The following is a 57,671-nucleotide window of genomic DNA, read 5'->3' on the forward strand; positions in this document are numbered from 1 at the left end:
CTCATCTTTATTCTCCCCAACAACTGCGATTAAAAAGAAGAACAGTCAACTTCCCGAAGGTATCCTCTGCCCCACAGAGTTACACGTGAAATTATCCTGCCCAGCTGAACCGCCCCTATAAATTATGCTGTTTAATGCTGCAAACCCAGCCCGAAATTCGGTCCATGTAACTTATTAACGAACAGCGGAACAACCCCCTCAAAAAATACTAATAGATATAGTTGACAGGTAAGACAGGTTTCTTAGAATGACACTAGATTCGTGACTTGGGACTTGTCACGCGATCCTTTCCAGTGGCGTGGCCGTTAAGTCAGAGCCCCCACAGTTGGCAAAGAAATGTTTGCTAAGCGAATACCCTAAGACCCTGGGCCCCCTTGTTTTTTCGGGGCCTTTTTTTTATCTTGCCGAAGCTTCTTACACTCCTACCGCTCATCCTCCGTCCAGCAGACAAACCTGGAACAACGCCGGAACAAATGGACTTATGGCAGTACAATCACCTAACAGATCACTGGTCCCTCCAGCTCTGGAGCAAATGCTTTGAAGATCTACCTTGTTGGCGGCGCAGTGCGCGACAGACTTTTGAATCGCCCAGTCACCGAGCGCGACTGGGTAGTGGTTGGGGCAGATGCAGATAGAATGCAGGACCTCGGATACAGTCCAGTCGGCAAAGATTTTCCAGTATTCCTACACCCTGAGACCGGTGAAGAATACGCGCTCGCTCGCACCGAAAGAAAAAGCGGACACGGCTATGGCGGTTTTACCGTTAACGCCGATGCCAATATCACCCTGGAAGAGGATCTACTGCGGCGAGATCTCACTATTAATGCCATTGCAGAAGACAGCGACGGCAAGCTAATTGACCTCTACGGCGGGCAGAAAGATCTGGAAGCACGGCTTTTGCGCCATGTTTCCCCTGCTTTTGCCGAAGACCCGCTAAGAGTTCTGCGAGTGGCCCGCTTTGCCGCCCGCTACCACCACCTTGGCTTTAGCGTTGCCCCTGAAACCATGATACTCATGCGCCAGATGGTAGAAGCGGGTGAAGTGGAATATCTGGTGGCCGAGAGAGTCTGGAAAGAGGTAAGCCGGGCGCTTACCGAGCCAGACCCCGATATTTTTATTCGAGTACTGCGAGACTGCGGCGCCCTATCAGTACTTTTACCAGAGTTAGAAAGTTTGTTTGGTGTTCCCCAGCCGCCCAAACACCACCCCGAAGTGGACACTGGAGAACACGTACTACTAGCCCTGCGGGCCGCACCGGCAGAGCTCCCCTTACGTTTTGCAGTACTGCTACACGACCTGGGCAAAGGACTGACTCCCGAAGAGATTCTCCCCAGCCACCACGGCCACGAGGCCGCAGGCGTACCTCTTGTAAAGGCCGTCTGTGAGCGCTGGCGTACCCCAAAAGACCTGACTGCACTAGCTGTCGGGGTCTGCGAATATCACCTGCATTGCCACAGAGCCTTCGAATTGCGCCCACAAACCATTATGAAAATGATCCGCAGTCTGGATGCCTTGCGACGTCCCGAGCGATTTGAAAACTTTCTTCGCGCCTGTGAGGCTGATGCCCGAGGTCGTGAGGGACTGGAGAATCGAGATTATCCACAGGTGGAATTTTTACGCGCCGCTCGAGATGGGGCAGCGGCAGTAACTGCCGAGGAGCTGATTAAACAGGGCTACCAGGGTGCGAAACTCGGGCAAGCACTGGACCGGGAGCGCATCAAGGCAATCGCCAGAGTAAAGGATGACTACTTTGCGTAATGTGTTGATTACCGGTGCCGCCGCACGCCTGGGCCGTGCTATTACTGAGGAGCTACATAAAGATCACAGAGTTGTTATTCACTATCGCAACTCGGCTGATGCTGCCAAGGCCCTGGCAAACGAGCTGAACCAACGTCGCCCCAACTCTGCCATAGCGTTGCACAGTGAATTGAATAGCGCCGAAGCCTGCTCCAATCTGGCCCAGCGTGCACAAGAGGCCTGGGGCGGTATTGATGTTCTGGTCAACAATGCCTCAGCATTTCACCCCACACCTGTGGGAAAGGCGACCGAGGAGGACTGGGATCGGCTGGTAGGCAGCAACCTCAAAGCCCCCTTCTTTCTCACTCAGGCCCTGAAAGAAACACTCAGCCAGCAGCAGGGTTGCGTTGTTAATATGGCGGATATTCACGCCGAGCGCCCGATGCCCAAGCACACCATTTACTGCGCCGCCAAAGCAGGACTGGTAATGCTGACAAAAAGCCTCGCTCTGGAGCTATCGCCCCAGGTGCGGGTCAATGCAGTCGCCCCCGGTGCCATTCTTTGGCCGGAGCAAGAGGCAACTAACGAAGCCAAGAAAGCAAAAATCACCCAGCGCATTCCTTTGGCTCGAACTGGTGACCCCAGCGATATCGCCAAGACCGTGCGCTTCCTTGCCTGTGATGCCCCCTATATCAACGGTCAGGTTATTGCCGTTGACGGCGGCCGCAACCTCAATATCTAGAGCGGTCCAACCAATATCTAAAACAGTCCAACAATGGGGCTTCACTTCAATTTCACCGGCACTCTGTCAGAATGTTTTGTAACTTCCTCTACCAAAAGAGATTTGCCGGTGCGCTCACTGAAGATATTGTTGATTGAAGATAACCCCACTATCGCCCGCCAGCTTGCCGAATTCCTACATGCTGAGGGCTGGCAGATAGATTATGCCCACCGGGGTCGCCAGGGCTTACAGCTGGCCCTGGAACAAATCTTCGACCTGATCATTCTCGACCTGGGCCTGCCGGATATGGACGGCTTGGAGGTCTGCGAAAAGATCAAGGCACAAGCGCCAGTTAACATGCCAATTCTGATGTTAACTGCCCGAGATGCTCTCGCAGATAAGGAACGCGGATTTGGTATCGGTACCGATGACTACTTATGTAAGCCCTTCGAACCAAGGGAACTGATATTGAGATGCCGCGCCCTGGCACGTAGACACCAGCTACATACCAGTGAAGAAATTAAGGTCGGTGATTTACAGATAAACCAGCGCCAGCAAACGGCCTACCGGGATAAACAACCTCTGCCCCTGACAACTATCGGTTTTCGCATTCTCACTATGCTCGCCCAGGCGTCGCCAGCACCAGTAAGCCGCTCGGCAATAATCCACCATATTTGGGGTGATGAACCCCCAGAAACAGACGCCTTAAAATCCCACATTTATAGTCTTCGCCAAACACTGGATAAGCCTTTCCAGGCCCCTATGTTGAAAACCATCACCAATCTCGGTTATCAGTTGGAAACTCCCAATGCGCGAAACCAGTAATTTACAGAGGAAGGTCTTCGCTATTTTTGGCAGTTTTACCCTGCTACTATGCTTGGTGTTTTTTGCCATCTGTATGATGGTTGCCTATGTAGTTGAAGACCATTTACTCGATAACTTATTGGCCGGAGAAGTCCGCCACCTCGAACAGCAGGCAAGACTGAATAATGAGACCCCAGAGCCACGCCTACCCTATTTAACGCTATATACTGAAAGCAAAATAATACCGGCCGAACTGCGCACTGCCTTACCAAGCTATGCAGAAAAGGCTGAGTGGTTTAGTGATACTGAACATCACTTCCATTTACGCAGAGTACATTTTCCGGACAACCATTCCGCCGTTCTCGTAGCTGAAGTCAGTGAATTGCTCACTGTTACCCGACAATCTTCAAAGCTTCTCTGGCTCTTTGCCAGCGCCTGTATCTTGACCCTACTCTTAGCCCTCTATTGTGCTTTTCGTATTTCCCGTAAAACCATCGCGCCTGTAGTAACCCTCGCTAAAGCAGTTCAGCAGCAGAGAAACTGCGATTCTCAAATTTCCCTGCCCTATAACAATGAACAAGATGAAATCGGTTATCTCGCAAGTACGTTGCAAGATACACTTAACCAGCTCAAGCTAACATTGCGCAGGGAAACTGAGTTTACCCGGGATACAAGCCATGAGTTGCGCACCGGGCTAACCATTCTGAAAAGCACACTGGCTCTCAGTCAAAATCGGGAAATGACTTTAGCTGAGAAAAATGAGCTATTAGAAACTGTTATCGGTATGGAAAAAACCGTTAAGACACTATTAGCCCTCGCCCGCTCTGAGTCTCTACAGTCGGAAGATATCCCATTGTGCGCTTTACTAGAGGAACGTCTTTTAGCTCAACACCAGTTAATTGTACAAAAGCATTTTAATGTTGATTTAAAGTTAGGGCACAAAGTCAGAGTCCTGGCCAATCGACACCTGGTAAGTCTGCTCTTCGACAACTTGATCAGCAATGCATTACAGCACGCTACCAGCCCTGAATTGGTTATTACCTATAAGGGGGACACACTCTTTTTTGAGAACGCCACAGACAACCAATTAGATCTAGAAACCTCCCTCTTACCCGGCCAAAAAAGGGAAGGCAGTGACGGTATTGGTCAAGGCCTTTTCCTGGCCAAGAGAATCTGTGAAGCCTTAAATTGGACCATCTCTATCCAATGTCGGAACAATATTTATCAGTGCGCTCTATCTTTTACATAGTAGCGTTCTAAGATTCAAATTTTTACCGTATGTGTTCGAGATGCATAGTGAATCGGCATCCATACCTTATACAATCTCGAGCGCAGCTTTTTCTTTCTTCCCAAATAGCAATTGCAATCTCACCTGAATTTCACCTTCCATCCATTATTCTCCTACGAACTCACTAAAAGATTTTCCGTCTGCTACTACAATTTTGGAGATTAATATGTTGAAGAAAATTGTTATTTCCCTGGCACTGACTTTGTCCGTCTTTTTTGGTTTTATTATTTGGATTAAGGGCCTAATTCCACCCCAAGAGCAGGACTTTTCCACTACGACAGTAAGTGACCTGCCGTATTTACAACAACTACCCAGGGAAAGCCGAGGAAAAATCTTAGCTGTTGTTACCAGTACTGAAACGATGGGAGATAGCGGCAAGGCAACTGGTTATGAATTAACGGAACTGGCACGCCCCTATTACATCTTTTCAGCCAACGGATTTATTGTCGATATTGCCAGTCCCAAAGGCGGCAAACCGCCTGCGGTGATCGATAAAGATGATCTGGGGCCTTTCGACTATGCCTTCCTCAATGACCCGGAGGCACAACAAAAGGTCAACAACAGTATTCCTATCGATCAGGTAGCAGCAGAGGATTACCAGGCCGTATTTTTTGTCGGCGGTAAAGGCACCATGTTCGATTTCCCCGACAATCCCCATATTCAGTCCCTGGTGCGGGAAATCTATAACAGCGGCAAAATTATCGGAGCGGTATGCCACGGGCCAGCAGCCCTTACCAATGTCACCCTGGATAATGGCAAGCCCTTAATCGCCGATCGGCAGATCAGTGCTTTTACTAACGAAGAGGAGCTTTTTCTTATCCCTGACGCCGAGCAACGATTTCCATTCCTGCTTGAGGATCGCTTACGTGAGCAAGGCGCGTTTTTTCAGGCTGGGCCCACTTACCTGGAACAAGTCAGCGTGGATGGCCAGCTTATTACCGGGCAAAACCCCTGGTCCACCTGGCTGGCGGCTGAGAGTATGGTAAGCGCGATGGGGTATACCCCTGTTCCACGCCAAATCACTCCGGTGGAGCAGACCGTCAAATTACTACTCACTTATGAGCAGCGCGGCTTTACCGAGGCCACAGAGAAATTACACAAGCTTCAGGAGAAAGGGGAAATAGACCAGCGCCTACTGGCCATGCACGGCGTTGTCTCTGTTATGCGTTGGGAGCCGGGCAGGGCTCTGGACATAATCAGACTGCTGTCCAAGAGCCAGGATTGATAGAGCCCCTCAAAAAGCCAGCTAGCCAGCCTGCTCTAGGGGCTGGCCATTTTCATCCACAAATAATACATCGCGAATACTGAGTTTTTGTCCCTGGGCATTCTGAACAGCCACTTCGGAGATAAGCTCACCACTGTTTTTATCGACCAGGTGCATCCCATCTTTATTGCCGTTCCAGCGCAGATTCCACTGGCGCAGGGCGATTACCACCGTAAACAGGTCCCGGCCTTTTTCCGTTAAGCGGTACTCGTAGCGAGTACCGTGTTCACCCGCATCAAAGCGTACCAGCACCTCGTTATCCACCAGACGTGATAACCGATCCACAAGGATATTTTTGGCAATTCCCAGGTTTCTTTGGAAATCCACAAAACGGCGAGTACCCAGCATCGCCTGCTTAATTATCAGCAGGGACCACCAGTCCCCCACTTCATTCAGGGCACAGGCCAGAGAACAGTCGAGATCATCAAAGCGTTTACGTGACATATAGGGAGCCTCTAAATAACTCCGTGATACCTCTGGCATGCAGAGCGGTTCACAATCAAGGCGCGGCTTCGCAGGAATGTCTAGACCTTTCAAGAAGTCGCAACGCGGAGTGTGAATCGCTCTGCACGCCCCGAAGGGCGGGCCTTGAAGGCCCGCAGAGGCATTACGGAGTTATTCAGAGGCTCCCTAGCCATTATACCGACAAAAGAGTTGCAATACGAAACCAGATATTGAACTCAACCTTAAAATAAGGTCTTATAACGCAACCGTTTTAATTGTGACCTAGTGGGACCAGTGAGTCCCAGTGTTGAATCGAGACATTCAGGAGAGAAATATGAGTGGTTCCCTGGACAACCTACTGCGTCCCTTCGAGCATAAATCCCTAAAGCTGCGCAACCGGGTTGCGATGGCTCCCATGACCCGCACTATGTCACCGGGCTATGCAGCCAATGATCAAGTGGCCGGCTATTACCGCCGCCGCGCCGAGGGCGAAGTGGGACTGATTATTACCGAAGGCACCTTCGTTAATCATAAAGCCGCAAACGGCTACGAGAATGTTCCGGCAATCTACGGTGAGGCCGCTCTCGCCGGCTGGAAAAAAGTGGTAGACGAAGTACACGCTGCCGGTGGCCAGATTATCCCGCAGTTATGGCACGTAGGCTCCGTGCGCAAAGAGGGCATAGGCCCGGATAAATCAGTGCCCGGCTACTCCCCTTCAGGCCTGTTCAAACCCGGCAAGCCCAATGGCCAGGCGATGAGCAAAGAGGACATCCAGGAAGTTGTACAAGCTTTTGCAGACGCAGCCAAAGCAGCCAAGGAAATTGGGTTTGACGGCGTAGAGATTCACGGCGCCCACGGCTATCTGATCGACCAGTTTTTCTGGGAAGGTACCAACCAACGCGATGACGAGTACGGTGGCTCCATCGAAAATCGCACCCGCTTTGCAGTGGAGATTATCAAAGCGGTACGTGAAGCCGTAGGCGAAGATTTCGCCATAGTGCTGCGCTACTCCCAGTGGAAGCAGCAGGATTACGAAGCCAAGTTGGCGCAAAGCCCGGAAGAACTGAAACGCTTTCTAACACCGCTGGTTGAAGCCGGCGTTGATGTTTTCCACGCCTCTACCAGACGCTTCTGGGTGCCAGAATTTGAGGGCTCTGATCTCAACCTGGCAGGCTGGACCAAGGAATTGACGGGAAAACCGGTAATTTCTGTCGGCAGTGTCGGCCTTGACGATGATTTTATCGGCGGCAATAACCAGGGCATGGGCGGCACTGCCAATCCTACCGATTTAGGCGAACTGACCCGCCGTATGGACAACCAGGAATTCGACCTGATTGCCGTTGGCCGCGCGCTATTACAAGACCCACATTGGTTCGCCAAGGTGCGTGAAGATCGCGCGGAGGAAATCACTCCGTTCACCAAAGAAGCGCTAATGAGCCTGAGTTAATTACTCCTAACAAAAAAGCAGCCTCAAAGGGCTGCTTTTTCATCTGCATTTTTTAAAAATTTATTGGAATCACGGCCAGATAAATTCCACCGGCCACAATTTTTGCGAATCCTGGTCGTACTCGTTCCACAGTTGGCGGTAAGTTTTCTGCTCCACCGGATGCAATACTTCTGGAGCTATCTCTGCCAGAGGCTGTAATACAAAGGCATTTTTTACAATCTCACCTCGAGGCAATTTTACCCCGTCGACAGTTCCGGTCAGGTGATCGTAGGTGAGAATATCAATATCCAGGGTGCGCGCGCTGAACTTGGGCCCGGAACGCAAGCGGCCGTTGGCATCTTCAATACCGCGCAGACACAGGGCCAGCTGCCCTACCGACAGGTCAGTTTGCAGCCCCACCACCAGGTTGTAAAAGTTATCGCCCTGGAAACCCACCGCTTCACTTTCGAAGACCCGGGACACCTGTAATTCGCCAAACCGCCCGGTCAGGGCATCCAGCGCTGCGCGGATATATTGCGCACGATTGATATTACTGCCGAGGCTGAGATACACCTGAGCCACGTTTACACTCCCGCAGACATCGCTGCTGCACCTTTTGCCGGCCTCTCGCCGCGCTCAATAATGACACCCACATCCCTGGACCCTCTGACCGCACCCGGCTTGGACAACCGCAGTCGCAGCCAGCTTACAGAAAACTCTTCCCTGACAATTGCCGCAGCCTGCTCTGCCATGGTCTCTACCAACAGAAACTCACTGCTTTCAATAAAAGCGATCAAGCGCTTGGCCACCGCTTTATAGTTAAGTGTGTACTCGATATTGTCTGTGCGCGCCGCCTCACTAATATCGAAGGCCATCTCCAAATCGAGACTGACCGTCTGTCGCACTTCCCGCTCCCAATCGTAAATACCAATAATGGTATTCACCTTTAAATCCCGTATATAAACAATATCCATTTATCGGCTCTTTTCTTTTTACTGCCAGGCTATTCCTGGGATTTTTAAAGTTCGGTCTTGGGCAATTCTGTCATAGGCCAGCGCGGACGCACATCTACCGCAAGGCTCGTCTGCTCCCCTGCTTTTAAACGTAAACTACCGGCGTAGGCGATCATGGCGCCGTTATCAGTGCAGAATTCATGGCGGGGATAGTAGACGCTGGCGTGATCCTTTCGCAGGCTCGTTTCCAAACGCTCACGCAATAATTTATTTGCGGAAACTCCACCGGCAATCACCAGGGTTTTATAGCCGGAAGCCTTAATAGCGCGACGACATTTAATCACCAGGGTATCCACTACCGCCTCCTGGAAAGCCGCAGCAATATCTGCGCAAGTCTGCTCGTCCGGCAAACCATCCTCGAGGGCGTGTTTACGCACCGTCGTCAGGGTGAAGGTTTTAAGACCTGAAAAACTGAAATCCAACCCCGGTCGATCCGTCATAGGCCGCGGGAAGGTAAAGCGTTTGGGATCTCCTTTCTCCGCCAGGGCAGCCAAACGCGGGCCACCGGGATAATCCAGGTCGAGCATTTTAGCGGCCTTATCAAAGGCCTCGCCGGCAGCGTCATCCAGGGATTCACCCATCAGTTCGTAATCGCCGAGCCCCCGCACCTCCACCAGCTGGGTGTGTCCGCCGGAAACCAGCAGGGCCACAAAAGGGAAGGCGGGCGGATTATCCTCCAGCATTGGGGCCAGCAGGTGGCCTTCCATATGGTGCACCGCCACCGCCGGAATATCCCAGCCATAGGCCAGTGCACGGGCCGCGCAGGCCCCGACCATCAGCGCTCCCACCAGACCGGGGCCTGCGGTATAGGCGATACCATTGAGGTCTGAAGGGCTGGTATCGGCCTTCTTCATTACCTGTCGAACCAGCGGCAAGAGCTTGCGCACATGATCACGGCTCGCCAGCTCGGGGACTACGCCGCCATAATCGGCATGCAGGTCCACTTGACTGAACAGGGCATGGCTGAGCAAACCGGACTCAGAATCGTAAATAGCGACGCCAGTTTCATCGCAGGAAGTTTCTATACCAAGGACGCGCACTTGATCTCATTCTCGTGACTACTTCGAGGGGTGGTTATCATACTGGAAAATGGGGTTGCGATCCCGTATAGGAGTGTTTAGAATTTGCGCCCTCGCTGTGAACCGGCCACCGGATGCAACTGCGAGAGCATTGCCGGAATGGCCGAGAGAAACGAATTTTAACAGGTATCCTAATGCCCTCTGTACGAATCAAAGACAACGAACCTTTCGATATCGCCCTGCGCCGTTTCAAGCGCTCCTGTGAAAAAGCAGGCGTACTGTCTGAAGTACGTCGTCGCGAGTTCTACGAGAAGCCCACCGCTGTTCGTAAGCGCAAAGCTGCTGCCGCTGTAAAGCGTCACGCTAAAAAGCTTCAGCGCGAAAACCGCAAGTTCCAGCGTCTCTACTAAGAGCCGCAGGCTGCATAAGCCTGTCGCAGCGAGGCGGCCGGACGGGCTTAGCCCGTAGCGGAGCTATAAAGAACGGCGTGCGAGCCATACTCGCGCGCCGTTTTTCGTTTGGGCTAACGCATTTCCCCCGCCCAGCAGACAAGCTATCCTAAGCCCCTGATCCAAAATTCATTGCCAACAATCTCGGAACACTCACTATGAGCACTCTCAAGGAAACCCTGACTCAAGCCACTAAAGACGCAATGAAAGCGCGAGACAAAGAGCGCCTGGCCACCCTGCGCCTGATCAACGCCGAGATCAAACGCGTTGAAGTCGACGAGCGCATCGACCTGGATGACGCCCGCATCCTCGCCCTGCTGGACAAAATGACCAAGCAGCGCCGCGACTCCATTACCCAGTACGAGAAAGCTGGCCGGGCCGAACTGGCAGCAGTAGAACAGGCTGAAATTGAAGTTATCCAGGAATTCCTGCCGAAGCAGCTGAGCGAAGCTGAGATCACCGATATCGTTGCCTCCGCCGTCAAAGACACCGGTGCCAACAGCATGGCGGATATGGGCAAAGTCATCGCCCAGGTTAAACCCCAGGTGCAGGGCCGTGCAGATATGGGCGCGGTGAGCAAACTGGTGAAGGCCCAACTGGCCTAAGCTGAGCGAATCCCCATGGCCGGCAAGATACCCCAGCACTTTATTGACGATCTGCTCGCAAGGGCAGATATCGTCGAGCTGGTGGACAGCCGGGTCAAGCTGCGTAAAACAGGCAAAAACTACTCTGCCTGCTGCCCCTTCCACGACGAGAAAACCCCATCGTTTACCGTGAGTGCGGACAAGCAGTTTTATTATTGCTTCGGCTGCGGTGCCAATGGCAATGCCATCGGCTTCCTCATGGAGTACGACCGCCTGCCCTTCCCAGAAGCGGTGGAAAAACTCGCGGCCACCCGTGGACTGGAAGTTCCCAGGGAACAACTGGCACCGGGGCAAGAAAAGCGCCAGCGGGAGAGTCAATCTCTCTACCAGCTCACAGAGAAAGCCGCCGACTACTACCGTGAACAGCTGCGTAACCACCCCGCCGCAGGCAATGCGGTGGCCTACTTGCGCAATCGCGGCCTCTCCGGTGAGATTGCCCGGGACTTTGGTATCGGCCTTGCGCCCCCGGGCTGGGACAACCTGCTCAATGCATTAGCCGATACCCCCGAGAAAGCGGATCAACTGGAACTGGCAGGCCTGGCCATTCGCCGCCAGGACAGTGATGGCAATACCAAGCCCAACGCGCGCCACCACTACGACCGCTTCCGCAACCGTATTATTTTCCCGATCCGCGACCAGCGCGGGCGCGCCATCGCCTTTGGCGGGCGGGTACTGGGCGACGACAAACCCAAGTACCTGAACTCCCCGGAAACCCCGATTTTCCACAAGAGCCGCGAACTCTACGGCCTGTGGGAAGCGCGCCAGGCCAACCGCAATTTAGAGCGCCTAATTGTGGTTGAAGGCTATATGGATGTGGTGGCACTGGCCCAGTTCGATATCCGCTGCGCCGTCGCCACCCTGGGCACCGCTTGTGGCGAAGACCATATTCAACTCGCCTTCCGCCACACCTCGGAACTGCTGTTTTGCTTTGACGGCGACCGTGCCGGCCGCGCTGCCGCCCGCCGCGCTCTGGAGTCGGCCCTGCCGCAGATGCAGGACGGGCGCAGCCTGCGCTTCCTGCTGCTGCCGGAAGGCGAGGACCCGGACACCCTGGTACGCCAACTGGGCGGTGAACGTTTCCAGCAGTTAATTAAGGAGCAATCCCTACCGCTGGAAGATTTTCTCTTCGACCTACTGAGCGAAGATATCAACCTGCAGACCATGGACGGCCGCGCGCGCCTGTCCAAACTCGCCGCCCCCCTGCTCGACCTGCTGCCCGATGGCGTCTACCGCCAGCTGATGTTCCAACAACTGGCCTCGCGCACCGGGCTCGACAAGGAAACCCTGCAAGAGGTTATCCGCACAGAAAAAGCTCGCACGCCGCAACAGCCCCACCCGCAACCTACAGCTGCACCGGGAGAGCCAAACCAAGCACCCTCCCCTCACGAGGAGCTGGAGCACCGCACACCGCCGGAACCCTGGCAGCGCGACAACAACTTCAGCGAAAGTGCAGCACCGAGTTACAACAGTCCGCGCCGCCAGAGCCAATATCTCCTGCCACCGGAGCGCATGCTGATCGCCCTGCTATTGCACCACCCGGAGCTGGCAGCACAAATCGAAAATCCACAGCAATTCCCCATCGATGGCAATGCAGACCTGGCATTGTTTATCCAGCTGGTAGAGCTATACAAAAGCCGCCCCCAATTAAATTTCTATCAATTGATCGGCCACTGGCGTGCACACCACAGCGCAGAATCTTGCGATACCCTGGCCAAGCTCGCTATTTCTCCACTGGTATCGGTCGCGCGGCAACTCGCCCAGGATGACAGCAACCTGGAATACGATCCGCACACCGAATTTAACGACTGTCTGCTGCGCCTGAAACAAGCTGCAGACAAACAGCGCAACCGCGATTTACTCGATCAACTCAAGAACAGCGCCCAGTTGAGCCCCGAAGAACAACTGGCTCTATTAGCCAATTGGCGAAAAAAGCAGAATTAATAAGCGCCAGCCCCTTGAAAACTGCGGGCTCAGCACTATATTCACTCACCCCCGCCGGGCGGGATCGGGAACCCCAGCACCCTAAACATCGCACCTACGCCGTTACTTGACAGCTAGAGTGGTTATTGCTAGTGCAAATACGCTATAATCCCGCGTCTTTGTCCCGTATTTTCATTCCCAGAATTCAGGGTTGTGCATGACCGACAAAACCCAGCAACAGTCCCGCATTAAGGAACTGATCGCCCGCGGTAAAGAGCAGGGCTATCTGACCTATGCCGAGGTAAATGACCACCTACCGGAAGATATTTCCGATCCCGATCAGGTGGAAGACATTATTGGCATGATCAACGACATGGGCATCAAGGTGTTTGAAACCGCACCGGATGCCGAAGAGTTGTTGATGGCTGAAGGCGACAGCTCCGCTGATGAAATCGCCGCAGCCGAAGCTGCCGCTGCCCTGGCAGCCGTAGAGTCCGACGTAGGCCGAACCACCGATCCAGTACGCATGTATATGCGCGAAATGGGCACCGTAGAGCTGCTCACGCGCGAAGGCGAGATCGCCATTGCCAAGCGTATCGAAGAGGGCCTGCGCGAACTGATGGCCGCCCTGGCCTACTGGCCGGGTGCAGTGCAGCAGATCATCGATGAGTACGCTCTGATCGAAAAAGAAGAGCGCCGCATCCCCGATATTATCTCCGGTTGGCTCGACCCCGCCGACGAGGTTCCGCCCGGAGCCCAGGCCGGCCAAGCCGCCGCCGCTGCCAGCGCGCCGGAGTCATCAGATTCCGATGACGACGCCGAAGACGACGACAGCGATGACGACAGCAGCGAAGAAGAAGAGGAAGCTACCGGCGGTATCGACCCCGAAGAGCTCGCCGAGCGCATGAACGCGCTGATCGCCGCACAGAAAGCTGCCGACGAAGCCATCGCCGCCCACGGCCGCGACTCCAAAGAAGCTGGCCAGGCCCTCGAAGCCGTTGGCGATGTATTCCGCTTCTTTAAACTGGCTCCCCGCCAGTTCGAACCACTCTATGGCGAAGTTCGCTACGTTCTCGACAGTGTGCGCGAGCAAGAGCGCGTGGTTATGGCCATGTGTATCAAACGCGCCCGCATGCCGCGCAAGACCTTTATCAAGGAATTCCCCGGCAACGAGACCAATGATGATTGGATTCCCGCAATCATCAAGAAAAAGCGCGATTACTCCGATGCCCTGCGCCACGTCGTAGACGAAGTTGTTCGCGCCCAGCGCAAACTGGCTCAGTTCCAGGAGCGCGCTAAGCTGGACGTAGGCCAGATCAAAGAGATCAACCGCCGCATGTCCATTGGTGAGGCCCGTTCACGCCGCGCCAAGAAAGAGATGGTCGAAGCCAACCTGCGTCTGGTTATCTCTATCGCCAAGAAGTACACCAACCGCGGCCTGCAGTTCCTGGACCTGATCCAGGAGGGCAACATCGGCTTGATGAAGGCTGTGGATAAGTTCGAATACCGCCGCGGTTACAAATTCTCCACTTATGCCACCTGGTGGATTCGCCAGGCCATTACTCGCTCTATTGCGGACCAGGCCCGCACCATCCGTATCCCGGTGCATATGATTGAGACCATCAACAAGCTCAACCGTATCAGCCGCCAGATGCTGCAGGAAATGGGTCGCGAACCCACCCCGGAAGAACTGGGCGAGCGCATGGAAATGCCGGAAGACAAGGTGCGTAAAGTCCTCAAAATCGCCAAAGAGCCGATCTCTATGGAGACGCCCATCGGCGACGATGAAGACTCCCACCTGGGTGACTTTATCGAGGACCAAAACCAATCCTCGCCGGTGGATACCGCCACTCAAACTGGTCTGCACGACGCTACCCGCTCTGTACTCTCCGGCCTCACCGCCCGTGAAGCCAAGGTACTGCGTATGCGTTTCGGTATCGATATGAATACCGACCACACTCTGGAAGAGGTGGGCAAACAGTTTGACGTAACCCGCGAGCGTATCCGTCAAATCGAAGCGAAAGCACTGCGCAAACTGCGACACCCCTCCAGGTCGGAGCATTTACGCAGCTTCCTCGACGAGTAAGCGCTAGACTAAAGCCCGGTTCAACCGGGCTTTTTTTTGTGACATAAAGATGACCTCCCCGCGCAGGCTTAGTGAAAGCAGGAGATAAGCATGCAAAAAGAAATGGCGAATAAGCAGGAAAAATCTGACGAGCTTGCCAACAAGCCCGGCAAGAAGGGGTTTGCTCGCCTCCTGGCTGCCACTAGCTACTCCAGTCAGGGGCTCGTCGCTGCATGGCGCAATGAGGAAGCTTTTCGCCAGGAAGTAATTGCTGCCTGCCTAATGGTGCCTCTCGCACTCTGGGCCGGGGAGACACCTACTGAGCGCGCCATATTGATTGCAGCCGTGATGTTTGTCCTCCCAATAGAACTTATCAACAGCGCTATTGAGGCGACCGTGGACCGCATCGGCCCCGAGAAACACCCGCTGGCCAAGATTGCCAAAGACACAGGCTCCGCCGCCGTGGCCGTCGCCCTCTTCGCTGCTTTCCTGGTTTGGTGCTGTATCCTTATCCCCAAACTGCCGATTTAAATACTTTAGTATGGGGTTTTAGCCTCCATTTCACATAAACAAGACAGCTGTACCAATTACAATCTCTAATTGATACTATCGAACCAATTAAGGTATTTGACAGCTTTCGCAAGGTGGGTATCTATTCCATAAAGATCAGTTGTTGGCGAAAGCTTGAGCAATAGGGAAAGAAGATTTCTAGAATTTGCCCATATCGGCTTTGAGTGCTAACAAAGGCATTGATTTGCAAGGGAAAATCTTGTACTTTTCCCAACCGCTTGCAACGATCCTCGCAAGCAATGTGTGGGCCCTTAGCTCAGTTGGTTAGAGCATCCGACTCATAATCGGCAGGTCCTGGGTTCGAGTCCCGGAGGGCCCACCATTTTTAATCCCCTATAAATCCAAGTCATTTCTCGGTAATTCAACTCCTCCGCTATCCTTAGCTTTCAGGGGAAGCGATTACTTACTCGCCACCTTATAAAAAATTAGCTAAAGAAAAATTCGTAGTTTTCTAGGGCCCGCCGATTGCTAAAAACTCAAGTATTTATTGGCCCACTATTGACACGGGGAAAGGCCTCGTAAGGAAAATCGTGTAATTCACGAATCCCTGAATATTTCTATTATTTTTGAGATGTCACTGGACTATCTGATAATGGGCCAGCCGATGGAAAAAGGTCCCATCCGCAACGATGATGCTATTTAAGCGTTTCAAGCTGCTGGAGACTTTTGATGATCAAGACAAGGACACGGTGATTCGGATGATCGATGCGATTATCGCCCAGCGCCAGGTGGAACATGCTATGCGGCCGCTGATAGTTAACGCTCTACTTTTCTTATTCGGCAGAACTCAAACTAATGTCCGTATTTTAGCTTTTAAAAGCTCTTATAAAAAATCGAGCCGACCATGAACACATTGCAAGCCCAAAAATAAGAAACCAATCAAACCCTTCCGCAATCAATAATACAATTACTCCACAAATCGCAATTATAAATATTACAGCAAGAACTAAAGCTAGCTTTCTATAAACTGGTATCACTCTAGAAGAGCCTATCGGATCAATTTCACTCAATTGGATTCTCCACCAAACTTAAACCTACTATTCAGACAGCCAAATTGCTGTTCTATTTACAGCAATACGAGCAAGTGAGCCAACAAAGTTTCCAGCTTCATATACAGCCGTTAAACGAGCACAATTAACTACAGCACCTGTAGACACATGACCTAGAGTTTGAAGCCTTGTTCCCAAGTGGTCTGCCGTCTTAAACCCACCTTTAAAAAACTGTCCAAATGTCATATATCCAGTTTCACGTGCAATTGCACCACCGTCAAATAATCCCACTACCTTTTTATCTACTGATTTCAGGAAACCAATAGTAAAAAAATTTCCTGTCCGACCACCAGTAAAATTAATTATTCCCTCAAGAGCACCTTCATAAAAATCTTGACTTAACCCATTTGCTACCGCGTTATAACGCCATTTAGCCCCATCCCAGAATGCACCAGTATAGCCTTTAGCCGTGCTCCAAAGACCTCCCTTTTGTGCAGTAGCTCATCTCTCAATCAAGAAGTATGCTAGAAAAAATATACAAATTACAGGAACCAATAGGCTCAATACTCCACCCGCATACCCAGAGGGCTTACAGAGAACAACCTTTTTCTTAACTAAAAAACTCTTACTGCGACTTCGAATAGAAAAAAGTATATAATTTAATAAAAAAACAATAATCGAAATTAATACTGCCGAAAATTTGGTAACACCAGAAAAAGTTTCTCCTAACCCTAAAAACATATGAGCAAGCAGAACTCCGTTTATAAAAATGGCAATCTCAAATAAAGAGAGGGATAGGCAGGCATAGTAGTGATTATGTCTGCCCACACCATTAATCTTTTGGGAGAGAGCAAAAAATTGAAAATAAAAATAATTAAGCATATTTCAATCTAGCAATTTCCGGTAAGAAAACAAATCCTATCAACATTTGTCATCACTAAAAGTCTATACATCTCAGGGCTATACTTAAGCATTGCCGATGTTCCCCATAGCTAACAGCTGCAACTCCACCCAAAGTACCACAAGCAAACCCTGCTACACCAAACGCTAAGTCAACACCTGCATTAATACACTAAAGCCATTCCCGTTACTTAAAGCCTGACAACCATTCCAAAGTGAGATAGCATTACTGACATAAAAAATTACTGTACCCGCATGTTTTAGTGTTTGGAGACTTTTAGAAGTGTCTAATGCGTTTGCAACAGGAAATGGACTCATAAGGAATATAAATGTAAATAAAAACAATGAAACATTACTTTCCTTCTTGCGGGCCATTAAACACTATAAAACTCTACTTGATTCTGAAATTCTAAAGGATCCAGGGGATATCTCAAGGCTATTATATGCATATAATGAAGCTTTAGAAAATTTAAAAATCTTATATGACGTAGAAGTAAGTAAAGAGGAGAACCTTTTCCAAATCTAAGCAGCACTTAATCCCACCGAAAGATATCAATACGAATCTCCAAGTGGAAAATCTATTGAATACTCAATAACAGCCTTGCAGTCTCATCTTCCATTTGTGGATATCTTTCATTTGAATCATCGATAGGTTCGCTTACCTGAAAATGCCTTCCCTTTTGATATCGAAAGACTAGTTCTCTTTGATTTCACAATTAATCTAAATATTTCCGAACTTATCAAACATGTCTAAGTTGATTTATTATCTAGTGAACCAAGAAATCAATAAAAGGAAAGAAAACGATGAAGGCATTGACGCTAAAAACACCAGGTGGACTAGAAAACATTTCGGTTAGCGACATCGCTGACCCGGGAGCACCCGGCCCAGACCAAATCCGTGTTGCAATTAAAGCCTCCTCCCTCAACTTCCACGATCTTTTGGTTGCCAACGGCGGTATTCCCACACAAGACGGCCGTATTCTGATGTCTGACGGCGGCGGTATCGTGGATGCAGTTGGTGAGGATGTTACCGATTTTCAGGCCGGCGATTCTGTTGTGTCGTGCTTTTTCCCACAGTGGCCAGCAGGTACGCCTATGGCTTCCGTGGGTAACTTTGCCAATACGCCTGGTGACGGTATCGATGGGATGGCCGCTGAGTTTGTTGTGCGCGATCAGAGCGCTTTTACCCTTGCCCCAAAAGGCTGGAGCCACGCTCAGGCGGCAACCATTACTACCGCGGGCCTTACTGCTTGGCGGGCATTGGTAGTAGACGGCAAGGTAAAACCTGGCGACACAATATTGACTCTAGGAACTGGCGGAGTATCTATTACGGTAATTCAGATTGCCAAAATACTGGGGGCCAAAGTTATTGTTACTTCTTCTTCCAATGAAAAACTGGAGCGCGCCAAAAAATTAGGCGCCGATCATGGCGTCAACTATCGCACCCATACACAGTGGTCAAAAAAGGTTATGGAGCTGACGGAAGGCAAAGGTGCGGACCATATAATTGAGCTCGGTGGCCCCGGTACACTAGAGCAATCGATCCATTCAGTCAGAGTTGGCGGCCATATTTCATTGATTGGTGTTTTAACGGGCCGCTCGGGAGAAGTGCCCACAGCACTGTTGATGGCCAAGCAGGCCCGGTTACAGGGCTTGATCGTTGGAAGCCGTAGGGATCAACGGGAATATGTCACCGCATTGGAAGCCAACCAGATACAGCCAGTGATTGATAAGACTTACCCTATGGAGGAACTGGCTGCGGCATTTGAGTACCAGGCCAGCGGGTCGCACTTTGGCAAGATCTGCGTCGAGTGGTAATGGAATAGCTCTCAATCTCGCCGCACTCTTAAAGCTAAGACACTTGTGAGAGCGCGGCTTAACGATTCCTACTGAAATATGAGGGGGAAACTCCAAATTGGCCATAAAAAGCCCGGCGAAAGCTATCATAGCTTGCAAACCCTACCTGCCGAGCCACCTGAACAAGGCTTGCTGATTCACAGGTGATTAAATCCCGCGCCCGGTTTAAACGGAGTTGGTTTAGATAATGTCCGGGGGTGCTATTAAGATGCTGTTTGAACAAGCGAGTTAACTGGCGATCGCTGACGGAAATACGCTCCGCCATATCGGAAACGCTGATTGATTTCTGGTAATTCTCCGACAGCCACTCCAATAGAGGATTGAGCCTCATACTGTCGCTGGATTGCACTTTAAGCAGATCAGAGTACTGTGACTGCCCTCCCCTGCGCTGAAGATAAACGACCAGATCTTTAGCCACGCTGGCCGCAATAGTATTGCCATAATCCTGGCGAATCACTTCCAAGGCCAAGTCGACTCCAGATAGAATTCCCGCTGAAGACCACAGTTTTCCGCTTTCAATAAACAGGGGGTCCTGCTCAACCTGATAATTGACTGCTTGCTCGGCAAGCTGCCGGCAATGCCGCCAGTGAGTGGTAATGCGGTGCTTTTGTTCCGGAAATATATCTGTTAGTAAGAATGCACCTGTACAGATACTCAAGACACGTTCTGCTTTGTCTGCGATTGCACGCAGCGCATTTACCTGCTTAGGACTTAAGCGCAGCTGCCGCATCCCAGTACCGCCAGTAATGACCAGGTAATCAATTTCCCTATCCTGGTAAATATCAAAATCCACTGATAGGGCTTGGCCGTACGCGGTTTTAACTGATGCATTGGTTAAACCTATCAAACGACTTGTATAGGCCTCACTAACGAAACTATTAGTCTCCATAAAGGCATCCAAGGGCCCAAAAAGGTCTAACGCCTGGAATCCATCTGCAACAAAAAAACCTATCTTCTTGGTCATAGCATCTCCTCCACACAGGGAATTGTACTCCAGTGGGCGCGTCTGCTATGACACATTTACGACATAAAACGACATTGGTACTTCACCTAAACTAGTTCAACATAGAACTACCTCCATGAAACTGAACCACCCAACCTCATAAGGCTGGCAAAAGATTAGCTAGTCAGTCCAAATTCCAAAGCAATTAAAACTCTACCATTCAGCTGCTCAATATTTGTAAGGCTCTTATTATTCAAACTGTTCGTACCAAGTTGGTCAGCTCTTATCCTAAATAGGAAGTTTTACCCAATAACAAATAAGCATTATAAAAATACTCAAGATGCAACTGAACCAACCATGACGCCGGTCAAGTAATAAAAATTAATTTAGAGTTAACCTTCAGTTTTATTCACCAAACAAACTGCAGTTGTATTTTTCACCCACACCAAATTTCCACCCCATAAAAAACAACTTATTACTCCAAAAGTACCAATACCTAAAGCACAAGAAATACAGTAAGGATGTATTAAATGGCGTTACAGAAGTCCCCTGGACAAAAAAGAAAATCAATGGTACGTACAGTATGCATTTTAGTTTTCCTTATTCTGACTTACTTTCTGTCAAACTATTACTCTCGTGCCAACAATGAATCATTAAGTTGGATCGAAAGTCATCAAGCTCTAGATGCTGAAGTAGTAGCGTTAAGAGAGGAGGAAGAAGAGTACCGTGGCCGCAAAGGTAAAAAGCGCTATCGTACAAATTACTATATTGACTACCAGTTTAACTATGAAGATGAAGACTTTGAATCCTCCGCAGAGGTTCCAAAAGGAATTTATAGTCAATATAAACAAGGTCAACCTATCGAAGTATGGTTTCCAGAGGGCGACATCTACGGGCATGTATTAGCGCAAAATGCTCAAAGAAATGTCGAAAATAACACACCTGTAGGAAACCTGATTCAAGCAGCACCTATCACTATAGGTATCTGCCTCGTCTTATATTGGATTTTAAGCTTCTTGTTTGTAAGGGAGTCAAAAAAAGCACTACCCGAGGGCTTTTATACTGAGACGTCCTGGCTTGATATCGATGATAACTACCTCGTCGCCTTAGAAGGAGATGAACTCGTCTATTTTGATATCCCGAAAAAACAGGCTTCAACTGCTCAATCCGCCTATCAAGCGGGGAAATCCCCTGAAGAAATATATCATTTGTGTAAACCTGATACCGCAGCACGAATCCCTCTCAATGAAATAAATTCACTTAGCAGTGACCACAATTCAGATGTAATAACGATCAAGCACGGGGATAAGACCCATTCTGTTGAGTTCTTAAACCAAACAGTAAAAGCGCACGCATTAGAGCGTATCGAGAAACAACTACCTGAGACAATGGATTATCAGCATATTCAGCGGTCTCGTTTGCAAGCCACTCTACCGTCACTTGTGATAGCAATACTGTTAATTGGCCTTATCTACTGGCTTGACTCATTTATTCTCCGTGCGATAGTTGGTTTTATTGGGCTAACCTCTGTGGCCCCGAATCTTTTGTCCAAATTAATTAGTCCGACAGAGACACGCCTCTGGGTGAAAGTCGAAGAAACCTCTGTAAAGCACGCATAGTAAAGAAGATGGCCAGCTTCGGCTGGCCGCTTTAATAGAACTGCCTGTTGCTCATAATCGAGCTCAGCTATACTGTCCCCAGAATAAACATAACGTCAGTCTGAAGACCCATTGGGATAGCAGAGATTATGAACTTCTCTTCATTAGCTTTTGCCATGCTCACCACAGCTACTACTCCAAATAGTTGCACAGATGGTATCGCTTTACTCCGTGGAGTAACAGCCATTGCCGCTGAATACCCTTGGCTGAGTGCAGATAAAAAAGATTATATAGTCCGAGACTATCCACGAATGTATCTCGTGCTACCTAAAATACCCGGGGAGCAAACAGTCGGTAATGAACAGCCTAATGCCGCGGTGGATAAAGAAAGCTGCCAGGTTATTAATGTGTTTCTTTCTAGCTAATTTTATTTAGTATCTCAAAGCTCCCTACGGCTTAGTTCCGGGAGCTCTCCCCCTATCTACTACTACCCTTGCTCAGCATAAGTCAGTGTATTGTTATTTTCGTTACACTCATCGACGAGATTGGTAAAGTCAGCAGTTACCTCTAAAACCGCATCCGGATCAAAAACCCAGTAACCCAAAGTAAATACAATACTTACAGTGCCACCTGTTGGAATTGCAGGCGTCGCCTGTACATCGTTGGCTAGTGTATCAATATCTAAAAGGCGAGCCTGGCTGATTGGCGCTGCCAGAGCACCTATATTAGTGATATCGACTACGATGATGGATTGCCCGGTTCCAGGATTCCAGATCGGATCATAGATTTGGCTCACTATCAGGTCAGGTTTATTACATACACACAGACACATAAAGTGATCATCTTCTTTGACACCATAAGGGGTTCCGACATAGCAAACCGACTTATCGTCAAACTGATTACCATAGAGCCAGTGAGATGATGGGTCATTGACAGGTTTCTCGATTATTTCAGGGTCGCGAGTTACCTTACAAACACTGGTAGATTCAAAATCATCTATCAGGTCAGTAGCAACCTCTGACTCAGGCACCCCTCCAACCCAAATTGCACAAGTCCGACGACATGTCAGTGGACCCTGCCCCTGCCAATAATTTGGAAACCAACCCGCTTCATAGTTTTGCATACTTAAATCTTGAATTGGATCTGCATAACTGCTAGAAGCTAAAATCCCTAAGATAACTACACGCAATATAGATTTAAACATAACGCTCTCCATTTAAGTGAATACACCTATAAATTTACCCATCCAGATTCATGTAACTTAGACTGAATTTATGGGCAGAGCGATTGTAAACTGCGCTTAATGAATATCTATGGAGACAGCAAAATTCTGGCGGGAATTAATTTTGCTTGCTATTGAATGCAAACAAAAAATAAACACCTTCAAACCATGTATTTCTAATAACAATTAAAATAGAAAGCCACCTATCATACAAATATAAATAGCAAAATAACGCAACTGGAGCCAGAATAACAAATTGGAATAACCAGAAACTTATAATTCAGCCAAACTATAAAATGCTGCCATTACCGTACCGAGCATGATTAGTGGCAGATAAACAAAACTTAAAACCGAGTATTTAATACAGGTCGAAACCCACCCCTCTTTATAAATATTCTTTTGCATTACTAGTAAGTTTATTGGCATCCAGAGGAAAAGCAGTAGCAAAACTCCATAACATAAAATTTCTGCCCAAAACAAAGGCTCAACAGATTCTTGCAAGAGAAAAATAGCAGTTCCTAGCAACAACGTTAGGCTCACATAGGCATGACTATGGAGCGACACAATAACATGCTCCATATATAATTTTTCTCTACACGCATAAAGTAGCCACAATATACCTGAATATATTGGCAGCATAAGTAATAGCATTGTAGGGAGAGATCCGAAGAAAGCCTTGGCAAAGATTGTAGGATTTTCCGATACTCGATCAATATTACTCCTCGCCTTTTCGAATTCGATATCAAACCAATGACGCCATGCCTGTGGCATAAATTCTACAGCATAGACTTTTTCTTCAAAAATTGAGAGTACTCGATTAAAAGATATCGACCATACTTCTTGCTTATTTTCTGCTCCACGAATTTTCAATTTCCTGCCACCAGGTAAATCCCAGTCAAATTGTTTCTCTGTATCACCTGTGGAAGACGGAACCATTTTTGCGGCAACATTCTCACTAGTACGGATAGGCTGCTCTTGAGCAATACTCCAATCACTACTAATACGAATCAGAAAAAAGGCGCTTACGCAAAGAAAGATAAACAGCTTTACCGGGCTTACATATCGTGCTCGCCTTCCAGATAAGTATTCTATCGTTAAAAATCCTGGGGATAACAATAAAGCCGGCAGTGTTTTCCACAAGCGTGAATCAAGTGCCACAAGGGTATTTAGAAAGTCTCTAATTACACTTGATAAGCGTCTCACAATACCTTCTGCTGACTGTCCACAGCCATAACAGAAATGCCCCAATAAAATTGTATTACAGTTAGAGCAATAATCTTGCCTCTCTACCGACGTTTCCTTTCGATTTCTAATACTCACTATATCTTCCGACTATATATAACTGTATACTTTAAATGTCCATCAATTTATATCGCTAAAATCGTTATTACAATCCAGCCAAGCTCCAAACAATGGCAAAAACCGCCCCAATTGATAATAAACACAAGTAAGCCATCCCCAATACTGAATATTTACAAAAGGTTACAAACCAGCCTTGCCTATATATACGCTTTTGCATCCAAAGGAGATAAACCAGAACCCAAAAAATCAATAAGGTTATCAGGGCCTCTAAAGCTAATGTTATAGCAGTATACCCGGCCATGTTAACACTTAGTATGTATAAGATATTTCCAATCAGGATACTTAGAAATATAAAAGCATGACTATGTAAAGCTACAATTAAGTGTTCCATATATAGTCGACGCTTAAAGATATAGAGCGCCCATAACATCATGGCAAACATTGGCAACATGATTAACAGTGCATAAGGAAGCGTCTTAAGAAATACTTTCTTGAACCGATTTGGATTTTCAGTAACTTGTTTAATATTCTGGTTGGCATTTTCAATCTTTGCATCCATCCAGTCTTGCATGGGCTTTGGCAGGCCTTTGATATCCATTCTTATTAATTTATTATCTGGATCATTGGCTGATGACTGCCAAACTGGCTCCGAGTCCTCTTGAGAAATTATTCGCCCCTTATCACTGCCTTTAACAATCTCATTTTTAATACCTCTTTTAATACCCTCTTCAACCTCCTCTTTAGCTTCGATAAGACTTATTTCAGCCTTCTTAATTTCTCCTAGCAGGCCTTTTTGTTCAGGAATTTCAGTATGTACTGGCCGATCCGCCTGCAAAAGGAGGTCGACACCCGACGCTTCTAACTGAGGTCCTTCATTTGAAGTATCAACATCCGTAAAATTGATTGTCCAGTCTCCACTCAAACGAGTTACAAAAAGACTGGTGATACAGAGAAAAATAAATAGCCGTACAGGGCTTACATATCGAACACGACGACCAGAAAAATACTCTGTTGTTAAAAACCCTGGTCGGAAAAATAGCGCAGGTATGGTTTTCCATGTTCTGGAGTCAAATGCCAACAAGGTATCTAAGAAATCACCGATTACAGATGAAAAATGCCGCACCATACCTTTAACGGGCTGACCACAAGCATAACAATGGGGACCTAACAACTGTGTACAGCAGTTTGCGCACTTATTATCTTCATTACAAACACTTGCCATTGATGTCGTACTACTCAAGACCTACTTCCTTCGACATTCCCTTTAACTACTTACCACTAGTAATCCGAAAGTCCAATTTTCTGAACAGAATTACGGATATAAATTTACAATACAACATTCTGAATATAGATGGTGCTGCGAGCGAACTCTTTAGCTTGAATAACTTAACATCGAAACAGCACAGTTTCACCTACACCAACCATTAAACGCTTATGCGTTTAATGGTTGGAATCCTATTAGGATATATCCTTATAACTCTGCCAAACTCCAAAATACAGTAAGAGCCGCACCAACAGATAATAAAACTAGATAAGCTAAACCCAAAAAAGAATACTTAAACAGGGTCATGATCCAACCCTGCTGATATACACGCTTTTGCATCCAAAAAAGATATATAGGAACCCAAAGAACTAATAGTGCCATTAAGCTGTTAAGAGACGAGTATATAAATGCGTATCCTTCCAGTTGACTACTAATACTATAAAAAAGGTTGCCAATCAGAATACTCAGGCAGATAAAAGCCTGGCTGTGTAACGCTACAATCAGGTGCTCCATATAAAGTCTGCGTTTAAAGACGTAAAGCATCCACAGCATCATGGCAAATATTGGCAGTATGACTATAAGAGTTGACGGAAGAGCTCCCAAGAATGCTTTTTTGAAACGATTTGGATCATCGGTGACCCTTTCTACATTTTTATGGGCGCTCTCTACTTTACGGTTAACCCAATCTTCTAATGGTTTGGGAAGCCAATCAACTTGAAGAAACTCTCTATCTAACTCACTAATAGTCTCATTCAATCCTGAGGCCAGTTCCTCTTTAGAAAGGTTTTCCGATCCATTCTGGCCTTCATCAATCTCACTTAAATCTTCATTGAGTTTATGCAAACCACCGGTAAGCTTCTCTTGTTCGCTAATCAGATTTTTCTCAACGTCTTCCAAAACAGCGACAGCATAACTATTGTTAACGTGCTTTTCTTTGCCTTTTCGAATATCTTCGATGGCGTCGTTATAACCTTGGCTCGCTTTTTCAACATCGACTGACTCAACGTCTACATTTCCAAAATTAATAGCCCAGTCACTGTTTATCTGGGTTACAAAGAAGCTGGTGATACATAGAAAGATAAACAAGCGTACAGGGCTGACATAACGCACCCGTCGACCAGAGAAATACTCAGCGGTTAAAAATCCAGGTCTAAAAAACAGAGAGGGTATTGTTTTCCATGTGCGGGAATCAAAAGCAAGTAGGGTATCAAAAAAGTCTCCAATTACTGAAGAGAAATGACGAACCATGCCTTTAACCGGCTGACCACAGGCATAGCAATGGGGCCCCAATAGCTCTGCTTGACAATTGGCACAATGGTTTGGATTATAATCCGAATTATTTGTAGAGGTTGCAGTGCTCATTACCGCTCACCGAATCACTGATTATCTTATTCACCTGGCAAATGCTTCCAGACCCAAGTATCTGCTAACGAACCAGAACCGAAATACCTCAATTAGCAGAACGTTACTAATATCCCGGTTTTCAGCTGGAGTACAATTTTTTTAATGACTTATAGGTATTAGGGGCGAGGTAAAAGAAACGCGCCGACAATTAGGCGCGTTTCGTAAGGTATTTGGCATAAATTGCCGGTTGCTAATTATCCAAAAGGAAGCGTGCAATTGTCCGCAGGCCGTGCCCTTTAGCACCTGGCGCCCACTGATCATTGCCACTGGGCTGATAAGAGCCAGAAAGGTCCATATGCACCCAATTGCGGCCTTCATCCCGTACAAAGCGCGCGAGGAAGGAGGCTGCCGTAGATGCACCAGGACTTCCCTCAATACCAACATTGGCGATGTCGGCAAAGTTGGACGGGGTTTGCTCAAGGTGGAAACGCTCTAAAGGCAGTCTCCACGCCTTTTCATTTTCCTCAGAAGCTGCAGACAATACCTTTTGGGCTGCTTCATCTTCAAAACTAAAGACAGAGTTGAAATCCCGACCTACAGCCATCTTTGCTGCACCGGTCAGAGTAGCGGCATCTAATAACCAGCGAGGCTCTTCTTCCGAAGCTGCAATTAAACCGTCGGCCAGTACCAGGCGCCCTTCAGCATCGGTATTCAGTATTTCTACACTCACTCCGTTTTTATATTTAATAATATCGCCCAATTTAAAGGCATGACCGGAGATCAGGTTTTCTGCGCAGCAGAGATAGAGTTTGACCCGCTTGTTGAGACCTCTGGCTATTGCAAGAGCCAAGCCTCCAGTTACCATGGCCGCGCCACCCATATCGGATTTCATTGTGGCCATGTTGTTGGACGGCTTAATGCTGTAGCCGCCGGAGTCAAAAGTAATTCCTTTACCTACCAAACACATATCAACCGGCGCCTGGTCATCACCCCTCGGGTTAAAGTCCACTTGTAACATCACCGGCTCACGTACACTACCACGCCCAACGTTGTGGATACCGACAAACCCTTCACGCAGCAGGTCATCCCCGGCAACTATACGGTAAGTTACCGCACTGGGAGCCAGCTTTTGCAGCATTTCTGCAGCGCTCTCCGCCAATACACGCGGAGACACATCATCAGGAGTACCATTAGTAATTTCACGAACCCAGCGACTGGCATTTTCACGGGCGGCGAGTTCTTTTAACTCGGCGCTGTCATCAGTCCCCCAGTCAATTTTGTTGGATTTACGCGGGTTAAAAAAACCTGCCCAAAATGCCCAGCGGCTTTCAATGCTCCAGCTTTCTCCTTTGAGGACAACATCGTTGACCCCCATACCATCGAGCTTTCGGGCAGCTCGCTGCGCTGCAACCAACACAGCGCCTTTCGCAGCGCTAATATGAATATTGGCAGCGCTACCATCAAAGCTCAGCAGAGCTGACTCTCCCCAGGGTTCCGGCGCAAAGCCCTCAACCAAATGAATATGCATAGCCTTTGTCATACAACACCTATTTTGAAACTTGTGTACCAATTTTATCGGTATTTCTCCTGCATTCTAACAGGACATTAAAAATACTTGATGATTGCACCGCCACCGAGTCGACAGATAAACTGTGAACCAAGACAAAATAACTATTAAGTAGAGAAATTCGTTAGGGAAGAATAAATGGCTGATTCCTGCCACTATCACACTAGCAAGACTGCATCCTGGCAGTGCCAGCCCTGCAACCGTCAGTTCTGTGGCGAGTGTATTCCCGGCTCCAGCGCAAATTATCACGAGCAAGGACCCGACTGTCCCCTTTGCCGGAAGAGCCTGGAGTATATTGGGGCCAGTAACAGTGCAAAACCATTTTGGCAAATGGGACTGTTTTATTTCCTTTATGCTCTCAAACCAGGTCCATTAACTCTGATGGCGGTAGCCGCTGCCGGAAGCCTGGTAATTACCTCCATTGGGCTTCTCAGCCTCATTGCATTAGTGGCAGTTGTGGCGGTGGTAGTCCGTTACAACCTTTTAGTGATTGAAAAGCTCGCCGCAGGCCAACGGGAAGCCCCGGCTCTTACGGAGGCCCTGGACGGAAATGGGGCTGTATTACTCCTCAAAGTCGTCGGAATGACGCTGATTGCAATATTTGTCGGTTACAAACTTGTGCAATCTACCGGCAGCCTTGGAGTTTTAGCTATTTATATGGCAGTGCTTTCTTTTTTAACGCCAGCTTCTATGATTGCCCTGGCTATCACACACAGCTTGAAGGCAGCAATCAATCCACTTAAGTTACTTGAATTTACTTTGGTTATAGGCTGGCCTTATTGGTTGTTATTAATTATTACTAATGTCATATCTTTCGCTCCAACCATTTTAATGGCTATTGTTAGCGACAAGCTTCCCTCCTGGGCAATTATGCCAACAACAGCAGCTACTGTTACTTACTTTTACATAGTCTCAAGTGCAGTAATGGGTTATATCTGCTTGACTCGACAACAAAAACTCGGGGTAGCTGCACTGTACGAAGATGACGACAATTACTTAGAGGAAAATGAATTCCTATGTAAACGAGCTCAGGCAGAAGCACAAATATTTTTGCGTGAAGGAGATTTCACTAGCGCTCGTCAGGCTTTAGTCGAGGGACTGCGCCGCTTTCCTAGCGACGAAATACTAAACGAACGCTATTACCGTCTGTTATTAGCAACCAAAGATAAAAAAGCCCTACTGGAGCTGGGGCCGCATCTTTTAGAGAAATTTGTACAGATAAATCGTCCACACAAAGCGGCGGAGCTTTATATAGCTACAGAGCCCACTCCAGCTGTGCGCAAGTCTGAAGTTCGCCACGCTATCGCGCAGGTACTATATCATCAACATAAATACCAACTTGCTGCACAACTATTAAATAATCTACACAAAGAAGCCTATCCACAGCTTGACGCCGCCTACCTGTTATTAGCTCAAGTCTATATCGATGGATTAGGCCGGGAAGACTTAGCAAAAAAACTGCTTCACTTTCTCCGACAGAAATTCCCCGACAGCGCCTTTCGCTCTCAGATCAACACCTTGTGGAACGTATTAAACTCGACAGCAGATATACATTGAGCACGACTACCAGTGCTTGAAAGCTCGATTCCAGAGATACAACCCTCTTGCAAAAATATTGTAAAGGATATTTAGGCACCACCTCAGGCCAGGGAGCTTCGACACCTTGGCCTTCCACAATTCCTTGGGGGAGTTCTCCCAAATCGTAATAAAAGCTTCGTAGCCTACTTTCAGATTTCCATCCGCATCCAATACATGCAACCGCTCACGGACAAACTCTAAATCTGTATTCAGTTCCTTCGCTTTATCTTCATCAATATGAACATCCTCCCAATCCACTTGGCAGGAGTTGGACTTTTTCTTTTGTGCTGAAATTCCTGCGTTACAGACTGGACAAGCAGAATTATAAAAAACCCGAATCTTTTCAGGCATAAGCTAAAAATCCACTCTTTTCTACCGGCGAAAACTACTTCGGGTGGTCAATATTATCGCGGTTCACCAACTCCCAGGGTAAACCATTATTTCGGTAGATCCGCTGATTTTTTTCTGGGTAGTCGGCAACATCATGTTGTAGTCGCTGGCCTACAACTATGCAACGCAAGGTCACTTCTCCCACATTGCGCATCACATGAGCTGGGCCACCAGCGGGGTAGCCAATAAAATCCCCTGCAGAAACCTGGTGGTGATCGTCACCAATACGCACATCGGCCCTACCCTCCAGGACATAAACACATTCGTCTTCAAAATAGTGACAATGGAATTCTGTGGATTCATAACCTGGCTCGATTTCGATCATATGGAAACCAAAGCCGGATATGCCGATAAGATCACCCAGGGACTTGTTTTTACGCACCGCATTGGCATTGAGGAAATGTACCTTGCGCTCCCCCTCCATCCCTGCAATTTCGGTCCCGGTCAAAATATAGCGACTCACTCTGCCCCCAATACATTACTTAATTATTTATAAGACATACCGAATTATGTTCTTCAACTTGAGGCAGCCATATCTTGGGTCATCTCTTTCACCTCGCGCGCGCGGCCTTCCTCACCCAGGCGACGATAGTAATTGACCAGAACCATTCCCAGCTTGGGAATCAAGGGGTGATTCACTCGCTGCTGTTTCAAGTGGCGCAGTAATTCCTCTAGCCACGGCCAGTCCTTTTCCTCCGCTGCACGCCGTGCCATCAATAAATTTGCCTTTCCGGTGAGCGCCTTTGGACTTTTTGTTGCCGCCAAGTAGCGGCGATAGCCACTTGCCAGGGTATGGCCATCGATCTCCAGATTTCCTGCCTGGGCAAATAAAGCGAGATTGGCCCGGTGGTAACCTTCACTCTCTGGCGCCGCTGAGGTCAGTTCTATATAGCGCTCAATCAGTGTTAACGCCTGTGGATATTGCCGCACCGCTGAGGCTGCCGCTTCAGTGGCTTCCAGGATTTTTCCCTCTTCCAAAAAACGATCAATCCGCGCCAAGGCTACCCTTTGGGGGGACGGGGCCTCCTCTTCCTCCGGCATAGGTTCCACCATCGGGCGCCAGTACAACACCGCCAAAGTCAGGGCAAAACCCGCAAGTAAACCACCAGTATGGGCCCAATAGGCAATGCTGGCATCTCCATACAAATAACCGAAAATCTCCTTACCCAACCACAGCGGTAACACCAGCAGCGCCGGTGCACTGAATTCGCCAAACATAAAACCAATGGTGTAAAAGAAACGTAGCCGGCGCACACCGTAAACCGCGACGAACATGCCCATAATTGCCGAGACCGCACCGGAGGCACCCACCATCGGTACATGGCTGCCGGATTCCACCAGCACATGCAGACCTGCTGCCGCCAATCCTCCCACCAGGTAAAGCCCTATAAACCACACCCCTCCCAGGGCTAGTTCAACAGACAAGCCAAACAACAGCAGAAACACCATATTGCCAATAAGGTGATCCCAGCTACCGTGTAGAAACATATGGCCAAAGGCTCCAGCAATACTCGGGTCAGCCGGTATCAGCCCCAGTGCGTTGCTACTGACCCTATCCCGCAGTTGGGCAAACTCCTGCCTCTGTCGTAACCACTCGGTCTCACCCTCTGCTTCGAGCTTCGGCAACAGCCAGTGGTGGAATTCAGGATTACCGAGGGATTCCCGGTAAAAAAACTCTTCCCCTTCCACACCCATCTGCGCTCTCCACTCTGGGTGCATTTCATTGACATACACAAGAAAGCGTTGCTCTTCGAGGTCCGGTAAGTCACTCTCAAAATAGTAATCTTCAGCTTCCTGCCAGCGAGCTTCATCCCCCCCTTGATAGAAAACAAACATCAGCAAGTTAAGGGCAATCAACGCAAAACACATTAATGGCGGCCGGCGCCAGTCGGGTTTGTTTTGGATGGGGATGATCAGCACGGGCTTCCCTTATTGTGATTTCATCAGCGCCCTGAGAGAAAACGCAGTAACACCGGTAAATGAACTTGCACCGACACAAAGGCCAGTAGACTGAAAATACTATGAAATCCCGGAGGTGTCATGCCAGCCGGACCCCAGTTACTTCCTGGCGGTACGGCCAATGATCGCCGGAACATCCCAACTGCGCAGATGCAGATCTCTCTGAGGGAAAGGTACCTCAATACCCTTATCGCGAAATTCCCGCAACAACTCCAAGTTGTACAGGGCATAGGAGTCTCCCAGGGAAGTCACCATATTGCTGTTGACCCACACCACCAACTTGAAGTCGAGGGCATTATCTCCGAACCCCATCAGCCACACCTCGGTTTTTCGCTTCCAGTCGGTATGGGTGATATTGACTCGAGCGGCAGCTTCCAGGGCAGCTTCCCGCACCAAATCTGGGTCCGAGGCATAAGACACACCAAAGGGTACGTGAATACGGCGCACAGGGTCATCCAGTGTGTGGTTAATAACCCGGCCCGCAACAAACTCAGTGTTGGGCACCAAGATATCCACATTGTCCCGCGTGGTAATACGGGTTGAGCGCACGCTGATATCGCGGATGCGGCCAAAAACGCCCGACTCCAACTCCACCAGATCACCCACTTTGAGAGGGCGCTCAAACAGCAGAATCAAACCGGAGATAAAATTCGAGAAGATCGCCTGGAGCCCAAAGCCAATACCTACCGACAGGGCTCCAGCGACCAGGGCCAACTTGGAGGTATCCAGGCCCAACATGCTGAGCACCACAATCAGGGCCGCGGAAATAAAGATGTAATGCAACACCCGCCCAAGATTGTACATGGAGGATTCACTGGCATGCTCCCTGCGCACAAGCCGGCGCAGGAAGGCCTGGGTGAGTCCAGACAATAGCCAGGCCCCCACCAAGACCACAATCATCTTGGCGATCAACCGCAGGGTTATCGGGTTCTGGGCAACAGTAAATAACTGATAATCCGCCAACTTACGCCAGCGGTTATAAGCTTGTCTTGCGCCCAGTGCGACTCGTTCGCGCACTGTTGCCCACCAACCCTGGCGCTCCTTGTAAACCTCCAGCTGGGCCTTTTCATAGCGCTGAATATCCTGCTCGAGGTCATTGGCGCGGGCCAGGCCACTGCCAATACGCTCAAAGTAAGACCACCAGCGACTCAGGTCTTCGTTCTCTTCATCTTCGCGCCAGGCCACCACCTGGCGCTGGCGCACCGCCAGCTCCCGCGACGCACTTTCAATCACAGAGTTGGCATTTTCCAATAAATCCCGACTGATAATCAGGGGGCGCTCTTCGCCCTCTTCATTCAGGACCTCATTGATGGATTGCAGCAATTCACTTTTGCGTTTTTCCAACTGCTCCTCCAACAAGTCCACTTCAAGCTGCATCAGGGTGAGGTCTTTCTGCATATTGATGGTGGGGTCAGTGGAGGGTTCTGTAGTGCTTTGAATACTGGTGCGGGTCGCAGAAATACGTTCGATTTTCTTTTCGTTTGCGGCGATATCCTTATCTATTTCCTCTGCATCTTTACTGGAGTAGACGAGGGTATCCAGAAGTCTCCGCAATTTAATTTCCGCGCTATTAATTTTCTCCCGCCAGGTTCCCAGGAAAGTATTAACAGTACTCAGCTGCTCAATAATATTTAGGTGATTTATTTGAGCTAAAAGTAGAGCCTGCGCCGCCTCATCCTCCTCTCGTCCACTGGAATCCCGCAGTACAATCACTTGCTTACGCAGTAAAGACAGCGACTGAGACTGGGTTGATTTAAGTTGGCGAGCCTCCAGTTCTACGCCTTTTAACCTACGTCGGCCACGGCTGATGGCAGAATCGGCCTTGGCCCAGTTCAATACCGTTGGGCTTTCTGGAAAATCCACATCCGGCATTAAAGGGACTTTCAGGTACTCCTCTCGTTTTTTCCAGGTAATTGCGATCCCTTGTAAACTTTGGCTAATCTTTTCTGCACCGTCCTGTAAGGCCTCATCCTCCGGCAAATCCTTTTCCCACTCCTCCCAGCTCTTTGTGACCAAGCTAAGCCATTCTCGTCGCTCTTCGGGAGAGGCACTGGTCCATCCAGTCCACCAATCTGCAGAGGGGTCAGCAAAATCCGGAACCTCCGGCTTAAACTCCTTGGGTTTACTACCGGGAAGCTGGGCGACACTGGAAACAGAGAGACAGGCGACGCTAAAGAAAAGGAGAAATGAAAGGGCGAGGTGAAGAAAAGGAAATTCTTTGCCGGCACTACAACGAGGGATGAAAAGGCTGGCACCCGGCATAAAATACTTCTATCCGTGAAAAAATCCGGCACTAATAAAATAGGCGCCTACTGGGCCATATTGTTCAGTGTAGCCCAGGGACTTCCCTGCCCCATGCATTTACCTGAAGCGGCGACTTTGACGCAAACATTTCCTGTATACTTTGCGATATTCACGCATAGCCCGCCTGGTTGTTTTACCAGGCTCACCCGTACGGCGCAGCAAATTTGCCGCCCGGGCTTCACAGTAAATATCCCAATCCTTACGATCGACTCGTTTACCCTCTGAGCGGTGCCGCAAATGGCGGGGCGGATACGCTCGGGGGTATATTTTCTTTTTCGGAGCTAGGGGATTGCGATTAACATGCTGCCAATTGGGAGGGGGCGTGACCACCACATATTGATTGTCCCTGGGGTCTAATAAGAAAAAGGTACCATTACCCGCAAGCATATAATGCTTGTTACCCAAGTTAATGGGGGTTCCAAAAGGTACTCGGGAGACCCGAGCTCCCAGAGGCGGCTCAATCCGAGTATAGGCATCGGGGCCTTTGCGGTAGAAATAACCATTTTGATAAAAAACTGTCTGGTTATTCACTTCGATAGGCTCAGCTCCGGGAGGCAGGTGGTCCGATCGAACCTGAGACTCCGAAACAGAACAGAAGAATACAAGAAATAGGGTAAGCAGGGATCGCATGGCTAATATCATCAGCAAATTGCAATCCGCTAAGGGTATGGTGCGAACAAGTCATCCCCAAGGCTATCCCAAGCGGTAACTAGAGCGCCATTAATTGCTCCAATTACCACTGGTCTAACCAATAGAGTTATACAGCAGTACTCGGCAAGGGAGACCTGCTATCCATCCGACTACTGACTGCCACACGACGTTTACGTAACCAGATTAAAACTCCAGTCACACTCAACATCGCAATCACCACCCCCATAATTGAAATCAGTATGCGACCAGGGAGACCGAGGATCCTACCGGAATGCACAGGGAATTGCGCCTGTACAAATAAGTCTGCTGCCGTCCCTTCCCAGGGGATAAAGTCTCCGAGATATTCGCCGCTGTGGCCATCAAAAAATAGAGCCTTGTGACCAACCCCCCCGGCACCATGCCCTGCGCTGGCATCAAAAAATTCAGCCCGATATATCCCCCACTCCCGGGCATACCACAGGGAATTCAACGGTTGCTGCCAACCAATCTGCGCAGCTTGGTTTTCTCCAATCGCGGCTATATCCCGAAAAGACAACGAGGGGGTAATTGGATTGCTGTGATCGTTAGGTGTGCGCTCTTCCAAGGGCGACGGAGTCACATCTGATACCAGCGACATCAGGGGAAAAAATACTTCTCGATAGAGATTCAGCGAGAAGGCCGTAAATGCAATTGTCAGCAGCAGCACCCAGGTCCACAGACTGAACGCACGATGTAAATCAAATGTGAGCCTGGCACGCCCAGCGCCGGCCTTAATCATCCATGCGGGCTTCCAGCGCTGCCACCAAGTCCGAGATGGCTTTCGGGTGGATTTCTTGCGGCGAGGTAAAGTCACCGCTAGTCCCACAAAGCAATCGATTGTCCATACCAGTGCAATAACGCCCAGCAGCCAAATCCCCCAGTGGTCAGTGCCCCAAAATTCAGGGATATGAAAGCTGTAATGCAGCTTGTACAAAAACGACATCAGGGTTTCAGTTGTTATTGGCCAGACACGCCCCCATTCGCGCTTACCAATAATTTCCCCATTGGTCGGATCGACAAATACCTGGTTGTAATCCACCGCAAAGAATTGACCGGTAGCCGGGTCAATTCGAGGCTCTACCCAGAAATACTGGGTGTGCCCAGGCTCCTGTACCAATTCAAAGTAGGATATTTGGACTTGCGGCAAGGACTCTTCAAGCCGTTCTGCCAACTCGATAGAGGCTAAGGGTTCGCCGCTGGAAGTAATTTTATATAAGTGGGGATTAAGCCACTCATCCAGTTCGTGATCCCAGGAGATAATAGCGCCGGTTAGCCCGGTGACTATCAGGAAGACCGCAGTAGCAAGCCCCAGGTAACGATGTAAAAGAACCAGGGTTTGACGCATAACATTTACCTAAAACTAAAAAACAGAAAACCCGGCATAAGTACCGGGTTAAACTGCAACGGAGTTAACTAAGCGCCTTAGTAGCGCCAGCTCACACTCAACTGTGCCTGACGCGGAGCGCCGTAATAGCCCTGGGTCCAATAGAGGCTGTTGATATATTTCTCGTTGGTCAGGTTATCAATATTGAGGCCAACCGTTAAAGCATCAGAAATATCATACTTGGCAAAGGCGCTGAGCAACGCATAGCTATCCTGCTCTACACGAACACCCTCGACAGGCTCAATGTAAATATCATCCTGCCAATTGATACCGCCGCCGAACTTCAAGCCTTGAACTTGAGGTAAATCGTAGGCCACGGCCACCTTCAGGGTGTTGCGCGGAATATAAGTGCGGACATCCTCACCGTCATCACCCACCACTTCACTTAAATGAGTGAAACCAAAGCTGATATTGAAATTCTCGGTAATAGCACCGATTAATTCCAGCTCGGCACCTTTAGTGGAGTAATCGAGCCCATTATAGGTATTTACACCATCAACAGTCCCAGCAAACTCGCCAAGATTATTCAGGTTGGATTCGAACAGTCCAAAGCTGCCTGTTGCCTGTCCGCCTGCAAGGGAGTATTTAACCCCGACTTCGGAACTATCCCCCTCTGCGACACCTAGCGGTGTAAATTCAGGGCTAACCCAAGACTGAGGAGTAAAGACTTCGGTAAAGCTACCATAGAGGGAGAAACTATCGTTCAAGTCAAAAGTGGCCCCCACATAAGGAACAGTTTGATCCGCTGAAGTGTCAGCATCAACGCCATAACTGTACCCGGACTGCTCCACTTCCATTTTGCGCGCACCGGCCAATAGGGACAGGCTATCAGTAACGTTCAGGCGAGTAGCAAAGTATAAAGACTTGTGCTCTTGATCGTCGTAGTGGCCAGTGTAATAAGCGTCAGTATCGACAAAGTCAGGCCGCGCCGTTGTGCCATTAGCCCAGTCACTGCCAAGAACCGGATAGCCGTCGGAGTAGCTGTAGAAAGATTGGCCGCTTAGTTCGATATCTGCATAGTTGGCACCCACCACCAATTCGTGGTCGCGGCCGAACAAATTGTAAACTCCTGACAGGAATACATCCGCAATCTTTTGCTTTTCATCCAACTTGTAGCCAAACGCATATCCATATAAACCCAGTTCGGTTTCTCTGTCTGGAGTGCCGTAGACATACATCTCCTCGACATCCATATCGATTTCATTCTGGGTCAGTAATGCAGTAACGGACCAGTTTGCGGAAAGATCCTGCTTCAGTTCAACAAAAGTCTGGGCTCTGTCTACATTGCGGAAAGCCCAGTCCGGTGCCGTGCTTGTGGAAATATCGTAATCGGTAGCGCTGCCATTGGTATAGAAAAGTGGCAGGGCACCGGACATGCTGCCATCGGCTTCACTGCGATTTTGGCTGTGGCCTAAGGTCAGGGTGGTGGAATCAGTCAAATCTGCTTCCACAATACCGTAGTAGACACTGCCGTCAGTTTCGTAGCGGTCAAGATAAGAGTCAGCCTGATCCTCTGCAACCACCAACCGTCCTCGGACGTTATCACTGATAGAACCTGAGATATCTCCCTGGGTGCGCAAACGTCCCTCTTCACCGACAATCAGATCTACACCCGCCTTGAACTCTTCTGTCGGACGCTTACGGATAAAGTTAACCGTCGCGGAGGGGTTAGCCAGACCTGTGGTCAGAGCTGCTGCGCCCTTCACCACTTCAACCTGGTTGAATATCGCGGTGTCTTGATGCCCATGGGATAAACCAGAGGAAAAGGGAACACCGATTCCATCGTATTGGAAGTTCACAATATCAAAGCCGCGAGCGGTGTAATAAGTACGATCCGTCTCTACGTTCTCTACGGTTACCCCAGGGGTATATTTCAGCAGCTCATTAATATCCAGTAGGGCAAAGTCCTGGATTTGAGCCTGGGATACAGTTGTTACCGTTTGCGGAGTATCGTAAACAGATAGGCTTAGGCGAGAGGCAGTACTGGTCTCCTCCTGCTCTCCGTAGACACTGACTTCTTCCATGGTTTCAGCAGTTTCGCTTTCAGCAGACCAAGCAGAACTTCCCAGCGGGGCGAGCACGGCGGCAGCAATCCAGGCTGACAGCGCTTTTTTCTTCATTAAGCCGTTAATTTTCATCGGCTAAAACCTCATTCCAAATCAGCGAACGGTGCAGGGGCACCATAAACGGAGCGGATGATATTTGAAGAAATATACGCCAGTCAATGCGAATGATTATTATTTAGTCGATGTACCCACAAATAGTTTGGATGGGGAGGGAACATCATTGCTTGGTGAAAGATTAGGAGGGCCAGGGCGATCACAAGCAGCGAGTCACCCTGTATTTGATCAGAAGGCCTTCAGGGAAAATCAGGAATTAGCCACTGCCCGCCTGTAATGGCTCTTTATCTCGCACCACTTCCGACAGCACTTTAACTTCCTGTCCAGGCTGCAAGCGCTCAGCACCACGCACTATCACACGATCGCCCTTAGTGAGATCACCGCTTACCGACACCCATTCACCATCGCCACTACCGATACGCACAGATAATCGCTCTGCCTTATCCTCCTCGCCCACTCGATATACGAAGGTATCGCCATTTCTTAAAACCAAGGCATCCCTTGGCACAGACATGGTGGCCTGCGCCTGCGCAATGGGCACAGAGACCTGTACCGGCATACCGACAATCCAGTCCCACTGCTCCGGCGCACTCTGTGGCAAAGTTACCATCAGCTTAACTCGCCGGGAGCGGTCGCTGGCCACAGGCACAAATTGACGTACCCGGCCGCTAAATAATTGATCATCCACCCGTGCCTCTCCCGGCAGAGAGACAGAATCACTGCGTAGCGCCACTGTGTCACCGATGCGAATCAGCGGCAGGGCCGTCAGGGGAATATCCGCCTCCACTTCCATCTGTGACATATCCAGGGCTCGCAGTAATTCCGAACCAGTGCGCACATATTCTCCCGCCTGTAATTCGCGGCTCACCACTAAAGTGTCAAAGGGCGCATCAATGGCTGTTTTAGATAATTCATAAGCTCGACGGTCGCGCTCAATTTGAGCCGCAATCAGATCCTGAGCCATTGCCTCCCGCTCAGCCTGCTGCTCTTCCAGTGCAGCTCGGGAGGTACTATTGGTTTCCGCCAACTTACTCAGTCGATTTAACTGAGCATCCATATAGGTCAACCGCGCACGCAATTGTGCGATACGGCTGTCACTGTTGCGCAGCTGTAATCGCCAATGAGTACTGTCCAGCTCGGCTAGGCGCTCACCCTTTTTAATAAAGCTGCCGGGTTCAGCGACAAATTCCAACACACCATCCAGTTCAGAAGACACCAGGATATCCCGTCGGCTCACCACCTCACCTGCAGACCACTGGCTCGGAGCAATTTCCCGAACTTGGGCCCGATCCACCAATACCGCAATAGGATCGCCCTGTGCCCAAACGCCATTGGCGCCCAGAGATAAAACGATACCTGCGAGCAATTTCTTCATTGTGAACTCCTCAGGGCAAACCTTTCGCGCATAGCCGTAAATTTGGGTAGCGGCAGGCTGCCGGTTTGCAGTAATGCCGGCAATAAAACCAGGGTAAAGAGCGTGCTCACTGCCATGCCGCCCACAATCACTGCGGCCAGGCCGCGGTAGATAACACTGCCCTCACCGGGAGCAACCAACAGTGGCAACATGCCAAACACACTGGTCAGGGTACTCATAAAAATAGGGCGCAAACGCAGGCGTAAAGCCTGCTCTACAGCGTCCACCCGAGTGCTACCCGCCATTTCTGCCGCTCGCGTCTGGTGTACCAGCAAAATAGCATTATTCACCACCAGGCCTAGCAATATCACAAAGCCAATCATGGTGAGCAGATCCAGTGGTTGGAAATCGATCAAGTTTAAAATTTGTAGCGCCAACACGCCGCCCACTGTCGCCAGGGGCACGGTGAGCAGTACCAGAGAGGCATCCCGCAAGGAGCGGAACAGTGCACTCATCAGCAGGAATAAAATTAGCAGCGCTAACAGGAAATTCTTGGAAAGCGAAGCCAACGCCTTATCCAGGTCACTGGCATTTCCTCCCACCAAAATACTCCCGTCAGCAGGCAGAGCTTCGCGAATCTTCGGCAATACATCCGCCTCCAGCTGTGCGCGCACCTCTTCAAGGGACACATCTTCCGGCGGTACTATATTCAGTGTAATAGTGCGCCGACCATCGACCCGGCGCAAACTGCCCGGCCCCACAGTCCGCTCCACACTGGCCAGCTGACTGAGTGGCACCACTTCTCCACGGGGCGTTACCAAAGGCGTATTTTGCAGTTGTTCGGGAGTACTCCAGGGCTGCGCTTTAAAAATAATATCCAGGCGCTTTTCACCGTCAAAATACTCGCCGACATAAAGACCATTGCCTAGCGTTCGAACCAGTCCGCCCATATCCTGGCGATTCCAACCCTGCTCCAGCATTGCGCGATCATTGGGGCGCACTGTCAATTCAGGTTCTGATAAAGATAAGCCTGGGTTGGTCTGCACCGGCGTTCCCGGCATCACCTCTTCAACAACCTCAACCCCAAGGGCAGCCGCACGCATCAATGCTTCGGCATCACGGGATTGCAGATGTAAAGCAATGTTTCGGTCACCACCGAATTGGCCAAACAGATTACCCCGGGCGGCGAATCCCTGGAAATCAGGAATATCCACCAGGATTTCTTCCCGCAGGATTCTCTCCATCTCCTTGGCTTGATCCATATCCTTAACCCGCACTCCCATAGTGCCGCCATTGGGCCAGGTGATCACGTAGTAGTTCTTCAGGGCTGGTTCGCGCTCACCACTCATGTAGGGTGCCATGCGCTTATCCAACTCGTTGACGATTTCTGTTTCTAAAGTTTTGGTATTAGTGGATGCAGGGAAATTCATCCACACATCGACTGCATCCCTTTTTACCGGCGGTAAATAATCCAGGTTTGGTAAGAATAAATAAGTCGCAGCCATGGGCATTAATAAAAGCCCCCCGATCACCTGCCAACGGCGGGTCCTGGTACTCGTCAAAGCCATTACCCGCGCGGTTATTTTTTCCCACACTCGGGAGAGACGGTCTTCAGTAGAGACAGAGGGTAGCCACAGACGCGCGGCCAGGGGAACCACGGCCACCGCAACCAGCAGGGAAAACACCACAGCCACGGCAATAGTCAGGGCCAGGTCACCGAAGACCTGCCCTTCGACACTGTTAAGGAAAAATACCGGTAGGAATATCGCAACGGTTGTCGCAGTACTGGCCAACAGTGCACCCCACACCTGGCCTGCACCCTGCTCCGCAGCCTCCTCTGCCCCCCGACCTTTTTCTCTCAGGCGCACAATATTCTCCAACACTACTATCGCAGCATCGAGCACCATACCGGTAGCAAAGGCCAGTCCCGCCAGAGAAATTACATTCACGCTGCGGCCTGCGGCCGACAGCACCACAAAGGTCGAAAGTAATGAAATTGGAATCGCTGCGGCAACGATCAAGGTCGCACGCATGCGCCGCATAAACCACCAGAGCACTCCGACAGCTAATACGATACCTAAAATCATATTACCGCCAAGCAGATTTAAAGCCCGGTAAACAAACACCGATGCATCAAATGATTGCACCAGCACAAGCTGCTCAGCTTTCAATTTAGTTTCATTCAGCTCAGCGACTTTTTGCTTAACCCGCTCCAAAGTAGCCAGCATATTGGCATTGTTGGTACGGTTAATACGGAGAGAAACTGCCGGGTTGCCATTTTGCGTGGTGACACCGCGCGACTCTGAAGGCCCCACCTTGACCTCGGCAATATCGCCCAAGCGCACCGGCTGTCCATTGCGCCACTCCAACACCAATTCGGATAAGTCTTTGGGCTCATACTCGCCGACAAAGCGCAGGGTATAGCGACGCCGTCCCACGTCGGTAAATCCGCCGGAGACATCCCGGGCAGACGCCAGCTGCCGACTCACTGTAGGCAGCTCTACTCCCAGTTCCGCTGCTTTCCAGGGATCAAAAATAATCTGTAACTCTTCCTGTGCCGCACTCCCAGACTGGGCCTGGACACTTGCAACTCCGGGCACCGACTCCAACTCCGGGCGCAGTACATCTTCAATCAGGCCAGCGTAGTCATCCAGGTTATTCTGGTTATCAGGTAATTTTTGCAGAAAGAAATAGGTCAGTGCTGTGGCATCGCCACCCCAGCCACCCAGCATTACTCGCGGTGGCTCCGCATCCCGGGGCAGTGGCGGCAGGCTGCTCATACGGCTGATAACGTCAATTAGCACCTTATTCATATCGGTGCCCATGGCAAATTCCAGATTTGCCCAGGCGCCGCCGCGACCGGCGTTGACTTGCATCATTTCCAGACCGGTGAGGCCCTGTAATACAGATTCGATCGGCTCGACAATTTCCGCCTCCACCTCTTTCGGTGCGGCCGCTCTCCAGCCCGCCTGAATAGCGATACGAGGATTGTCGATATCGGGGAAAAGTTGAACCGGCAGCTGGCTGGCGAGGAAAGCTCCAAGCAGAACAGCCATAACCACTGCGACCCCCGCAGCAGCGGGATTCTTTAAAGCGGCGCGTGTTAATGCCATTACTTCAGCCCCAGTTTTTTATTGGGACTGAAGGCTAGCGTAATATGAATTCCTTACAAGGCAGTTGCGACTAGTTGCCAGGAAAATTCGATCAGGCCATGAAAAGCCCGTTTATTCGCCAAAAAGAAAACAAAAATTCACAAAATGAAATCCATGCCTTAAAAGGCAGCGTTACAGTGGAAAACCCACCAGCTTTGCTGCCTCACCTGAGAGCCATAAAAAATTTATGGATCAAAGGAAGTGCTGGACTTTATTTTTATAGCTGCGGCTCATTTTTAAACACTCGCCGCTATCTAATACCAGATGGTATTCGCCATTAATATGGGCACGTATTTCCCTTACCCGACTTAAATTGACGATGGTTGACCGATGAATGCGCTGGAAAAGTTTCGGGTCCAACTGCTGCTCCAGCTCTTTCATGGTAATACGCATCACATGAGTCTCACCTCGAGCATGTACACACATATAATCACCGGCAGCATCGATCCAATCGATTTCGCTGGAGGGCACTAAAGTTATTTTGCCCGCATCTTTCACTGCAATTTTGTCCGGATAGGCACTGCCGGCAAATTGCCCGCTAACCAGTTTCTGCTCCAGAGCCTCCGGGGATTCCTTGGTCAGGTCGGCAACAGCTTCGAGTAGTTGCTCTCTTTGGTTAGCGATATCAGCGTTGGCTCTCTGTTCTCTGACTCGGGTAAGGGCCAACTCCAAGCGCTCTTCTTCGATGGGCTTTAGTACGTAGTCCACCGCATTGATTTCAAAAGCCTCTACCGCATACTGGTCGTAGGCCGTGACAAAAACTACATGGGGAAGGGAATCCACAGGGATCAGCTGTACCAGCTGCAAACCGTTCACGCCGGGCATCTGGATATCCACAAATGCTACATCGGGCTTCAACTCCAGTATTTTCTCCAGCGCATCGCGACCATTGCCACTCTCTGCAACTACCTCGATATCAGCCATTTGCTCCAGGCGCAGCCGCAATCCGCGACGAGCCAGGGGTTCATCATCGACAACGATCGCCCTCAGGGTCTCTACTCCACTCATCTCTTTATTCCTGTTCAAAGGGAATGCGAATATTCACCGACAAGCCCCCCTCCGGGCGGTTGCGGAAACGCACTCTCTGGTCATCGCCGTAAAGGGCCTTAAGGCGCTCACAGGTATTGCGAATGCCCACTCCGTAGCCTTTGCCAATCAGGCGCAGCTCTTCTTCCGACATACCGGGGCCGTTATCGCTGACCTCCAACAACAATTCGCCGGCGAAAACCCGTGACTTGATGTCAATCTCACCGCCCCACTCCAGTTGTGAAATCCCGTATTTGATCGCGTTTTCAACCAGCGGTTGCAACAACAGGCTCGGCACCAGGGCCTGGGGGGACTCCCCCTGTAAATCCAGATTCACCCCTAAGCGATCGGCGAAGCGCACCTTTTCAATGTCCAGGTACAACATCAGCGCCTCAACTTCCTTCGCCAGGGTGACCTTCTGCATGGGGTCATTATCCAGGGAATGGCGCAGGAATTGAGACAGGCGCGTCACCATATTGTTGGCCGTGCGCCCGTCCTTATCGAGGATCAAGGTGGAGATTGCGTTGAGTGTGTTAAACAGGAAGTGCGGATTCAACTGGTAACGCAGCATTTTTAATTGAGCCTGGTGCGCCATTGATTCCGCCCGCAGCGCCTTCTCCTGCTGGGCCTGAGAGGAGCGGTAATACTTGATGCCGTAATAGAGCGCCGCCCAGGTCATCAGAATCAGAAATGAATAGGTGAACCAGTAGATAGCCAGGAGTGCCGGGTGCTCATCACCATCGTGGCCATAAAGCCACAGGGAGCCGGCGAATTTTATTGCTGCCCAAATCACTGCCGCCATTACCACCAGCAGTAAAGAGCCTAGCAATCGCAGTGCTGGGGGCTTACTCCACAGGCGGTGGAAACCCAAGCGCATGCTCTCGCTGAGAACAACCCCCGCAGTAGTGGCAACAATGATGTAGCCCGAGTGAATCCAGTGGTCATTCACCCAGAAAAAACTGCCCACAAAGGTCAACAGCGTATAGCCCCCCCAACCAGAGAGCTGCAAGGCCCAGTACTGTGAACGACGACTGGCCAGCTTCTGTGAGAGCCACTGAAGTGTTTTGCTTCCCATAATCTCCCGCTTATTGGGTAAAAATCTATGCGCCGATTTGACACTAATCGGCAGCTTCATACTAAATGGCGTCGAAAGCCGGCGAAACACCAACCGGCGCAGCAAAGAGACAAACTGCCGCATGACCTACTGGTTATTTAAATCTGAGCCCGATGAATACAGCCTCCAGGACCTCGCTGCCGAATCCAGCGGTTGCGGTCGCTGGGATGGTATCCGCAATTACCAGGCACGCAATTTTTTGCGCGATAAGGTGAAGGAAGGAGATGGCGTGCTGTTTTATCACAGTGCCTGTAAGGTGCCGGCAGTTGTGGGCACCGCTGAAGTGGTTCGCTCTGCCTACCCCGATCCGGCCCAGTTCGACCCAGAAAGCAAGTACTTTGACCCCAAGGCCAGCGAGGATAAACCGCGCTGGTACTGCGTCGATATTCGCTGGCGAAGTGAGTTCCAGCGGCCGGTGCCCCTCGCAGAAATCAAGGGCATCCCCCAGTTAGCAGAGATGGTGCTGGTAAAACAGGGGCGCCTGTCTATCCAGCCAGTTTCCGGTGACGAATGGCAGCTACTCCAGCACTTGGGAAGCTCCACACCGCGCTAGACGATACCTTTTGTCTGGGCGATGTACAGGCTCAGCAACGATAGCAGCGTCAATAACGCTAACAAGCCGAGTAACAGTACCCAGGGGCGGAAAGGTTTGCGCTCGACACTGTTGATGCCGGACTGCAGGTATTTATCGACCTTTGCTTGGTCTTCGTCGGAGAGTTTCTTATCGGAGGGATCTATCATGGGCACTTTTGCTCGTTATTTTTGTGCCCTGAGTTTAGGAGAAAGCCTTCTACAGCTCCACAAAAAAGCCCCGCAATGCGGGGCTTTTTAACACTTTCGCTGGGAGCTGTTAGAACAGCTCTTCCTCCAAGTCCATCAAGCTAGCGCTGCCTGCATTGACACTGCCGGCCAATGCCTGGGTGCGTGGCAACAGGCGAGCAAAGTAGAAGCGCGCAGTCTTTATCTGGCCGCTGTAGAAGCTATCCGCTTCTGCGTTCGGCAGCGCTGCAGCCACAATTTTCGCCCACATAAAGGCGTAAGCGACGTAGCCGAACAGGTGCAGGTACTCTACAGAAGCCGCACCCGGTGCGTGGGGGTCTTGCTGAGTGGCGGCAACCATATTCTCAGTTGCTTCACGCAGGCGTTGCATCTCAGCGATAAGCGGCTGGATAAACTCTGCCATTTCCTCGCGATCAATCTGGGCATCGATAAAGCCCTGTACATCTGCAGCAAACAATTCGAATAGAGCACCGCCAGTGGCTACAGTCTTGCGGCCCACCAGATCCAGAGCCTGGATACCATTGGTTCCTTCATAGATCTGGGTAATACGCACATCGCGCACCAACTGTTCCTGGCCCCATTCGCGGATATAACCGTGGCCACCGAAGACCTGCTGACCGAGGATGGTGCAATCCAATCCCATATCAGTAGTAAAGGCTTTGGCCACCGGGGTCAGCAAGGCAACCATATTCTCCGCGTTCTTTTTCTCTTCACCCTCGCCGAACTTGGAAATATCCAACCACTTGGCCACGTAAGTGGACAGAGCGCGGCCGCCGTTCACCAAAGCTTTTTGGGTGAGCAGCATGCGGCGCACATCCGGGTGCACAATGATGGGGTCTGCGGCTTTCTCCGGCTGCTTGGCGCCCGCTGGAGAGCGGCTTTGGATACGGTCGCGAGCGTATTCAACAGCATTCTGATAGGAGCGATCTGAAGCGCCGAGGCCCTGGATACCGACACCCAGACGCTCGTAGTTCATCATGGTAAACATGGCCGCGAGTCCTTTGTTCTCCTCGCCGACCAGCCAGCCTTGGGCGCCGTCGAAGTTCATCGCACAGGTAGCGGAGGCCTTGATACCCATTTTGTGCTCGATCGAGCCACAGTTCACATCATTGTGCTCGCCGATGCTGTTGTCTTCGTTCACCTTGTATTTGGGCACCAGGAACAGCGAGATGCCTCTCGGTCCCTTGGGTGCGTCTGGCAATTTTGCCAATACCAGGTGAATTATGTTTTCGGACAGATCCTGATCACCGCCGGTGATAAAGATCTTGCTGCCGCTAATGCTAAAGCTGCCATCGCCACGGGGCTCGGCCTTGGTGCGGATAATACCCAGGTCTGTACCGGCGTGAGGCTCGGTAAGGCCCATGGCACCAGCCCAGGTTCCCTCATACATCTTGGGCAGGTATTTTTCTTTCAGCGCATCACTGGCGTGGGCATCAATTGCCAGGCAGGCGCCGTTAGTCAGAACCGGGTAGAGTGCAAAAGAGATATTTGAAGCATTGATCATCTCCTCAACCTGAGCGCCCAGCATTTTCGGCATACCCATGCCGCCGTATTCCGGGTTGCCCAGCAGTCCACCCCAGCCGCCTTCACAGAAGGTGGTATAGGCTTCTTTAAAGCCTTTCGGCGTGGTCACCACACCGTCATTCCACTGGCAGCCCTCTTCGTCGCCAGTGCGATTGATCGGATCCAGGGTGTTGGCAGCCAGCTTGGCCATCTCTTCGAGAATCGCATCTGCGGTCTCACGATCTACCGCTCCAGCCAACCCGGGCAATTCCGCCCAGAGTTTTTCCGCAGCAAATACCTCGTGAAGTAGGAAGTTCATCTCCCTTAGTGGCGCCTTATAGTCGGCCATGCTCCCGGTCCTCATTCAAGTGTTTCAAACGCTCGTTTGAATCTAGGGCCGAAGCGCCCTAATGTCAACAGTCTCGGGCTTTGAGGAACCTGACAAGCACTCAGTTCTAAAGAGTGGGAACAATCTGTTGAATGGATGCTGTACCGCTCACTAGAGCCGGCTGAAAAAACTGCTGCTAGTCTACATTGGCGCTCCTTCGCAGTAGAACGCTGACGAGTTCGGCTAACTTATCCTCAGCTAATAGTGGAATCTCATCACTGGGTACAAATGAATAGGGCTCATCTGCATATCGCGGGATGATTTGCACATGCATGTGATCTTCAGACTGGCCTGCGGACACTCCGGAATTGCAGAATGTATGAATACCATCTGGCTGAAATGCCTCTCGCAGAATATCAACACCCGTTAGGATCAAATTGCTGACATCTGATAAAACTACCGAGTCACAAGCGGTAAAATGATTCGTGTGCAAAGAAGGGATTACTAACAATGCGCCTTTACTGCGCTGCCTCGGATTTACCGCCAGGCAAGCGTGCTTCATCTCCTTTACCAGCGGAACACTCGAATGCATCAGTGTACATAGCGGGCACGGCCTTCGAACTCGAAACGTATAAGGCACAGCAAACTCAATACAAGTTATGATCGTTTTATAATAGGGGTTATTTCGAGAAATTGAGAGCACCGCGTAGACGTGCAGCTTCCTTCGCCCTCTCCGGCGAACTCCATTGCGGACACGAAAAAATATCCGTATAGCGATATTTTCTACCCGCTTTCCTGTCACTCCTGGGGACAATCTCCCAAACTAAGTGAAGATAGGATCGCCCCGTAATTCCCCCCCAATCACACCAGACATTGGTACCATCCGGATCATAGAGGTTTTCTACTGCAAAAGTAGACTCCCTGACACACTTAAATAGATCGCGGAACTCACTCTGATTGAATGTGGAAAAATCCGTATGATAGGCGTGAGGCACCACCACCACATTCCCCCTAATTCTCGGACGTATCGGTATTAGTGCGGTCGCAACATCATTTTGACAGACAATAAATTGCGACCTCTCCCCCGGGGTACTCAAGCAATAACCGCATGGGCATCCCTGTTTAGACAAAAGTAAGTTAGACAATTGTGATACGAGCCTCACTACCTTTCATTACACAAACATTAGCCAAAACGCCGATTGGTAAAGTCAACATGGGATCTGTATGCCCAAAGCTTAGATTCGCCACTATTGGAAAGTCGAAATCTGCACAAGCCTCAAGAACCGTATCTTTTAGCGTGACGCCGGCAATATCAGTGCAATATGGAGAGCGTCCAATAAGCATACCTCTAACGTGAGAGAGTATCCCTGATTGACGCAGATGGGTAAGGGCACGACGAACCCTCTCTAGTCGCGCTTCTTCAGCATGGGCCTCCCAGAAAAAAATAATATCTGAGGGGATATTAAGATATGGCGTACCCACAAGCATATTTAGCGTCTCTATATTCCCTCCAAACAATATCCCCTCACCCAGCCCTTCTCGATAAACTATTCGGTGACTGTCTTTTCCCATCAAACGGCGCCGTCGCGGACTTTCACCCCAGTCCGTAAATTCACGAGTCCATGCAGCAGGATCTCTTAGCTCTGTCAAGGTCTCATTATTACCAATGGCAGAAAAAAGGTTCTCGATCGTAAAAGCAAAAGGCTGAGGGTATTCGCCAAACTGGGGTAACAGCGTGGGGCCAAAATAAGTAGTCCATCCACTCAAACTAAAAATACCTAAAATCAAGGCTGTCGCATCGCTGTTGCCAATTAACACTTTGGGGTATTGGCAAACAATATCTCGATTCAAGTGTTCTAATATTTCAGCTGAGTTGAATCCTCCAATTGAACACATGATTCCCGCAATCGAGTGATCGAGTAATAAACTCTCAAACGCCTGAGCCCGCTCCAATGCAGTCCCTGCCGTAAACCCTCTTGAAAAGCACACCTGCTCCGGCAGTACAACCTTTGTATTCAAGGTTCGCTCCAAGGCTTTGACGCTCCGAATTAATCGGTCAGGATATTTACTTACTACATTTGAAGAGGGTGAATATATTGCTATCGCCTTTCCCGGTATTAACTTAGGATAAAACCTGTTATTCATATTGATAGCGTGAACTTTTCATTTCGAACATTGTTTCTCTGGGCTTATGCCCAGAGCGCCCAAAGTTTACCGACATTGCATCATTATTCAGGCCAGTCAATGGTTAGCCCCTGCCGTCGTAACACATCAACAAGCTGATTATATTTTTGCTCCTCTAGTAACAAATCAGACTTTCCTATTTCATTAACCGCTCGCAGGAAAATTTGATGAAGGCTAGCTTGACTCAAATAAAGATCCTCAGGCTTCAAAGTACGAGGGTGAGTGTTATGAAGTTGTTCTACCCAGTCGGTCGGCAATCGCTGCTCTAATCGCCGATCCCCCTGTAATTTAACACCTGTAGCCTGTTGAATAAGTGGGATAATGGCATGTTTACGTGTAAAGGCGAGAGAGTCACAAGCAGCCAAACTCTCACCTCTTTTAATTTTTGCAAATGTATACCAAAGCCATCCACAATAACGAGGAATAATATCCTGCACTGACATTGATTCCGTATCAGGCATGGTGTTTTGGTTGATAGGAATATCTTTACGCAAGACGATGAATGGTTCTTGGATACAGCAGGGAGGATCTGCACAATACAAAAAACTTATATCTAACTTTACAATCCAGTCATCTTGTCGAGTATAGAAAACAAGTAAATTTGGGATTCCCGCATGCACAGCAGAGAATGTCACGCAAATATTAAAATACCGGGTGAACATCTGCTCAAATTCAGCTCTGGCCCTATTGAGTGGATTAGTCGACTCATAGACTGCCGTGATATCCAAATCACTAAAAGCATCGGCTTCACCAGATGCGATGCTTCCACCTATAGTTATAGTCACTGGTGCATCTTGTTGATTTGCCCATGAATTGATAAATGAAAGTATGGGGTGTAAGTGCTGAGGTACTCTATCTTCAGCTAATCCCAGTGAGCTAATTCTTACCTGATTAGAAATATTGTAACTTGAAGGGTCCCTATCGAAAGAACTCATGGTGACAATTCAAATCCATTTCTACGAGGTAATATCTGGAGATCCCGAATATCATCGTGTTGGAGCACCCACATCAAAAATCGCTCAACACCCATGCCAAATCCAGCCGTTCTCAATGGGTAAACCCGCTTCATATTCGTATACCACTTATAGGATTCTGGATTTACCCCATGTACCTTCATAGCTGTGAGAACGGCCAGATCGTCAACATGTCTCTCACCACAACCAACCACTTCGCCACATCCAAATAAGAGATCACTATTTAATGCGCTATAGCCGTTTTTATCCATGGCTTGATAAAAAGGAACAATTCCATGGTCCCACTTGGTAACCCAAACAAAGGGGCCAATAGTTCTGATAAGCTCTCGCTCTCCCGCTCTAGTAAGATTTCGCCCGTAATCCGTTTTATCGATAAACTCCGGTTTGTCCTGAAGAAGCTTGGCGGCTTCATCAAAAGTAACAGAATTAAAAGTTAAATCTCCGTTTGCCACTGACTCTAAGTGACTTAAGCTGCCGATTGCTCGTGTAATTGACTCAGCTTGCTCCCTAAGTATCGCTTCGCAAAGCACACGGATATATCCTTCAGCCAAAGACATAGCCTCATCCAAGTCGCCACTAATTTCTACCTCGCTGTGCATAAACTGACAGAGATGTGTAGCGTCCCAGTCCTCCCCACGAAATGACGGCATTAGATAATAAGCGCCCCGAGGCTTCATTCGACAACACAACTCAAGCTGAAACTGCATGGAGTCGGCTAGATATGTTTCCTGACCATTTAATTGAATACTCACAGGAATTGAGTCACTTCCCAGCCCAACTGGGCTCGAAATACTACCAGTCGTAACAGGTAAGTGAACGGTTCCAATTCCCTGGCCTCGCCAGAACATTGCTGTCTCTCGAGTAAGTATGTCTTGCAAATCTACCAGCAAGTTAAACCAAGAATTATTTGCTAGTTTCAAGTATCTGCTGGGATCTTCAAGAATCGGTGGTTGCCAGCCATTTGTATGCTCATTCGTAGTCAATTTCCCAACCCCAATCAAAGAGATATCCCCATAAGAATATATCCATCTACTTTTTACTGCTGGACGATACAAATTTTTGGTGCGCGTTTTGTTTCCCCCTTTAATAAATCAATAACGCAAATCCAATAACGGCAATAACCGAGTCAGGAAATAATGAAAAATTAGAGAAAATCACGCCAGCTTTATCCAAATAACTACATAGACTATAAATTAAACATTGTCATGAATATTCTTGCAAAAAGCTTCTCAATTAACGATGAAGAATCAAACCTGTATCCTTTTGGTTGATCTCGAATGTACTTGTGATAACGAGCCGCCCCTCCCTCCAGAGGAAGCCGAAACCATAGAGTTGGGTGCGATAGTGGGAAGTTTGACACAAAAAGCTTTTGTTCAATTAGATGAAAGGCAGCTTTACGTAAAACCCTTTCTTCACAGGAAATTGACACTATTTTGTACCGAATTAACGGGTATTACTCAGGAGCAGGTTGATAAGGCCTCGTTGTTACCCGGGGTACTGGATAAATTCAAAGATTGGCTTTCCAACTATGAATTAGCCGCATGGGGCAGCTGGGGAAATTTTGATGCATGGCAATTGCGCATGGAAACAGGCAGAAAGGAAATAGCAAACCCCTTACAGTACCTGCCTCACATTAATGTGAAGCAAATATTCGCTGACAATAAAGGACACCGGGTCAACCTAGCCAAGGCTATTAAATTATCGGGGCTTACATTTAGAGGGCGACTGCATTCCGGTATCGATGACACACGAAATATCGCCCAACTTCTGGAAAATGATATCGCCCTACGAACTAGCTTTTTAAATCAGATATAATCAGGCCTAGTAATATCACCTTGTAAGGACAGCATTTTGCGCCTTCTCCTTATCCTACCGCCCCATCAGTGATCGGCTTGGGCAATTAACCCATCGATATCCAGGTACTGGGCAGCATTGCGATAGTTCGCGGCGCTATCGAATGGAAGAGAGCCTAGAAGAGGAGCCGGCAGTAGAGCCTTAAGGGTATGCAGATTCTCCTCTGCGCGAGCCATACCCTCACCACGTACAAAGTTGGCTACCCAACCCACTAACGGAAGCCCATCACGGCGGATTGCCTCTACTGTGAGTAATGCATGGTTGATACAGCCAAGTTGCATGCCCACCACAAGTATGACCGGTAGGTTTAGTTCCCGGGGCAACTGGGACAGAAAGCTTCTTGGGCCCAATGGGGTGCGCCAGCCACCAGCACCTTCGATCAAAACTAGGTCGGCCCCTGCAGACATCACTCCCCGACAGACGCCAGCCATCCGCGCAACATTTAACTGCTTACCCACCTCTGCGGCCGCTATATGCGGAGCAATAGCGGGCTCCAGGGCAAAGGGGTTTACTTGCTGATAAGGCAGCTTCAGAGTCATCGCTTCCTGGAGCAAAAGGGCATCTTCATTGCGCAGGCCATCATCCGTGTGCTCACATCCAGACGCCACAGGCTTCACTGCCGCCGTTTGCAAGCCTGCCTCCGCCGCTGCCGATAACAGTGCGGCGCTCACATATGTCTTGCCAACCTCGGTGTCAGTACCGGCGATAAAATAGGTTTTTGCCAAGGCCTAACCCCCTCCTCCAATAAAAGTTAACTTTTTTCATGACGTGACTTTTCACGCCACTTAGATGGTGATAAATTAACCCGGTAGCGCAAATTTTGAACAACCCAAGCCGTACATCGATAAGAAGGCACGGGGTTGCGCTCACACAATAACCCCCTTTTAAAGGGGACAGACAGCAGGGATGCGGTGTCATTGCGAAATAACCGACAACTACCCGAACTGCTTAAAGACCATGCGATACCTGACCTTTGCCCTGCTCCTGCTGGTGCCAATCTTTGCTTCAGCGAAAGTTGATCCCGTTGACCACGTCGTAGTTTATAAGTCCAAGAAACTCATGCAGCTGATACGGGACGGCCGTGTCGTGAAAAGCTATACCGTGTCTTTTGGCGATAACCCCAGGGGACACAAGGTTCGCCAGGGGGACGAGCGTACCCCTGAAGGCCGCTACACACTGGACTGGAAGAATCCCAACAGCCGCTTTTATCGTTCAATCCACGTGTCCTATCCCAACAAGCAGGACCGTGCACGGGCAGCCAAAATGGGGGTCAGTCCCGGCGGTGACATTATGATCCACGGTATCAAGCCCCAGTGGTCCTACATGGAAAGGCACCTGCGCCGCACCAACTGGACCGATGGTTGTATCGCGGTGGCCTCCAACCGTGAAATGGACGAAATCTGGGCTCTGGTGAAGACGCCAATCCCTATCGACATCTACCCCTGATCTCTTCAATCTTGCACCCGGCTCCCTGCGTTGCGATAGGCGCAGGTCAGCCGGATTTTTTTGCCCTGCAAGCGGTGAGATTCATATAGATCACCTCGTAAGTTACCGGCAATCCACGCTCTTCCCGCTTATTCTCATAGGCCACGGACAAGCGCTGCAGTTTGCGGCGACCGGTCATACCTTTATCCGCCGCCCGGTTAATATTGTGTGCACCCACTCCCTTAAGCTCCCGCATCAACTGCCGCAGGCTATCAAAGTGCAGTAGGCGTAGTTCATCCGTAACTAATCCGCTGAGGTCACTGTGCAGCGCCGCTTCACGCCATTGCTCGGCGGGCAGGAACTGATTGACATGTACACCCCCATCCACTTGAGCCCAACTCTGTTTCAATTCCACCAGGGTTTTAGGGCCAAGGGTGGCAACCAGGCACCGCCCTTCAGGGGCCAGTATTCGCTGCAACTCAGCAAACAATTGCGGAAGGCGGTAGCACCATTGCAGCGCCATACTTGAAAACACCAAATCAATACTACCCGCCGCCAGGGGTAACTGTTCGGCATCGGCCGCAATGTAACCATCAGCTTCGGGTCTTTGCGTCCGGGCAAATTTCAGCATCCCCTCCGCCAGATCCAGGGCAATAATTTGCGCCTTAGGAAAATGCCGCCGTAACAGTTCAGTACCGAATCCGGTGCCACTGCCCAAATCGAGGATCGTACGGGGTGCCCAGCTGTCATCGGCTTGGGCCAACAGTTGCCGGCAGACTGCCCGCTGCAGATGGGCGCAATCATCATAGCCCTGTGCTGCCCGGGTAAAAGAGCGAGCTACCGCTGCCTTATCAAACGGCTCAGCCGGGGGATTCCCAATAGACTCGAGAAGCTCGAATAGATATTCAGCGACGATGTCAGCCTTGGTGCAATGGGGTAAATGGCCCGTCTCGGGTATGACTTTGACGGTGCCCCCACACGCCTCAATGGACCGAGCAGCTTCAATGGGAACCAGGGCATCCCTGCTGCCAAACAGATGCTGTGCCGGCACGGACAGATTTTCCAGGTATTGGCGGTTATCCAACTCTGCCAGACAGCACAATGCTTCCCGCCAGGCATCACTATTTATTTGAGGTTTTTGTGCCTTAAGGTCTTTAAGCAAAGAGCGCATGGCGCTATCACCCCGTGCCTGCAGCGAGCAAAATCGCTCCCAGGTACTCTCCGGAGATGATGTAAAAGCATCGAAAAATGCCTTGAAAGTGTTCTCGGCCATGCCCGGCCAGCCATCTCGTTCCACAAAGCAGGCATTGGCAGCTATGGTCACTAACCCCAGAACTTTGTCCTGCTTCGCTATAGAAGCCAGGCGAACAGCAAGCATACCGCCGAGGGAGTGGCCAACCAGGATACAGCGAGGGGGAAGTTGCTGATAAAGCTTCTGCAGCAAAGCTTCTAGTGGGGGCCAGTCTTCAGCACCTTGTGTAGCAAATCCAGGTAACTCAATACAGTGGAGTTGCACTTCTGTACGACGCGCCAGGGATTCTACAAGCGGCTGCCAAAGGTCTGCACTCCCGCCCCACCCATGCAGGAAAACCAAGTGTTCAACCCGTGTCACTTATCCAGTACCCCTGCGTCCTGCAAAATCTGCTGCAGCGCGCCTAGTAGCTCGTCGATATCCTCCACCCGGTGAGCCGCGCTCAGGGTAATGCGCAAGCGTGCAGTGCCCAGCGGCACTGTAGGCGGGCGAATGGCACCCACCAGGAACCCGCGCTCCTGCAATTCTCTGGCAACCGTCATCACATTGTTTTCACAGCCCAACACCAGCGGCTGTATCGCACTGGCTGACGCCTGTAGAGGTAAGCCGAGCTGTAGTGCCCTGCGGCGGAAATAAGCGATATTTACCCGCAACCGCCCTTGCAACTGAGGCTCATCGCGAATCAGTTCGATTGCAGCCAAGGCACCGGCAGCCACTGCTGGCGTCATTCCGGTGGTATAGATATAGGGCCGCGCAAACTGGGTGAGGAAATTTATCAGTGCCCGGGAGCCCGCAATAAAGGCACCGGCATTACCAACCGCTTTCCCCAAGGTACCCATCACAACCGGGGCTTGTTCCTGGGACAGCCCCGCCAGGGCACAGCTGCCCGCCAATGGGTATGCTTCGCTACCCATTACGCCAAAGCCGTGGGCCTCATCAACCATTAACCAGGCGTTGTATTGCTTACACTTAGTGGCAATCTCAGCCAGAGGGGCCAAATCACCATCCATGCTGTAAACGCCATCCACCGCTACTAAAGTAGCGCCACCCCGGCTAGTAGCGCGCTGCAATTGGCGTTCAAGGCCAGCGAGATCGTTATGGGCAAAGCGCAGACTGTTGGCGCCACTCAAGCGGGCACCGTCAATCAGTGAGGCGTGATTAAGCCTGTCCGAAACAATATTGTCGGCTCGCCCTAACAGGGCACAAATAGTGCCGATATTCGCCATGTAGCCACTCGAGAATATCAGCGCCGCTTCTCGCCCGGTTACCTCGGCGATGCACTGCTGCAAGCGGTGATGAATATCCAGGTGACCATTAACCAGGTGAGAGGCTGTGGCGCCTGCACCACACTCCGCTCCCGCCTTCTGTGCTGCGATGACTTCCTCGCGGCTGGCAAGCCCCAAGTAGTCGTTACTACTAAATACCAGTAGCTCCCGCCCATCGACCCGGGCTCGCGGCCCGGGTGCGCGATCGAGGGTTTTTAGCTCCCGGTACAGATTCTGCTGGCGGCGCTCGGCGAGGCGCTGTTGCAGGACTTCATTCAGGGTCATTTGGCCGCGTCGTAGAAGAAGGCATCATTTTGCTGTTCGGTGATCTGCGCGTTCAATTCCGCTTCCACCTCAGCCTCATCGGCGTACTGCTGATACTCTTTTGGCTTAATACCCAGGCGACTGAACAACTGCATATCTTCGTTAGCTTCCGGATTCGCAGTCGTCAGCAGTTTTTCACCGTAGAAAATAGAGTTGGCGCCGGCGAGGAAAGCCATTGCCTGCATCTCATCGCTCATCTGCTCGCGACCGGCGGATAGGCGCACATGGGATTTCGGCATCATGATACGGGCCACAGCAATGCAGCGAATAAATTCGAAGGGATCCAGGTCCTTTTGTTCTTCCAGCGGGGTACCTGCGACTTTTACCAGCATATTGATGGGCACTGATTCAGGGTGCTCCGGCAGGTTCGCCAATTGTATCA

55 protein-coding genes and 1 tRNA gene (2 of these 56 cut by a window edge) are annotated in these 57,671 nt (G+C 49.9%); 20 read left to right on the plus strand and 36 right to left on the minus strand.

What is annotated here, in order from left to right; translation table 11 throughout:
- Positions 1-5: the beginning of a helix-turn-helix domain-containing protein gene (locus tag ACJJI5_RS21720; RefSeq protein ID WP_413664235.1), read on the minus strand. 568 nt of this gene lie to the left of the window's left edge; only the first 5 of its 573 coding nucleotides appear in the window; the start codon lies at positions 3-5; its stop codon lies beyond the left edge, outside the window.
- A gap of 532 nt (positions 6-537) precedes the next feature.
- Between ACJJI5_RS21720 and ACJJI5_RS21725 the strand changes: the two genes are divergently transcribed.
- The 5 genes from ACJJI5_RS21725 to ACJJI5_RS21745 all read left to right on the plus strand — a co-directional run bounded on the left by ACJJI5_RS21725 (position 538) and on the right by ACJJI5_RS21745 (position 5,775).
- Positions 538-1,758, plus strand: a complete 1,221-nt coding sequence (locus tag ACJJI5_RS21725) for a multifunctional CCA addition/repair protein (protein WP_445355144.1) — start codon at positions 538-540, stop codon at positions 1,756-1,758.
- A complete protein-coding gene (locus ACJJI5_RS21730; protein WP_445355145.1) occupies positions 1,742-2,479 on the plus strand; it encodes a pteridine reductase in 738 nt (245 codons plus the stop codon). The genes ACJJI5_RS21725 and ACJJI5_RS21730 overlap by 17 nt, the downstream gene beginning before the upstream one ends.
- A 108-nt stretch (positions 2,480-2,587) precedes the next feature.
- Positions 2,588-3,283, plus strand: coding sequence for a response regulator transcription factor (locus tag ACJJI5_RS21735; protein WP_445355146.1), 696 nt, complete (start codon positions 2,588-2,590; stop codon positions 3,281-3,283).
- Positions 3,267-4,511 carry a sensor histidine kinase gene (locus tag ACJJI5_RS21740; protein ID WP_445355147.1) on the plus strand — a complete coding sequence of 415 codons (1,245 nt, stop codon included), beginning with the start codon at positions 3,267-3,269 and terminating at the stop codon, positions 4,509-4,511. The genes ACJJI5_RS21735 and ACJJI5_RS21740 overlap by 17 nt, the downstream gene beginning before the upstream one ends.
- A gap of 205 nt (positions 4,512-4,716) precedes the next feature.
- Positions 4,717-5,775 carry a type 1 glutamine amidotransferase domain-containing protein gene (locus ACJJI5_RS21745; protein WP_445355148.1) on the plus strand — a complete coding sequence of 353 codons (1,059 nt, stop codon included), beginning with the start codon at positions 4,717-4,719 and terminating at the stop codon, positions 5,773-5,775.
- Between the two features lie 21 nt (positions 5,776-5,796).
- Here ACJJI5_RS21745 and ACJJI5_RS21750 read toward each other — a convergent pair whose 3' ends face one another.
- Positions 5,797-6,258 (minus strand): winged helix-turn-helix transcriptional regulator, encoded by a 462-nt coding sequence (locus ACJJI5_RS21750; protein ID WP_445355149.1) that lies wholly within the window; start codon positions 6,256-6,258, stop codon positions 5,797-5,799.
- Between the two features lie 334 nt (positions 6,259-6,592).
- On the opposite strand from ACJJI5_RS21750, the gene ACJJI5_RS21755 reads away from it, so the two are divergent.
- On the plus strand, positions 6,593-7,705 hold the full coding sequence (locus ACJJI5_RS21755; RefSeq protein ID WP_445355150.1) for an NADH:flavin oxidoreductase: 1,113 nt from the start codon (positions 6,593-6,595) through the stop codon (positions 7,703-7,705).
- A 69-nt stretch (positions 7,706-7,774) separates the two neighbouring features.
- Here the strand turns inward: ACJJI5_RS21755 and folK are convergent, their stop codons facing one another.
- Genes folK through tsaD form a run of 3 tightly spaced genes read right to left on the minus strand, consistent with a single transcriptional unit; the run spans position 7,775 to position 9,737 of the window.
- On the minus strand, positions 7,775-8,266 hold the full coding sequence (folK, locus tag ACJJI5_RS21760) for a 2-amino-4-hydroxy-6-hydroxymethyldihydropteridine diphosphokinase (RefSeq protein WP_445355151.1): 492 nt from the start codon (positions 8,264-8,266) through the stop codon (positions 7,775-7,777).
- 2 nt (positions 8,267-8,268) lie between these two features.
- Positions 8,269-8,658, minus strand: a complete 390-nt coding sequence (gene folB / locus ACJJI5_RS21765) for a dihydroneopterin aldolase (RefSeq protein WP_020411528.1) — start codon at positions 8,656-8,658, stop codon at positions 8,269-8,271.
- Positions 8,659-8,702: 44 nt separating this feature from the next.
- Positions 8,703-9,737 (minus strand): tRNA (adenosine(37)-N6)-threonylcarbamoyltransferase complex transferase subunit TsaD, encoded by a 1,035-nt coding sequence (gene tsaD / locus ACJJI5_RS21770; RefSeq protein ID WP_445355152.1) that lies wholly within the window; start codon positions 9,735-9,737, stop codon positions 8,703-8,705.
- Positions 9,738-9,910: 173 nt separating this feature from the next.
- Between tsaD and rpsU the strand changes: the two genes are divergently transcribed.
- The 6 genes from rpsU (at position 9,911) to ACJJI5_RS21800 (ending at position 15,686) form a co-directional block, all read left to right on the plus strand.
- A complete protein-coding gene (rpsU, locus tag ACJJI5_RS21775) occupies positions 9,911-10,126 on the plus strand; it encodes a 30S ribosomal protein S21 (RefSeq protein WP_020411530.1) in 216 nt (71 codons plus the stop codon).
- A gap of 197 nt (positions 10,127-10,323) precedes the next feature.
- On the plus strand, positions 10,324-10,770 hold the full coding sequence (locus tag ACJJI5_RS21780; protein WP_108731584.1) for a GatB/YqeY domain-containing protein: 447 nt from the start codon (positions 10,324-10,326) through the stop codon (positions 10,768-10,770).
- 15 nt (positions 10,771-10,785) lie between these two features.
- A complete protein-coding gene (gene dnaG / locus ACJJI5_RS21785) occupies positions 10,786-12,750 on the plus strand; it encodes a DNA primase (RefSeq protein WP_445355153.1) in 1,965 nt (654 codons plus the stop codon).
- Positions 12,751-12,946: 196 nt separating this feature from the next.
- Positions 12,947-14,815 carry an RNA polymerase sigma factor RpoD gene (gene rpoD, locus ACJJI5_RS21790; RefSeq protein WP_445355154.1) on the plus strand — a complete coding sequence of 623 codons (1,869 nt, stop codon included), beginning with the start codon at positions 12,947-12,949 and terminating at the stop codon, positions 14,813-14,815.
- Between the two features lie 90 nt (positions 14,816-14,905).
- The gene (locus ACJJI5_RS21795; RefSeq protein WP_444914877.1) at positions 14,906-15,325 is read left to right on the plus strand and encodes a diacylglycerol kinase; all 420 of its coding nucleotides are present in this window, start codon (positions 14,906-14,908) and stop codon (positions 15,323-15,325) included.
- 284 nt (positions 15,326-15,609) lie between these two features.
- Positions 15,610-15,686 (plus strand) — tRNA-Ile (locus ACJJI5_RS21800).
- A 484-nt stretch (positions 15,687-16,170) separates the two neighbouring features.
- Here the strand turns inward: ACJJI5_RS21800 and ACJJI5_RS21805 are convergent.
- From ACJJI5_RS21805 to ACJJI5_RS21815, 3 genes are all read right to left on the minus strand, one after another.
- Complete coding sequence (locus ACJJI5_RS21805; RefSeq protein WP_445355155.1) at positions 16,171-16,374, minus strand: hypothetical protein; 204 nt, start codon at positions 16,372-16,374, stop codon at positions 16,171-16,173.
- Between the two features lie 27 nt (positions 16,375-16,401).
- Positions 16,402-16,644 carry a hypothetical protein gene (locus tag ACJJI5_RS21810; protein ID WP_445355156.1) on the minus strand — a complete coding sequence of 81 codons (243 nt, stop codon included), beginning with the start codon at positions 16,642-16,644 and terminating at the stop codon, positions 16,402-16,404.
- Between the two features lie 210 nt (positions 16,645-16,854).
- Positions 16,855-17,235, minus strand: coding sequence for a hypothetical protein (locus ACJJI5_RS21815; RefSeq protein WP_445355157.1), 381 nt, complete (start codon positions 17,233-17,235; stop codon positions 16,855-16,857).
- A 301-nt stretch (positions 17,236-17,536) separates the two neighbouring features.
- Here ACJJI5_RS21815 and ACJJI5_RS21820 point away from each other — a divergent pair, with 301 nt between their 5' ends.
- Together ACJJI5_RS21820 and ACJJI5_RS21825 are read left to right on the plus strand one after the other, a co-directional pair.
- The gene (locus ACJJI5_RS21820; RefSeq protein WP_445355158.1) at positions 17,537-17,779 is read left to right on the plus strand and encodes a hypothetical protein; all 243 of its coding nucleotides are present in this window, start codon (positions 17,537-17,539) and stop codon (positions 17,777-17,779) included.
- A 278-nt stretch (positions 17,780-18,057) separates the two neighbouring features.
- Positions 18,058-19,071: a zinc-dependent alcohol dehydrogenase family protein gene (locus ACJJI5_RS21825; RefSeq protein ID WP_445355159.1), complete on the plus strand. Its 1,014-nt coding sequence runs from the start codon at positions 18,058-18,060 to the stop codon at positions 19,069-19,071.
- A gap of 58 nt (positions 19,072-19,129) precedes the next feature.
- Here the strand turns inward: ACJJI5_RS21825 and ACJJI5_RS21830 are convergent, their stop codons facing one another.
- A complete protein-coding gene (locus ACJJI5_RS21830) occupies positions 19,130-20,074 on the minus strand; it encodes a GlxA family transcriptional regulator (protein WP_282934496.1) in 945 nt (314 codons plus the stop codon).
- Between the two features lie 509 nt (positions 20,075-20,583).
- On the opposite strand from ACJJI5_RS21830, the gene ACJJI5_RS21835 reads away from it, so the two are divergent.
- Positions 20,584-21,672, plus strand: a complete 1,089-nt coding sequence (locus ACJJI5_RS21835; protein WP_445355160.1) for a hypothetical protein — start codon at positions 20,584-20,586, stop codon at positions 21,670-21,672.
- A gap of 128 nt (positions 21,673-21,800) precedes the next feature.
- Positions 21,801-22,076: a hypothetical protein gene (locus tag ACJJI5_RS21840; RefSeq protein ID WP_444892674.1), complete on the plus strand. Its 276-nt coding sequence runs from the start codon at positions 21,801-21,803 to the stop codon at positions 22,074-22,076.
- 62 nt (positions 22,077-22,138) lie between these two features.
- Here ACJJI5_RS21840 and ACJJI5_RS21845 read toward each other — a convergent pair whose 3' ends face one another.
- The 5 genes from ACJJI5_RS21845 to pepB form a co-directional block, all read right to left on the minus strand.
- Positions 22,139-22,855 (minus strand): CARDB domain-containing protein, encoded by a 717-nt coding sequence (locus ACJJI5_RS21845; protein ID WP_445355161.1) that lies wholly within the window; start codon positions 22,853-22,855, stop codon positions 22,139-22,141.
- Between the two features lie 291 nt (positions 22,856-23,146).
- The gene (locus ACJJI5_RS21850) at positions 23,147-24,193 is read right to left on the minus strand and encodes a DUF3667 domain-containing protein (protein WP_445355162.1); all 1,047 of its coding nucleotides are present in this window, start codon (positions 24,191-24,193) and stop codon (positions 23,147-23,149) included.
- A gap of 67 nt (positions 24,194-24,260) precedes the next feature.
- A complete protein-coding gene (locus ACJJI5_RS21855) occupies positions 24,261-25,415 on the minus strand; it encodes a DUF3667 domain-containing protein (RefSeq protein WP_445355163.1) in 1,155 nt (384 codons plus the stop codon).
- Positions 25,416-25,646: 231 nt separating this feature from the next.
- Positions 25,647-26,801, minus strand: a complete 1,155-nt coding sequence (locus ACJJI5_RS21860; protein ID WP_445355164.1) for a DUF3667 domain-containing protein — start codon at positions 26,799-26,801, stop codon at positions 25,647-25,649.
- A 232-nt stretch (positions 26,802-27,033) separates the two neighbouring features.
- The gene (gene pepB, locus ACJJI5_RS21865; protein ID WP_445355165.1) at positions 27,034-28,323 is read right to left on the minus strand and encodes an aminopeptidase PepB; all 1,290 of its coding nucleotides are present in this window, start codon (positions 28,321-28,323) and stop codon (positions 27,034-27,036) included.
- A gap of 357 nt (positions 28,324-28,680) precedes the next feature.
- Between pepB and ACJJI5_RS21870 the strand changes: the two genes are divergently transcribed.
- The gene (locus ACJJI5_RS21870; protein ID WP_445355166.1) at positions 28,681-29,907 is read left to right on the plus strand and encodes a tetratricopeptide repeat protein; all 1,227 of its coding nucleotides are present in this window, start codon (positions 28,681-28,683) and stop codon (positions 29,905-29,907) included.
- A 6-nt stretch (positions 29,908-29,913) separates the two neighbouring features.
- Here the strand turns inward: ACJJI5_RS21870 and ACJJI5_RS21875 are convergent, their stop codons facing one another.
- The 11 genes from ACJJI5_RS21875 to ACJJI5_RS21925 form a co-directional block, all read right to left on the minus strand.
- On the minus strand, positions 29,914-30,279 hold the full coding sequence (locus ACJJI5_RS21875; RefSeq protein ID WP_444895347.1) for a thiol-disulfide oxidoreductase DCC family protein: 366 nt from the start codon (positions 30,277-30,279) through the stop codon (positions 29,914-29,916).
- A gap of 34 nt (positions 30,280-30,313) precedes the next feature.
- Positions 30,314-30,781, minus strand: coding sequence for a cupin domain-containing protein (locus tag ACJJI5_RS21880; RefSeq protein WP_282934505.1), 468 nt, complete (start codon positions 30,779-30,781; stop codon positions 30,314-30,316).
- A gap of 53 nt (positions 30,782-30,834) precedes the next feature.
- Entirely contained in the window at positions 30,835-32,238 is a 1,404-nt protein-coding gene (locus tag ACJJI5_RS21885) for a rhomboid family intramembrane serine protease (protein WP_445355167.1), read from the minus strand.
- A 138-nt stretch (positions 32,239-32,376) separates the two neighbouring features.
- A complete protein-coding gene (locus ACJJI5_RS21890; protein WP_445355168.1) occupies positions 32,377-34,539 on the minus strand; it encodes a mechanosensitive ion channel family protein in 2,163 nt (720 codons plus the stop codon).
- Between the two features lie 99 nt (positions 34,540-34,638).
- Positions 34,639-35,211, minus strand: a complete 573-nt coding sequence (locus ACJJI5_RS21895; RefSeq protein ID WP_445355169.1) for a DUF6515 family protein — start codon at positions 35,209-35,211, stop codon at positions 34,639-34,641.
- Positions 35,212-35,338: 127 nt separating this feature from the next.
- Complete coding sequence (locus ACJJI5_RS21900; RefSeq protein ID WP_445355170.1) at positions 35,339-36,595, minus strand: PepSY-associated TM helix domain-containing protein; 1,257 nt, start codon at positions 36,593-36,595, stop codon at positions 35,339-35,341.
- A gap of 77 nt (positions 36,596-36,672) precedes the next feature.
- On the minus strand, positions 36,673-38,772 hold the full coding sequence (locus tag ACJJI5_RS21905) for a TonB-dependent siderophore receptor (protein ID WP_445355171.1): 2,100 nt from the start codon (positions 38,770-38,772) through the stop codon (positions 36,673-36,675).
- Between the two features lie 238 nt (positions 38,773-39,010).
- A complete protein-coding gene (locus tag ACJJI5_RS21910; RefSeq protein WP_444892661.1) occupies positions 39,011-40,129 on the minus strand; it encodes an efflux RND transporter periplasmic adaptor subunit in 1,119 nt (372 codons plus the stop codon).
- Positions 40,126-43,221, minus strand: coding sequence for an efflux RND transporter permease subunit (locus ACJJI5_RS21915; protein WP_445355172.1), 3,096 nt, complete (start codon positions 43,219-43,221; stop codon positions 40,126-40,128). Before ACJJI5_RS21915 ends, ACJJI5_RS21910 begins: the two co-directional genes overlap by 4 nt.
- 231 nt (positions 43,222-43,452) lie before the next feature.
- Complete coding sequence (locus ACJJI5_RS21920; RefSeq protein ID WP_445355173.1) at positions 43,453-44,268, minus strand: LytR/AlgR family response regulator transcription factor; 816 nt, start codon at positions 44,266-44,268, stop codon at positions 43,453-43,455.
- A gap of 4 nt (positions 44,269-44,272) precedes the next feature.
- Positions 44,273-45,361: a sensor histidine kinase gene (locus ACJJI5_RS21925; RefSeq protein WP_445355174.1), complete on the minus strand. Its 1,089-nt coding sequence runs from the start codon at positions 45,359-45,361 to the stop codon at positions 44,273-44,275.
- Between the two features lie 121 nt (positions 45,362-45,482).
- On the opposite strand from ACJJI5_RS21925, the gene ACJJI5_RS21930 reads away from it, so the two are divergent.
- The gene (locus ACJJI5_RS21930; RefSeq protein WP_445355175.1) at positions 45,483-45,953 is read left to right on the plus strand and encodes an EVE domain-containing protein; all 471 of its coding nucleotides are present in this window, start codon (positions 45,483-45,485) and stop codon (positions 45,951-45,953) included.
- On the opposite strand, the gene ACJJI5_RS21935 is transcribed toward ACJJI5_RS21930, so the two are convergent.
- From ACJJI5_RS21935 to ACJJI5_RS21965, 7 genes are all read right to left on the minus strand, one after another.
- Complete coding sequence (locus tag ACJJI5_RS21935) at positions 45,950-46,141, minus strand: DUF3094 family protein (protein WP_445355176.1); 192 nt, start codon at positions 46,139-46,141, stop codon at positions 45,950-45,952. The two genes, ACJJI5_RS21930 and ACJJI5_RS21935, sit on opposite strands and share 4 nt — an antisense overlap.
- Positions 46,142-46,250: 109 nt before the next feature.
- On the minus strand, positions 46,251-48,032 hold the full coding sequence (locus ACJJI5_RS21940) for an acyl-CoA dehydrogenase C-terminal domain-containing protein (RefSeq protein ID WP_445355177.1): 1,782 nt from the start codon (positions 48,030-48,032) through the stop codon (positions 46,251-46,253).
- Between the two features lie 175 nt (positions 48,033-48,207).
- Positions 48,208-48,573, minus strand: coding sequence for an HIT family protein (locus ACJJI5_RS21945; protein WP_444934754.1), 366 nt, complete (start codon positions 48,571-48,573; stop codon positions 48,208-48,210).
- Between the two features lie 118 nt (positions 48,574-48,691).
- A complete protein-coding gene (locus tag ACJJI5_RS21950) occupies positions 48,692-49,174 on the minus strand; it encodes an HIT domain-containing protein (RefSeq protein WP_444934753.1) in 483 nt (160 codons plus the stop codon).
- Positions 49,149-50,156 carry a S66 family peptidase gene (locus ACJJI5_RS21955; protein WP_445355178.1) on the minus strand — a complete coding sequence of 336 codons (1,008 nt, stop codon included), beginning with the start codon at positions 50,154-50,156 and terminating at the stop codon, positions 49,149-49,151. The genes ACJJI5_RS21950 and ACJJI5_RS21955 overlap by 26 nt, the downstream gene beginning before the upstream one ends.
- An 83-nt stretch (positions 50,157-50,239) precedes the next feature.
- Positions 50,240-51,130, minus strand: coding sequence for a hypothetical protein (locus ACJJI5_RS21960; protein ID WP_444934752.1), 891 nt, complete (start codon positions 51,128-51,130; stop codon positions 50,240-50,242).
- Complete coding sequence (locus ACJJI5_RS21965; protein WP_445355179.1) at positions 51,127-52,224, minus strand: amino acid--tRNA ligase-related protein; 1,098 nt, start codon at positions 52,222-52,224, stop codon at positions 51,127-51,129. Before ACJJI5_RS21965 ends, ACJJI5_RS21960 begins: the two co-directional genes overlap by 4 nt.
- A 160-nt stretch (positions 52,225-52,384) precedes the next feature.
- Between ACJJI5_RS21965 and ACJJI5_RS21970 the strand changes: the two genes are divergently transcribed.
- Positions 52,385-52,984 (plus strand): 3'-5' exonuclease, encoded by a 600-nt coding sequence (locus tag ACJJI5_RS21970; RefSeq protein WP_444914900.1) that lies wholly within the window; start codon positions 52,385-52,387, stop codon positions 52,982-52,984.
- Between the two features lie 65 nt (positions 52,985-53,049).
- On the opposite strand, the gene bioD is transcribed toward ACJJI5_RS21970, so the two are convergent.
- Positions 53,050-53,748: a dethiobiotin synthase gene (gene bioD / locus ACJJI5_RS21975; RefSeq protein WP_413664193.1), complete on the minus strand. Its 699-nt coding sequence runs from the start codon at positions 53,746-53,748 to the stop codon at positions 53,050-53,052.
- A 232-nt stretch (positions 53,749-53,980) separates the two neighbouring features.
- Between bioD and ACJJI5_RS21980 the strand changes: the two genes are divergently transcribed.
- Positions 53,981-54,469 carry a L,D-transpeptidase family protein gene (locus ACJJI5_RS21980; RefSeq protein ID WP_282934516.1) on the plus strand — a complete coding sequence of 163 codons (489 nt, stop codon included), beginning with the start codon at positions 53,981-53,983 and terminating at the stop codon, positions 54,467-54,469.
- A gap of 46 nt (positions 54,470-54,515) precedes the next feature.
- Here ACJJI5_RS21980 and bioC read toward each other — a convergent pair whose 3' ends face one another.
- The 3 genes in view from bioC to bioB are tightly spaced (each overlapping or abutting the next) and all read right to left on the minus strand, a layout consistent with a single transcriptional unit that may run on beyond the window.
- Positions 54,516-56,060, minus strand: a complete 1,545-nt coding sequence (gene bioC / locus ACJJI5_RS21985; protein WP_445355180.1) for a malonyl-ACP O-methyltransferase BioC — start codon at positions 56,058-56,060, stop codon at positions 54,516-54,518.
- Positions 56,057-57,250, minus strand: coding sequence for an 8-amino-7-oxononanoate synthase (gene bioF, locus ACJJI5_RS21990; protein ID WP_445355181.1), 1,194 nt, complete (start codon positions 57,248-57,250; stop codon positions 56,057-56,059). Before bioF ends, bioC begins: the two co-directional genes overlap by 4 nt.
- On the minus strand, positions 57,247-57,671 hold the 3' end of the coding sequence (gene bioB, locus ACJJI5_RS21995) for a biotin synthase BioB (RefSeq protein WP_445356336.1). The gene runs 625 nt beyond the window's last position; the window shows 425 of its 1,050 coding nt (coding positions 626-1,050); the start codon falls outside the window, past its right edge — the gene reads right to left on this strand; the stop codon is at positions 57,247-57,249. The genes bioF and bioB overlap by 4 nt, the downstream gene beginning before the upstream one ends.

This window comes from Microbulbifer maximicatervae (SeqCode) (assembly GCF_052467955.1).

What these genes read in the sequence shown, in the direction of transcription:
- ACJJI5_RS21730 (WP_445355145.1), top strand. Translation starts at nt 1,742, where the DNA reads ATGACTACTTTGCGTAATGTGTTGATTACCGGTGCCGCCGCACGCCTG.
- ACJJI5_RS21740 (WP_445355147.1), top strand. Translation starts at nt 3,267, where the DNA reads ATGCGCGAAACCAGTAATTTACAGAGGAAGGTCTTCGCTATTTTTGGC.
- ACJJI5_RS21745 (WP_445355148.1), top strand. Translation starts at nt 4,717, where the DNA reads ATGTTGAAGAAAATTGTTATTTCCCTGGCACTGACTTTGTCCGTCTTT.
- ACJJI5_RS21750 (WP_445355149.1), bottom strand. Translation starts at nt 6,258, where the DNA reads ATGTCACGTAAACGCTTTGATGATCTCGACTGTTCTCTGGCCTGTGCC.
- ACJJI5_RS21755 (WP_445355150.1), top strand. Translation starts at nt 6,593, where the DNA reads ATGAGTGGTTCCCTGGACAACCTACTGCGTCCCTTCGAGCATAAATCC.
- folB (WP_020411528.1), bottom strand. Translation starts at nt 8,658, where the DNA reads ATGGATATTGTTTATATACGGGATTTAAAGGTGAATACCATTATTGGT.
- rpsU (WP_020411530.1), top strand. Translation starts at nt 9,911, where the DNA reads ATGCCCTCTGTACGAATCAAAGACAACGAACCTTTCGATATCGCCCTG.
- ACJJI5_RS21780 (WP_108731584.1), top strand. Translation starts at nt 10,324, where the DNA reads ATGAGCACTCTCAAGGAAACCCTGACTCAAGCCACTAAAGACGCAATG.
- dnaG (WP_445355153.1), top strand. Translation starts at nt 10,786, where the DNA reads ATGGCCGGCAAGATACCCCAGCACTTTATTGACGATCTGCTCGCAAGG.
- rpoD (WP_445355154.1), top strand. Translation starts at nt 12,947, where the DNA reads ATGACCGACAAAACCCAGCAACAGTCCCGCATTAAGGAACTGATCGCC.
- ACJJI5_RS21795 (WP_444914877.1), top strand. Translation starts at nt 14,906, where the DNA reads ATGCAAAAAGAAATGGCGAATAAGCAGGAAAAATCTGACGAGCTTGCC.
- ACJJI5_RS21815 (WP_445355157.1), bottom strand. Translation starts at nt 17,235, where the DNA reads ATGCTTAATTATTTTTATTTTCAATTTTTTGCTCTCTCCCAAAAGATT.
- ACJJI5_RS21825 (WP_445355159.1), top strand. Translation starts at nt 18,058, where the DNA reads ATGAAGGCATTGACGCTAAAAACACCAGGTGGACTAGAAAACATTTCG.
- ACJJI5_RS21830 (WP_282934496.1), bottom strand. Translation starts at nt 20,074, where the DNA reads ATGACCAAGAAGATAGGTTTTTTTGTTGCAGATGGATTCCAGGCGTTA.
- ACJJI5_RS21835 (WP_445355160.1), top strand. Translation starts at nt 20,584, where the DNA reads ATGGCGTTACAGAAGTCCCCTGGACAAAAAAGAAAATCAATGGTACGT.
- ACJJI5_RS21840 (WP_444892674.1), top strand. Translation starts at nt 21,801, where the DNA reads ATGAACTTCTCTTCATTAGCTTTTGCCATGCTCACCACAGCTACTACT.
- ACJJI5_RS21845 (WP_445355161.1), bottom strand. Translation starts at nt 22,855, where the DNA reads ATGTTTAAATCTATATTGCGTGTAGTTATCTTAGGGATTTTAGCTTCT.
- ACJJI5_RS21860 (WP_445355164.1), bottom strand. Translation starts at nt 26,801, where the DNA reads ATGAGCACTGCAACCTCTACAAATAATTCGGATTATAATCCAAACCAT.
- pepB (WP_445355165.1), bottom strand. Translation starts at nt 28,323, where the DNA reads ATGACAAAGGCTATGCATATTCATTTGGTTGAGGGCTTTGCGCCGGAA.
- ACJJI5_RS21870 (WP_445355166.1), top strand. Translation starts at nt 28,681, where the DNA reads ATGGGACTGTTTTATTTCCTTTATGCTCTCAAACCAGGTCCATTAACT.
- ACJJI5_RS21875 (WP_444895347.1), bottom strand. Translation starts at nt 30,279, where the DNA reads ATGCCTGAAAAGATTCGGGTTTTTTATAATTCTGCTTGTCCAGTCTGT.
- ACJJI5_RS21890 (WP_445355168.1), bottom strand. Translation starts at nt 34,539, where the DNA reads ATGCCGGGTGCCAGCCTTTTCATCCCTCGTTGTAGTGCCGGCAAAGAA.
- ACJJI5_RS21895 (WP_445355169.1), bottom strand. Translation starts at nt 35,211, where the DNA reads ATGCGATCCCTGCTTACCCTATTTCTTGTATTCTTCTGTTCTGTTTCG.
- ACJJI5_RS21900 (WP_445355170.1), bottom strand. Translation starts at nt 36,595, where the DNA reads ATGCGTCAAACCCTGGTTCTTTTACATCGTTACCTGGGGCTTGCTACT.
- ACJJI5_RS21905 (WP_445355171.1), bottom strand. Translation starts at nt 38,772, where the DNA reads ATGAAAATTAACGGCTTAATGAAGAAAAAAGCGCTGTCAGCCTGGATT.
- ACJJI5_RS21910 (WP_444892661.1), bottom strand. Translation starts at nt 40,129, where the DNA reads ATGAAGAAATTGCTCGCAGGTATCGTTTTATCTCTGGGCGCCAATGGC.
- ACJJI5_RS21915 (WP_445355172.1), bottom strand. Translation starts at nt 43,221, where the DNA reads ATGGCATTAACACGCGCCGCTTTAAAGAATCCCGCTGCTGCGGGGGTC.
- ACJJI5_RS21920 (WP_445355173.1), bottom strand. Translation starts at nt 44,268, where the DNA reads ATGAGTGGAGTAGAGACCCTGAGGGCGATCGTTGTCGATGATGAACCC.
- ACJJI5_RS21925 (WP_445355174.1), bottom strand. Translation starts at nt 45,361, where the DNA reads ATGGGAAGCAAAACACTTCAGTGGCTCTCACAGAAGCTGGCCAGTCGT.
- ACJJI5_RS21930 (WP_445355175.1), top strand. Translation starts at nt 45,483, where the DNA reads ATGACCTACTGGTTATTTAAATCTGAGCCCGATGAATACAGCCTCCAG.
- ACJJI5_RS21935 (WP_445355176.1), bottom strand. Translation starts at nt 46,141, where the DNA reads ATGATAGATCCCTCCGATAAGAAACTCTCCGACGAAGACCAAGCAAAG.
- ACJJI5_RS21940 (WP_445355177.1), bottom strand. Translation starts at nt 48,032, where the DNA reads ATGGCCGACTATAAGGCGCCACTAAGGGAGATGAACTTCCTACTTCAC.
- ACJJI5_RS21945 (WP_444934754.1), bottom strand. Translation starts at nt 48,573, where the DNA reads ATGAAGCACGCTTGCCTGGCGGTAAATCCGAGGCAGCGCAGTAAAGGC.
- ACJJI5_RS21955 (WP_445355178.1), bottom strand. Translation starts at nt 50,156, where the DNA reads ATGAATAACAGGTTTTATCCTAAGTTAATACCGGGAAAGGCGATAGCA.
- ACJJI5_RS21960 (WP_444934752.1), bottom strand. Translation starts at nt 51,130, where the DNA reads ATGAGTTCTTTCGATAGGGACCCTTCAAGTTACAATATTTCTAATCAG.
- ACJJI5_RS21980 (WP_282934516.1), top strand. Translation starts at nt 53,981, where the DNA reads ATGCGATACCTGACCTTTGCCCTGCTCCTGCTGGTGCCAATCTTTGCT.
- bioF (WP_445355181.1), bottom strand. Translation starts at nt 57,250, where the DNA reads ATGACCCTGAATGAAGTCCTGCAACAGCGCCTCGCCGAGCGCCGCCAG.